The sequence below is a fragment of the Caulobacter sp. Root487D2Y genome (assembly GCF_001427165.1).
Lineage (GTDB): Bacteria > Pseudomonadota > Alphaproteobacteria > Caulobacterales > Caulobacteraceae > Caulobacter.
Window position 1 is genome coordinate 1 of the sequence record NZ_LMFD01000004.1, and the last position, 57,671, is coordinate 57,671.

The 57,671-nt window shown below is 64.4% G+C and carries 48 protein-coding genes and 4 pseudogenes; 23 read left to right on the forward strand and 29 right to left on the reverse strand.

Features of this window, described 5'->3' with window-relative positions; genetic code table 11:
- A pseudogene (locus ASD38_RS06470) lies at positions 1 to 285 on the reverse strand (relaxase/mobilization nuclease domain-containing protein); the annotation flags it as partial.
- On the reverse strand, positions 282 to 794 hold the full coding sequence (locus tag ASD38_RS06475) for a MobC family plasmid mobilization relaxosome protein (protein ID WP_056438737.1): 513 nt from the start codon (positions 792 to 794) through the stop codon (positions 282 to 284). The gene ASD38_RS06475 and the pseudogene ASD38_RS06470, both read right to left, overlap by 4 nt.
- A 416-nt stretch (positions 795 to 1,210) precedes the next feature.
- On the opposite strand from ASD38_RS06475, the gene ASD38_RS06480 reads away from it, so the two are divergent.
- The gene (locus ASD38_RS06480) at positions 1,211 to 1,594 is read left to right on the forward strand and encodes a MerR family transcriptional regulator (RefSeq protein ID WP_056458714.1); all 384 of its coding nucleotides are present in this window, start codon (positions 1,211 to 1,213) and stop codon (positions 1,592 to 1,594) included.
- Here ASD38_RS06480 and ASD38_RS06485 read toward each other — a convergent pair.
- From ASD38_RS06485 to ASD38_RS06510, 6 genes are all read right to left on the reverse strand, one after another.
- On the reverse strand, positions 1,553 to 1,849 hold the full coding sequence (locus ASD38_RS06485; RefSeq protein ID WP_056458717.1) for a hypothetical protein: 297 nt from the start codon (positions 1,847 to 1,849) through the stop codon (positions 1,553 to 1,555). The genes ASD38_RS06480 and ASD38_RS06485 overlap by 42 nt on opposite strands.
- Positions 1,850 to 2,809 (reverse strand): ParB/RepB/Spo0J family partition protein, encoded by a 960-nt coding sequence (locus ASD38_RS06490; protein WP_056438744.1) that lies wholly within the window; start codon positions 2,807 to 2,809, stop codon positions 1,850 to 1,852.
- 12 nt (positions 2,810 to 2,821) lie between these two features.
- Complete coding sequence (locus ASD38_RS06495; RefSeq protein WP_056438745.1) at positions 2,822 to 3,586, reverse strand: ParA family protein; 765 nt, start codon at positions 3,584 to 3,586, stop codon at positions 2,822 to 2,824.
- The gene (locus tag ASD38_RS06500; protein WP_056458720.1) at positions 3,583 to 3,792 is read right to left on the reverse strand and encodes a hypothetical protein; all 210 of its coding nucleotides are present in this window, start codon (positions 3,790 to 3,792) and stop codon (positions 3,583 to 3,585) included. The genes ASD38_RS06495 and ASD38_RS06500 overlap by 4 nt, the downstream gene beginning before the upstream one ends.
- Before the next feature lie 234 nt (positions 3,793 to 4,026).
- Positions 4,027 to 5,013, reverse strand: coding sequence for an ArdC family protein (locus tag ASD38_RS06505; RefSeq protein WP_082554664.1), 987 nt, complete (start codon positions 5,011 to 5,013; stop codon positions 4,027 to 4,029).
- A 436-nt stretch (positions 5,014 to 5,449) separates the two neighbouring features.
- Positions 5,450 to 7,441 carry a ParB/RepB/Spo0J family partition protein gene (locus ASD38_RS06510; protein ID WP_056438751.1) on the reverse strand — a complete coding sequence of 664 codons (1,992 nt, stop codon included), beginning with the start codon at positions 7,439 to 7,441 and terminating at the stop codon, positions 5,450 to 5,452.
- Between the two features lie 386 nt (positions 7,442 to 7,827).
- Here ASD38_RS06510 and ASD38_RS06515 point away from each other — a divergent pair, with 386 nt between their 5' ends.
- A complete protein-coding gene (locus ASD38_RS06515; protein WP_056438754.1) occupies positions 7,828 to 8,049 on the forward strand; it encodes a hypothetical protein in 222 nt (73 codons plus the stop codon).
- A 197-nt stretch (positions 8,050 to 8,246) separates the two neighbouring features.
- On the opposite strand, the gene ASD38_RS06520 is transcribed toward ASD38_RS06515, so the two are convergent.
- The 3 genes from ASD38_RS06520 to ASD38_RS06525 all read right to left on the reverse strand — a co-directional run bounded on the left by ASD38_RS06520 (position 8,247) and on the right by ASD38_RS06525 (position 9,797).
- A complete protein-coding gene (locus tag ASD38_RS06520) occupies positions 8,247 to 9,158 on the reverse strand; it encodes a Fic/DOC family protein (protein ID WP_056458724.1) in 912 nt (303 codons plus the stop codon).
- Entirely contained in the window at positions 9,158 to 9,349 is a 192-nt protein-coding gene (locus ASD38_RS23215) for a hypothetical protein (RefSeq protein WP_012275053.1), read from the reverse strand. Before ASD38_RS23215 ends, ASD38_RS06520 begins: the two co-directional genes overlap by 1 nt.
- Before the next feature lie 76 nt (positions 9,350 to 9,425).
- Positions 9,426 to 9,797, reverse strand: a complete 372-nt coding sequence (locus tag ASD38_RS06525; RefSeq protein WP_056438760.1) for a DUF3768 domain-containing protein — start codon at positions 9,795 to 9,797, stop codon at positions 9,426 to 9,428.
- A gap of 656 nt (positions 9,798 to 10,453) precedes the next feature.
- Between ASD38_RS06525 and ASD38_RS06530 the strand changes: the two genes are divergently transcribed.
- The 6 genes and pseudogenes from ASD38_RS06530 to ASD38_RS23230 all read left to right on the forward strand — a co-directional run.
- Complete coding sequence (locus ASD38_RS06530) at positions 10,454 to 10,969, forward strand: helix-turn-helix domain-containing protein (protein ID WP_327019754.1); 516 nt, start codon at positions 10,454 to 10,456, stop codon at positions 10,967 to 10,969.
- Positions 10,970 to 11,624: 655 nt separating this feature from the next.
- Positions 11,625 to 13,367 (forward strand): Mu transposase C-terminal domain-containing protein, encoded by a 1,743-nt coding sequence (locus ASD38_RS06535; RefSeq protein ID WP_235523779.1) that lies wholly within the window; start codon positions 11,625 to 11,627, stop codon positions 13,365 to 13,367.
- Entirely contained in the window at positions 13,361 to 14,233 is an 873-nt protein-coding gene (locus tag ASD38_RS06540) for a TniB family NTP-binding protein (protein WP_056437564.1), read from the forward strand. The genes ASD38_RS06535 and ASD38_RS06540 overlap by 7 nt, the downstream gene beginning before the upstream one ends.
- Before the next feature lie 11 nt (positions 14,234 to 14,244).
- Positions 14,245 to 15,087: a TniQ family protein gene (locus ASD38_RS23225; RefSeq protein WP_162252125.1), complete on the forward strand. Its 843-nt coding sequence runs from the start codon at positions 14,245 to 14,247 to the stop codon at positions 15,085 to 15,087.
- Positions 15,088 to 15,347: 260 nt separating this feature from the next.
- The gene (locus ASD38_RS06545) at positions 15,348 to 15,932 is read left to right on the forward strand and encodes a recombinase family protein (protein ID WP_056437571.1); all 585 of its coding nucleotides are present in this window, start codon (positions 15,348 to 15,350) and stop codon (positions 15,930 to 15,932) included.
- A gap of 237 nt (positions 15,933 to 16,169) precedes the next feature.
- Positions 16,170 to 16,694: pseudogene (locus tag ASD38_RS23230) on the forward strand (transposase); the annotation flags it as partial.
- Positions 16,695 to 16,886: 192 nt separating this feature from the next.
- On the opposite strand, the gene ASD38_RS23760 reads toward ASD38_RS23230, so the two are convergent.
- The 10 genes from ASD38_RS23760 to ASD38_RS06590 all read right to left on the reverse strand — a co-directional run bounded on the left by ASD38_RS23760 (position 16,887) and on the right by ASD38_RS06590 (position 27,279).
- The gene (locus tag ASD38_RS23760; protein ID WP_156390601.1) at positions 16,887 to 17,042 is read right to left on the reverse strand and encodes a hypothetical protein; all 156 of its coding nucleotides are present in this window, start codon (positions 17,040 to 17,042) and stop codon (positions 16,887 to 16,889) included.
- Positions 17,039 to 18,322 carry a glycerate kinase type-2 family protein gene (locus ASD38_RS06550; RefSeq protein WP_056458727.1) on the reverse strand — a complete coding sequence of 428 codons (1,284 nt, stop codon included), beginning with the start codon at positions 18,320 to 18,322 and terminating at the stop codon, positions 17,039 to 17,041. The genes ASD38_RS23760 and ASD38_RS06550 overlap by 4 nt, the downstream gene beginning before the upstream one ends.
- Positions 18,306 to 19,124 (reverse strand): sugar phosphate isomerase/epimerase family protein, encoded by an 819-nt coding sequence (locus ASD38_RS06555; protein WP_056438644.1) that lies wholly within the window; start codon positions 19,122 to 19,124, stop codon positions 18,306 to 18,308. The genes ASD38_RS06550 and ASD38_RS06555 overlap by 17 nt, the downstream gene beginning before the upstream one ends.
- On the reverse strand, positions 19,124 to 20,299 hold the full coding sequence (locus ASD38_RS06560) for a dihydrodipicolinate synthase family protein (RefSeq protein WP_056438647.1): 1,176 nt from the start codon (positions 20,297 to 20,299) through the stop codon (positions 19,124 to 19,126). The genes ASD38_RS06555 and ASD38_RS06560 overlap by 1 nt, the downstream gene beginning before the upstream one ends.
- Before the next feature lies 1 nt (position 20,300).
- The gene (locus ASD38_RS06565) at positions 20,301 to 21,452 is read right to left on the reverse strand and encodes a Gfo/Idh/MocA family protein (RefSeq protein ID WP_056438650.1); all 1,152 of its coding nucleotides are present in this window, start codon (positions 21,450 to 21,452) and stop codon (positions 20,301 to 20,303) included.
- A 98-nt stretch (positions 21,453 to 21,550) separates the two neighbouring features.
- Positions 21,551 to 21,853: a hypothetical protein gene (locus ASD38_RS06570; RefSeq protein WP_056438653.1), complete on the reverse strand. Its 303-nt coding sequence runs from the start codon at positions 21,851 to 21,853 to the stop codon at positions 21,551 to 21,553.
- A gap of 73 nt (positions 21,854 to 21,926) precedes the next feature.
- Entirely contained in the window at positions 21,927 to 23,288 is a 1,362-nt protein-coding gene (locus tag ASD38_RS06575; RefSeq protein ID WP_056438656.1) for an MFS transporter, read from the reverse strand.
- A gap of 141 nt (positions 23,289 to 23,429) precedes the next feature.
- The gene (locus ASD38_RS06580; RefSeq protein ID WP_200945996.1) at positions 23,430 to 24,152 is read right to left on the reverse strand and encodes a TetR family transcriptional regulator; all 723 of its coding nucleotides are present in this window, start codon (positions 24,150 to 24,152) and stop codon (positions 23,430 to 23,432) included.
- 243 nt (positions 24,153 to 24,395) lie between these two features.
- Positions 24,396 to 24,941, reverse strand: coding sequence for a sugar-binding domain-containing protein (locus ASD38_RS06585; RefSeq protein ID WP_056438659.1), 546 nt, complete (start codon positions 24,939 to 24,941; stop codon positions 24,396 to 24,398).
- 115 nt (positions 24,942 to 25,056) lie between these two features.
- Positions 25,057 to 27,279: a TonB-dependent receptor gene (locus ASD38_RS06590; RefSeq protein WP_056438662.1), complete on the reverse strand. Its 2,223-nt coding sequence runs from the start codon at positions 27,277 to 27,279 to the stop codon at positions 25,057 to 25,059.
- An 844-nt stretch (positions 27,280 to 28,123) separates the two neighbouring features.
- Here ASD38_RS06590 and manD point away from each other — a divergent pair.
- The 3 genes and pseudogenes from manD to ASD38_RS06605 all read left to right on the forward strand — a co-directional run bounded on the left by manD (position 28,124) and on the right by ASD38_RS06605 (position 34,950).
- Entirely contained in the window at positions 28,124 to 29,335 is a 1,212-nt protein-coding gene (manD, locus tag ASD38_RS06595; RefSeq protein WP_056438665.1) for a D-mannonate dehydratase ManD, read from the forward strand.
- A gap of 88 nt (positions 29,336 to 29,423) precedes the next feature.
- Complete coding sequence (locus ASD38_RS06600) at positions 29,424 to 31,751, forward strand: glycoside hydrolase family 3 N-terminal domain-containing protein (protein ID WP_056438668.1); 2,328 nt, start codon at positions 29,424 to 29,426, stop codon at positions 31,749 to 31,751.
- Between the two features lie 218 nt (positions 31,752 to 31,969).
- Positions 31,970 to 34,950: pseudogene (locus tag ASD38_RS06605) on the forward strand (Tn3 family transposase).
- 36 nt (positions 34,951 to 34,986) lie between these two features.
- Here the strand turns inward: ASD38_RS06605 and ASD38_RS06610 are convergent.
- Both ASD38_RS06610 and ASD38_RS06615 read right to left on the reverse strand, forming a co-directional pair.
- Positions 34,987 to 35,733, reverse strand: a complete 747-nt coding sequence (locus ASD38_RS06610; RefSeq protein WP_056458730.1) for a hypothetical protein — start codon at positions 35,731 to 35,733, stop codon at positions 34,987 to 34,989.
- A 204-nt stretch (positions 35,734 to 35,937) separates the two neighbouring features.
- The gene (locus ASD38_RS06615) at positions 35,938 to 38,130 is read right to left on the reverse strand and encodes an ATP-binding protein (RefSeq protein ID WP_082560690.1); all 2,193 of its coding nucleotides are present in this window, start codon (positions 38,128 to 38,130) and stop codon (positions 35,938 to 35,940) included.
- A 176-nt stretch (positions 38,131 to 38,306) separates the two neighbouring features.
- On the opposite strand from ASD38_RS06615, the gene ASD38_RS06620 reads away from it, so the two are divergent.
- Together ASD38_RS06620 and ASD38_RS06625 are read left to right on the forward strand one after the other, a co-directional pair.
- A complete protein-coding gene (locus ASD38_RS06620) occupies positions 38,307 to 38,741 on the forward strand; it encodes a response regulator (protein WP_156390602.1) in 435 nt (144 codons plus the stop codon).
- Between the two features lie 57 nt (positions 38,742 to 38,798).
- Positions 38,799 to 40,631, forward strand: a complete 1,833-nt coding sequence (locus ASD38_RS06625; protein WP_056458740.1) for an ATP-binding protein — start codon at positions 38,799 to 38,801, stop codon at positions 40,629 to 40,631.
- On the opposite strand, the gene ASD38_RS06630 is transcribed toward ASD38_RS06625, so the two are convergent.
- Both ASD38_RS06630 and ASD38_RS06635 read right to left on the reverse strand, forming a co-directional pair.
- Positions 40,603 to 41,295 carry a response regulator gene (locus ASD38_RS06630; RefSeq protein ID WP_056458743.1) on the reverse strand — a complete coding sequence of 231 codons (693 nt, stop codon included), beginning with the start codon at positions 41,293 to 41,295 and terminating at the stop codon, positions 40,603 to 40,605. The two genes, ASD38_RS06625 and ASD38_RS06630, sit on opposite strands and share 29 nt — an antisense overlap.
- A gap of 162 nt (positions 41,296 to 41,457) precedes the next feature.
- The gene (locus ASD38_RS06635) at positions 41,458 to 41,823 is read right to left on the reverse strand and encodes a hypothetical protein (protein ID WP_056458744.1); all 366 of its coding nucleotides are present in this window, start codon (positions 41,821 to 41,823) and stop codon (positions 41,458 to 41,460) included.
- Between the two features lie 335 nt (positions 41,824 to 42,158).
- On the opposite strand from ASD38_RS06635, the gene ASD38_RS23235 reads away from it, so the two are divergent.
- The 8 genes from ASD38_RS23235 to ASD38_RS06675 are packed head-to-tail and all read left to right on the forward strand — an operon-like array spanning position 42,159 to position 49,508.
- Complete coding sequence (locus tag ASD38_RS23235) at positions 42,159 to 42,479, forward strand: STAS domain-containing protein (protein ID WP_162252126.1); 321 nt, start codon at positions 42,159 to 42,161, stop codon at positions 42,477 to 42,479.
- Complete coding sequence (locus ASD38_RS06645; protein ID WP_056438680.1) at positions 42,476 to 42,841, forward strand: response regulator; 366 nt, start codon at positions 42,476 to 42,478, stop codon at positions 42,839 to 42,841. Before ASD38_RS23235 ends, ASD38_RS06645 begins: the two co-directional genes overlap by 4 nt.
- Positions 42,838 to 44,799, forward strand: coding sequence for a chemotaxis protein CheA (locus ASD38_RS06650; RefSeq protein ID WP_056438682.1), 1,962 nt, complete (start codon positions 42,838 to 42,840; stop codon positions 44,797 to 44,799). Before ASD38_RS06645 ends, ASD38_RS06650 begins: the two co-directional genes overlap by 4 nt.
- Before the next feature lie 14 nt (positions 44,800 to 44,813).
- The gene (locus ASD38_RS06655) at positions 44,814 to 45,314 is read left to right on the forward strand and encodes a chemotaxis protein CheW (RefSeq protein WP_235523780.1); all 501 of its coding nucleotides are present in this window, start codon (positions 44,814 to 44,816) and stop codon (positions 45,312 to 45,314) included.
- Between the two features lie 17 nt (positions 45,315 to 45,331).
- Complete coding sequence (locus ASD38_RS06660) at positions 45,332 to 47,014, forward strand: methyl-accepting chemotaxis protein (RefSeq protein ID WP_056458748.1); 1,683 nt, start codon at positions 45,332 to 45,334, stop codon at positions 47,012 to 47,014.
- Positions 47,014 to 47,502 (forward strand): chemotaxis protein CheW, encoded by a 489-nt coding sequence (locus tag ASD38_RS06665; RefSeq protein WP_056458751.1) that lies wholly within the window; start codon positions 47,014 to 47,016, stop codon positions 47,500 to 47,502. Before ASD38_RS06660 ends, ASD38_RS06665 begins: the two co-directional genes overlap by 1 nt.
- A 32-nt stretch (positions 47,503 to 47,534) precedes the next feature.
- The gene (locus ASD38_RS06670; protein ID WP_056438693.1) at positions 47,535 to 48,392 is read left to right on the forward strand and encodes a CheR family methyltransferase; all 858 of its coding nucleotides are present in this window, start codon (positions 47,535 to 47,537) and stop codon (positions 48,390 to 48,392) included.
- A 3-nt stretch (positions 48,393 to 48,395) separates the two neighbouring features.
- A complete protein-coding gene (locus ASD38_RS06675; RefSeq protein ID WP_056438696.1) occupies positions 48,396 to 49,508 on the forward strand; it encodes a protein-glutamate methylesterase/protein-glutamine glutaminase in 1,113 nt (370 codons plus the stop codon).
- A gap of 30 nt (positions 49,509 to 49,538) precedes the next feature.
- Here ASD38_RS06675 and ASD38_RS06680 read toward each other — a convergent pair whose 3' ends face one another.
- From ASD38_RS06680 to ASD38_RS23240, 4 genes are all read right to left on the reverse strand, one after another.
- Entirely contained in the window at positions 49,539 to 51,266 is a 1,728-nt protein-coding gene (locus ASD38_RS06680; RefSeq protein ID WP_235523781.1) for a hypothetical protein, read from the reverse strand.
- 99 nt (positions 51,267 to 51,365) lie between these two features.
- On the reverse strand, positions 51,366 to 53,276 hold the full coding sequence (locus tag ASD38_RS06685) for a hybrid sensor histidine kinase/response regulator (RefSeq protein ID WP_162250214.1): 1,911 nt from the start codon (positions 53,274 to 53,276) through the stop codon (positions 51,366 to 51,368).
- A gap of 159 nt (positions 53,277 to 53,435) precedes the next feature.
- On the reverse strand, positions 53,436 to 54,929 hold the full coding sequence (locus tag ASD38_RS06690; RefSeq protein WP_056438704.1) for a putative bifunctional diguanylate cyclase/phosphodiesterase: 1,494 nt from the start codon (positions 54,927 to 54,929) through the stop codon (positions 53,436 to 53,438).
- Between the two features lie 642 nt (positions 54,930 to 55,571).
- Complete coding sequence (locus ASD38_RS23240) at positions 55,572 to 56,027, reverse strand: MucR family transcriptional regulator (RefSeq protein ID WP_082560693.1); 456 nt, start codon at positions 56,025 to 56,027, stop codon at positions 55,572 to 55,574.
- 499 nt (positions 56,028 to 56,526) lie between these two features.
- Between ASD38_RS23240 and ASD38_RS25070 the strand changes: the two are divergent.
- Positions 56,527 to 56,688 (forward strand): annotated as a pseudogene (locus ASD38_RS25070) (helix-turn-helix domain-containing protein); the annotation flags it as partial.
- A gap of 83 nt (positions 56,689 to 56,771) precedes the next feature.
- Entirely contained in the window at positions 56,772 to 57,230 is a 459-nt protein-coding gene (locus tag ASD38_RS23250; RefSeq protein ID WP_082554662.1) for an SOS response-associated peptidase family protein, read from the forward strand.
- Positions 57,231 to 57,671 lie beyond the last annotated feature (441 nt).

Below are 57,671 nucleotides of genomic sequence, written 5' to 3' on the forward strand. Positions count from 1 at the left end.
GCCATGGACGAACGCGCCGTCCGACTGCTCCAGATCAAGCTCCCCCTTCCGAGAGATGTAATCTAGGTGCGCGCCAAGGTGCTCGCCGTCCTTGGTCTTGCCGGTGATCTTGACCATCACCTCCGGCGCCTTCTGAACGACGCGGGCGAGCTTGGCCTTCGCGTCGGCCTCCCCTCCCCCACTCGTCGGCCCGCCCAATACGCTGCCCTTGGCGATGATCTTTCGACCGCCTGCCGGCGCGCGCCAGACTTGGTCGAACCCTCCCACATCGCGAAAGTCGCTCATGCCTCGTCCTCCCAGTAGGCAAGGTTCCCCTTGAAGGCTTCGGAGAGGCCGCGGACATGCTCGCGGATCTCGCTGCGAAACGCCTCGATCGACGACATCTCAGCATCCAGCACTGAGCCTGGCATCACCGCCGTGTTCATGGCCCGCGCGATCTGGTTCACGTTGACGCCGATCCGCCGCAGCTCCTCCTGCACGGCGTAGAAGGCCAGCTCCTCACGACGGCTAAAGCGCGGCCGCCCGAACAGCCGCCGGCGCAAGAGCGCCAGGACCCACTCGGTACGACGAAGGCCGTCGGAGCCGGACACGTCGTCTAGAGCGACCTGGTCGTCGGGCTTCAGGCGAAGGGTCAGTTTGGTCGACTGGCCGCGTGGCGCGACGCCAGAGCCGGAGGCGCTCTCACCGACCGCTTGGGCGACCATGTCTCGAAGCTTCTTGGACCGGCCCGACGATGCCAGCGCGTCGAACTTGGCGGCGAGGTCGTCCGGGAGCTGGAACGCGAACATGGCCATCAGCGGAGCGTAATTTATAAAAACGCCGGCGCAAAGCCTATCCTGCCCTCAACCCCATCTGACATACGCTCCTCACAACGTTCCCACGATTCTTCGCATCTACGGCCAAGATTCGCGCCGTGTACTGCAGATCTACTTTCGCCTCAAAGTTGCCTTTGAGGCTCCCTATCAAGAAAGAGCTAAGGGGCTTTGCCCCTCGCGCGCGGGGCGTGAAGTCTCCGCTTCGCTGCGACCGGCCGGGGGGCTTCCCCCACCTTCCCTCGCTGCGCTCAGTGCAGGTCGGGTGATCCCCCTCCCCCCGGCCGCACCCCACTTGCTACCCCCGCCTCGCCGGCGGGCAGGGGTTCAGGCGGGCCTACACCCTGCCGACAACGAAACCGTGCCTAACCGGCCAAGTGCGTACCGGAGACCGTCCCTTGCAAATTCGAGATCTTGCCCGCCTCGCTCAACTCACCCCCCGTCAACTGCGCCGCTACGAACGCGAGGGCCTCATCCGCCCCGCCACGATCGCCCAAGGCCAACCCAGATACGCCGCCCAGACCGCCCCGCTCGCCCGGCGCATCAACGTCCTGGTCGACCTCGGCTTCACGACCGGAGAAATCCGTACCTTCCTCGACCGCATCGACGATCAGCCGTCCGAACACTGCGCGCCGATCAGCGATCTGCAGGGCCGCCGCATCGCCAAGATCGACGCGGTGATCGCCAAGCTCAAGGCCACCCGCGCCGAACTGGTCGGACTGCTGGTGACCGACGAGGCGCTAGACGTCCAGGATCAGGCGACGGCCATCCGGCGTCAGTAGGCCAAGCAAGGTGTCGTACTTCCAACTGGCCAGCGCGGCCAGGAACACCGAAGCGCCTTGGTAGGCGTAAGCGTACCAAGGTAGCCCGCCCCGAAAGACCGCAAATCCGATGAAGGCCAGGGCACCCAGCACCACGTAGCCGCGCAGCACAAACTGCACGACGCCCCGGCAATAGAGCATCACGAAGAACGCCGCGTATCGCAGCCCCGTCACCATCGCGCGCAGAGCCGCGCGGCCTATGCCGTGAAGATCCAACTACGCGCTCCGTGCCCTCACCAGCCGAATGTCGGCCACGGCGGTCGGCTCGGTGGTGCCGCCATCGAAAGCCACCAGCGCCGTCTCCGGATTGGGGCCGGGCTCCAAGAGCAGCCGCCCCGTGCGCCTGCCGACCTTCACGTCAAACCCGGCGAGCTTGCCTCTAGCACCGGACTTGGGCGCAATGCCGTCGGCCGGTGTTTCGGTTTGCACGTGCAAACTCCCTTCCCCTGCCCCGGCTTTCCCTGCTGCCTTGCCCTTAACCGACGCGGCGGCGGGGGTATCCTTCCCGCCCTTGGGCGCGGGCTTCAGCTCGGCCGCCAAGGCCACCGCCTCGCGCGTGGTGATCGTATCGCCGCGCTCACTCACGAGCGCCAGGGTGCAGGCAGCGTCGCGCTTCCAGGCGATGGACAGCTCGTAGAGCGTCCGCGCGCCCAGCTTCGACGCCAGGGCCTTCAGCTCGGGCGGCAGGTCCCGAAGCGCCGCATAGATGGAGATGGCCTCCTTCGACCGACCAAGCTTTTCGCCGACCTGCTGCTGATTGAGCCCCAGGCCCATCAGACGGGCGACTGCCGTGGTCATCTCCTCGGTATTGAGCGGCTCACGCTGGTCGTTCTCGATGACCTGGGCGGCCAGGATATCGACCTCGCTGGCGTTGCTGGTGGTGATCACCGCCGGGATCGTCGCAAGCCCGGCCAGCTGCGCGGCTCGGAAGCGGCGCGCGCCAAACCGGATCATGTAACCGGTCTCGTCCTTGGGGCGCACGGTGATGGGCTGAAGCACCGTGTGCTCGCGCATCGAGGCGGCGAGGTCGGCGAGTTGCCCGTCGTCGAAACCGGTGCGCGGATTGTTGGGGTCCTCGTAGATTTCCGACAGCGGCAGTTCTTTCAGGCGCGAGCCGTCCGGCTCTCCGCTGTCCTCGACCAGGCCGCCCACGAGCGCCGCGAAATTGGTGGTCATGGCGATGATCCTCTACGCGGCGACAGCGGCCGACAGGCGGCCCTTGATGGTCCCGAGCACGCCGCGAATTTCCTTTGCGGCGTCTTGGGCGGCCTTCTTCTTGATCGTCCAGACCGGAGCCTTCAGGCTGACGGCCTCGGCGTAGCCCTGGCGCTGGGTGAGCACGCCGTCGAACATCAGCGAGGTGCCGCCCTGGGTCAGGAGGGTCTTGAGGTTCTCGCGTTGGCGCGGCGAGGTGCTGACGAACCGCGAAGGCAGCAGGCCCAGGAAATCGATGCGTCGGCCGCCGCGCGCTTGGTCCTCGACCAGCTTGATTTGCTTGCGAAGCTTGCCGATGCCCAACAGCGAATAGTCTTCCAGATCGATGGGCGAGATCACCAGATCGGTGACCAGGAGGGCCGCGAAATTGCGACCGCCCCAGGTGGGCGGCGTATCGATCACGCAGTAATCAAACTGGTCCTTCAGCGCGGCGAACCGCTTGGCCATCGCCGGGATGGCCTCGTTCAACAGCCCATCGACATTGTGCAGCTTGTCGTCTGCGCGCAGCACCGTCACGCCCGGCAGGCCTTTGAGCGTCAGGTCAGGACCGAAAAAGAGGGCGCTGCTTAAGCCCCCCTGACGCTCGGCGGCCAGGGTGTGGCTGGCGTTGGCCTGGGGGTCTAGGTCAACGAACAGAATGCGGGTCGCCGCTTCCTCGGCCAGGAACCACGCCAGATGGATCGCCAACATGGTCTTACCCACGCCGCCCTTCTGGTTGTTCACGACGATGGTTTTCATGCGCTTTTCTTCCTGCCCGAACGCTCGGGGCGCCGATCAGCCAGCTCGTGGTCGTTGACGGTGAAGCCTGCCGCCTTCAGGGCCCTAAGCACGATCACACGCAGGGTCACGCCCTGTTCGGCGGCCTGCCTCTTCAGCTCGTCGCGAAGCGCCGTTGGGACCTTCATGTTCAACATGGACTCGCCAGCCTCGTCGCTCACTTCCATGCCTTGCTAAACCCCCAAGACCGCGCCGCCGAAGGCGGCCGAGTCGTTGTGATTCAGCATAGTCAAAAGATAAAGAGGTTTCAGCCGTCATCGCGGCGGTCCTCCTGATTTTCTCGCCAGAGCAGCCAAGCGCCCTGGTCATCGGGCGGGCGGGAAACCCGCCCGACCAGGGCCAGGGCAATGAACACCATTAGGGCGACAAGCATTTGTCGATCCTCCAGCAAGGGCGGCCGCCTAAGCGGCCGCCTCCTGAGCGCTGGCGCCATCAGCATCGGCTAGGGCCGCGCCGGGTTGGTAGCTCTCCAACAGATCGACGGCGCGCTGGGCATGGCCTGCGGCTGTGAAGATGAACCGCTTGTCGTCCTTCAGCACCTTGAGCCACGAGCCGATATAGGCCGCATGGTCTTCGATGTGGGAGGGGCGAAGGCCCAGGATCGCGCCGACGAACGCCGCGCCGAGTTCCGCGCAACATTCCTCCTTGGCGTACCCCTCATCGCCGAACGCCTTGCGGCCAAAGTCACGGTCCAGGCGGGACGGATGGCGTGTCCAATGAACAAGCTCATGGGCCAGGGTCGCCGCATGAAGCTCGGCGTCGTTGAAAAGCTCGAGCGGTGGCATGTGGATGTCGTCCGTGCTGATCCGGTAGAAAGCCCCGTCCCCGCCGTTGATGACCTTGGCCGGAATGTTGGCGAAGAACGCATCGGCCGCCGCGAGCCGCTCGGGAAGGGGACCGGGCAGGGCCTCTTTGACGGCGAAGCGCTCGGGCAGGCCATCGATCTGCTCGCTGTTGAATACGGTGTAGGCCTTCAGCCATCGGCGAACGGTTGCGCCGTCTTCCCCGTCGCCTTGGTGCGGCGCATCCTGGTCGCCGAATACGCTCTGTCCGGCTTTCACGACCTTGCTGCCGCGCTCGCCCTTGCGGACCGATCCGCCCAGTTCCAGCGCCTGCTGAAAGGTCATCCAGTAGGGGGATACAAAACCGCGCTCTTGGCTGGCGCCCCACAGCATCACGACATTGATCCCGCGATAGGGCTCGCCGTTAAACCGCAGGGGGCGAATCGGCCCGCCCGCTGAGCGCCAGGGCTGCTCCCACGGCTTGGTCCCGACCTCTAGCGCCTTGATGATCTGGTCGGTGACGTGTTGATGGATGTCGAAGCGCTCGGCCGCCGCGGCCTTGGCGGCGACGGTCTTGCGGCTCTTGGAGGTGGGGGCTTTGGTCATTTCCGGGCTCCGTCTCTAAGGCTCAAGAATACATCTTTATGTTTTCTACAGCTAGAAGATAAAGATGTTTTCTTCCCCTTTGTCGGCTTGGGTTGGCTCGCTTCTTTCGCGATCCAACCGGCTAGGCCGGCGCCAATGAGCCGGGGGTAGCAAAGGGGCGACCGGGGAGGGGGAGGGGGATCGCCCGACCTGCACGACCAACGGGAGGAAGGTTGGGGACACCCTCGCCCCGGGTCGAAGACTTTACCGCCCCGCGCGAGGGGCAAGGCCCCTTAGCCAGACGAATGCAAGGAGTGCGGGCCGCAGGCCCGCGCCGCTTCGCGCGGGTTTGCACGTGCAAACTTGTGCCCGACATCCAGAAAGCAGAGAGCCGGTTTGCACGTACAAACCGGCTCCAGGAGAAGGGCGCCGGGGCACCAAGCCCCGGCGTTAGAGACTATTCGGCCGCCATCGGGACCTCGCCTTCATCCCACGGCGCGCTTTCGTCCAGATCGCCTTCGCCCTCGGCGTCAAAGGCCTCGTCTTCCAAGACGTCCTCGTCCTGGACGATGTCACGCGGACGCAAGAGGGTCGGCAGCCAGCCCTTGCCGTCCAGACGTCGCTCGGCTTCAGCCGCCAGCTCCTGCTTCTTCAGGTTGGCGATGTTCTCAGCCGCCTGGGCGGTCGTCGCCTCCTCCACCGCCGCGACGATCAGCGACTTGGACACCCGGCCAAAATAGCCTTGCGCCGTCGGGGCCCACCATTGGGTCATGTCCAGACCCAGAGCCTTGGCCAGATGATCGGAGGCTACCTGACGAGCGCTGTTCTCGCGATCGAACGGCTGCTTGACCGCATCGACCATCTGAGACGCCGCGTAGGCGACAAGCTCCATGAGCTGATCGGGCTCGCGCGCCATGAGGAACGACCACAGGTCCGCGTGGCTGGTCGGCAGCAGCAGCATCATCCGACCTTGAACGTGCTTGAGCGCCTCACCCGCCTTGCTGGCCTCGAACCCCTGGGCATGTTTGCGCGGATGATTGGCCGACAGATCGGCCCGAAGCTCGATGGTCGAGGCGGGCGCCGAGCGATGCCCCGCGCCATAGTGGGTCAGCAGCAGTAGGGAATGGACGACGGCGACGAAGGCCACGTCATGACGCTCGATCAAGGCCGCGCGCAACGCCGCCGTCCGGTGGGCGGTAAGGTCCAGCACCAGCTTGTCGGGCAGGGCGCCAGCGGGCTTCTTGGCCCGTTCGCGAGTGATGGACGAACCGCCCTGCGTCGCCTTGCCGTCCAGTTTGCGCAGCGCCTTGGTATCGGCGCCCGGCTTGGCGCAACCCCGCTCGATCCGAAGCGAGCCGTCGTCGGCAATGGTCACGATGGCGCCGGTGATCGCCCTGACCTCGGGCGCATACACCTCCTCGCCGGAGCTTTCCAAGGCGTATAGGCGATCTTCAATCGCGCTCACGCGCTCCATGGTCTGGTCGGTCTGGGGGTCCACCGCCTCCAATATCTGCATTTCGCTCGTCAGCAGCCCGATCTCGCCGAGCGCCTCGGGCGTCAAGGGCGCCACCGTAGGGTAGGCCCGGCCGTAGCTCTGCGATTGGCTGTAGTCGAAGCTCAAGGTGGTTTCGACCCATGCCCAGCCTTCCGGCCGCAATGCCTTTGCCTCGGCTTCTAGCGCCTCGCTCGCCAGCTTTTCCAGCAGCGTCAGGTCGGTGATGTACCCAGCGTCATCGGCTTGGGCGAAGAGGTCCTGACTGACCTCGCCCCCGGCCGCGCGATAGGCATCCAGACCCACGAACTTGGCTGTGGCGTTGTTCTGACTGTTGACCCGCCCGCCGACCAGACGCTGCTTGACGCGGTAGGCCTGACGGTCGTGTTCGGGGAAGTCGAAATAGGCCGCTTCCTGGGCCGCCTGATCGTCGGTCAGGGTAAAGGCCGCCATGTGATCCAGATTGATCTCATCGGCGCGAAACAGCGTCATGAGGCGCGGCGAGACCGTGGCCAGCTTCAACCGACGCTCGACGATCCGAGGCGCGATCGAATAGCGCTCTGCGATCTCCGAGACGGTCTTTCCAGTTTGGCTGAGGGCATGGAAGGCGGCGAACTGGTCAGCCGGGTGCGGAGCCAGCCGCACGGCGTTCTCGGCGATGCTTTCCTCCAACGCAGCCGTCTCGTCAGCGCAGACCACGCAAAGAACCGGGAACGAGCGAGGGATGTCCTTGCGCTGGGCCAAGACGTTCAACGCCCGCAGACGCCGCCCGCCGACATGAACCTCGAACTTGCCCGTGGCCTTGCCGTTCTGCTGCTGGGCGGTGACTCGCAGGTTTTGCAGCACGGTCTTGGTAGCGCCGATGTCGGCTACTAGATCGCCGATCTCCACCTCGCCTTGGCGCATGTTGTTGGGCGACAGGACCAGCTTGGAGAGTTGGATTTCACGAACGGTCATCGGTTGAACTCCGTCTTGGGGTTGGGGTCGATGCTTTGCGCATCTACCCCTGCCCGCCGGCGAGGCTGGGGGTAGCAACTGGGGGGCGGACGGGGGGAGGGGGATCACCCGGCCTGCACTGAGCGCAGCGAGGGAAGGTTGGGGACACCCCCCGTCCGGTCGGAGCGCAGCGCAGACTTTACCCCCCGGGCGCGAGGGGCGACCGCCCCTTAGCAACACGCCACGCCGCGTGGTCAGCGTTCGATCAGTCTCGCCAAGCGAGACGCAAAGCCGACTACCGCAAGGAATCCGCCACGCCCCGCGCCCGCCAGGGGCTTGGAACGCAAGCGTCGCCGTGGCATTCTTGGCTTGATCGCACCGAGTGGCTCTGAGGGCTCCGCCGACCAATGCGTGACGACGCCTACACCTTCCTTGAAAACTCCACGGCCGGCGCGACGCTCTTCATGGACGTCGCCGCCTTCGGAAGTGACGACCAGGCGCGAAGGCATGCCCTAGCCCTGTTGGGCCAGCACGACAGCGCCGACATCGTCGAGGTTTGGCGCGCCGCGAACCTAATCGGCCAGATCCCTCGCCCAGACCCGGCGGGGCCTGCCGCCGTAGGCGGCTAGCAAGCTCCAGGCTTGCAGGCGCTCCGCGCCGCCCCGCATCCCAAAGTTTGCACGTGCAAACTCAGCGCGACCTAAACGGCCACAACTCCACCGCGCGCGGCGGCAGCTTAAGTCGCTGCCGCCTTGGCGGTCTTCGCTTGCTCTGTGGGGGAGCCGCTCAGCCCGCCATCCCCGTGGATTTCTGGCCCAGGCGGAGTCTAGCGGTCTTTGTCGGAAGGGGAGGGGGCCTGGTCCTGCGAGGCGTTGCGCCACGCCTGCTCCTTGCTGACCTCGACAATGGCGCGTCCGGCTCGCAAATGCTCGGCCACCTGGTGGCGGGCCTTGTCCAGCAAACGAGCCTGCGCATCAGTGTCATGGGCCATGGCGCTGCCGACGACGGCGGCGATCTTGTCCAGGTTCGCCCACGCCGCCTGAAAACTTCCATCGCCGCTGGCCAAGGCCGCCTCACGGCTCATCGCTAGAAACTGCGCGGCCCGTTCAGGGCCGCGACCGCTTTCGACCAGCTGTAAGGTCTGGATCCGCGCCAGGATCAATTCGGCCATCGGGGCGGTGTTGGCGGCCTCGAACCCGATGCGCGAAGCCTCATACCAAGCCGCCTGGTCCTCGGGCCGGATCTTGAATTCAAAGCCGGCCCGTTCGGCCACCCCGCCCAGCCACACACGCTGGGCGCGGCCATTGCCTTCGATGAAGGGGTGGGCGGCATTGATCTCGGTGATGAACTCGGCTGCCTGCGTCGCGAAGGCCTCCGCGCCTAGTCCCTTCAACTCGCCGGCCGCACGGAAGGCCGCGAACTGCTTTTCCATCCAGGGGCCGATCTGCTCGGGCGGCGCGAACGGGGTGGGGCCGCGACCCGTCGTATAGGTTCGCTCCTGCCCGGCCCACGCATAGAGGTCCTGAAAGAGATGGTGGTGGATCGCCTTGAACCCGGCATAGGTCGGCTCGGCTGCCGCAGCAGGCATGCCTTCTTCGATCCGCGTATCGGTGAAAAGGCGCTCAGCCGCATCGAGCGAGGCCGCGTCGCGCAGGCCAAGCTCGTTTACGAGAACGCGGCTGTCTGGGTAGAAAACCCGCTCGAACGCGGCGCGCTCGGCCGCCTTTCGGTCGCTCACTAAGCCTTCTGGGCGAAGTAGCCGCGCAGGGCGTCACGCTTTTGGGCAGGGGTTTTGCCCTCGGCGTCCAGGCGCGCCATCAGCTGGTCGGCCTGCGGATCGCGGCGCACGCCCTCGATGTCGTTGTTGGCGCTCATCTGCTCGCGGCGCCAAGCCACGTCTGCGGGGTCGGATGAGGACCAACGGCCCATGGCGAAACTCCTTCGAACGCCCTCAATATAGCATCGGGAAGGGGAGGGGGCCAGTCCAGGAGACTGGCCCGCCCGGTCAATACTCGCTGGCCAGCATGATGGTCAGAACGCGGCGCGTCAGCTCGGCGCTCCACTTGACAGGTGAGTGCTCATCACGGTCGGGATGATAGTAGTCGATCTTCCAAAACAGCTGCTCGCCCCAAAGCTCGAACGCCCCGAAATCGCGCTCGCCGTAAGGATCGTCGTCGGCGTCGAACTGGGAAAACCCGGCCAGAGCGCGCGCCAGGGTGATCTGGGCGTTGGGCGCCTCGGCGATCAACGCGGCGACCCCGCTGGTGGCCAACCACACGGCGTTGACGCTCTTGGGGGCGGCGCGGGCCAGATCATTGAGCCGCGCCGTCTCGGCGGTGCGTTCGGCCTGGCTGGCGAAGAGGGGATTGTCGGTCATGGTCGATCCTTCCGTCCGGGTTCGATGCCTTGCGCATCAACCCCTGCCCGCCGGCGAGGCGGGGGTAGCAAGCGGATGACCGGGGGAGGGGAGGGGGATCGCCCGACCTGCACGCCCACGGCGGAAGGTTGGGGAAACCCCAAGGCCGGTCTTCCGCGCGCGAGGGGCGAGGCCCCTTAGCCAACGGGGCGTTGCGGGGTGTCCCCGCAGAGGGGGTAGATTGAGCCCCATGGCTCAAGCTCAGGGGGAGACCTCCCCCCTTTTTGGTTCAGCCCCCAACCGGATCGGGCCCATTGCGATCCAGGCGTCAATTGAAGACAGGGGCACTGTGAGACCACCATCGGCGTAGTCGACTCGTGAATTTTCCGCAGGCAAGGCCTATGCTGCCAAGGTGCAAGACCATCTCGACCTCCCCGGCGCCTCAGGCGCGATCTACCGCTTCAGGCTCATAGAAGATCCTGCGCAGCTGCCTTCAACGGCGGGCAACTTCGTCTACGTGCGCTGGCGTGCGACAACCCCGCAGGTGATGTGCTGCGGAGCCGTGGGCAGTCTCCTGGACGCCCGCCAGCAATGGGACGCTGCGGTGCGATCTCACAGCGCCCAGGGACTCTACATCCGCCTCAATGTTGCTCGCTCGACCCGGGGAGAGGAGCACCTTGATCTGGTCTCACGGTGGCGCCCGCCAATCCCTGCGCTCGACGAATAGGCCGCAGCGACTTACCTACGAACAGTCCCGCTATCCCTATCGAGCCAAGACCAACAAAATGAAGAAGCTTGTGCCCCAAGGCGCCAATAGCGCGCAGCCCCACCATGTCGATCTACATGTGGGCTCCTTGATCAGGACGCGGCGCAAGGCTTTGGGAATTTCACAGTCTGAGCTTGCGGACTCGCTGGGCCTGACCTTTCAGCAGGTCCAGAAGTATGAGCGGGGGTCTAACCGCGTAAGTTCATCCAAGCTCTATGAGATCGCCTTGAAGCTGGAGACGCCGCTGGCGTCCTTCTTCGAAGGCTTGGAAACGCCAGTCGGCGGTGGCCCCATTGCCGGCGGCCTGACCGATTTCCTAAATCAGCGCGGCGCCCACGAATTGGTGGCGGCTTTCGCAGTGATGTCGCCCGCTTTACGTCGGCAGTTGGTCAGCCTGGCCATGGCCATGGCCGAAACCGACGACTAAGCGTCCAAGCCGGGTCCGTCTGGCCCTGAGTGCGCTAGATTTCTGGTCACGCGATCTTGCCTTCGCGCCGCGTGATGACACGATGGGGACGCAGCTTAGGTGACCCAGCTGGCCGGTCGAACATGATGAGTTGCTGGGGGTCTCGGCGCGCTACATCGTCGCTTCGCCCTTGGCGTTGCTCAGCGTACAAATGTCGCGCTGCCCTCAAAGATCGGCGCCGCGCAGCAACGAAAAGTGCGACGCGCACTGCAGTTCGACATAGGGCGCGGTCACGCGAAGATCCCTCTGATGAATCAGCGCTGGGTGCCCGTCGCTGGATCCTCGCCATCCCCATCGCGATAGAGCCAGAAGCGCTCTCCAGCGTCTGCAGTCGCCAGCGCGTACTTTGTGGCCCCGGCTTTAGGTGTCGGGTAGGTAACGCGTCGTCACCGGCACGGTAGCTCTGTCGTCTCTCCTGCGGGGCCTTGGCGTGACAAGCTTCCGAGTCAGCGCATTCGGAACGCGGCACGGGATGGCCTTCGAGATTGCGGAATCTCACAGCTGTCGTAGAGCGAAATAAGCGCGACTGATTTTCGGCGCAAACCCTTGTTTTCTAACAGGCGGCCCGTTCGAACTAGACGCGAATTATCGAATAGTCGCGGGTGAAGATGCGGACGTGTCCCTCTGGCGTACGTTCGCGTTAATTTCGATCCTGCGCATCCGCATCGACTCAGGCATTCTTTTGGTGAACCTGCGCTTGCGAGGACGATCGCCAATGGCCGCTGGCCCGGATCTACCTCTAACAGGAGCGGCCGAGCAGCGCTGGCGCAAGGCGCTTGGACGCCAGCCCGAACTACGAAAACTAATCGAGGCGCCAAGGCGCAGCCGAGCCGACATGGAGCAGGCTGCTAGCCGGCTCGGACTGCATATCTCGACACTCTATACGCTGCTGCGCCGCTTCGCGGCGGATCAAACTGCGGAATCGATCACGGGTGAAGCGCGCGGTTGGCGCCCAGGACGCAGCCGCGTCCCGGCCTCGATCGAGACCGTGATCGACGCGGCGATCCAAGACTTTTTCCTTACCAAGCAGGCTCCGTCTGCAGCGGCCTTGCATCGGGAGATTGCACAGCGCTGCCGGGCGACTGGACTGGCGACGCCGGCAATTTCGACCGTCCACCGGCGACTGCGCAAGCTCAGCCGCAAGACGGTCGCGGGCCGTCGTGAGGGGAGGGGAGCGGCGGAAGCCCAGACCATGCGCCCTGGGGCCTTGATCGTCGATCGGCCGAACGCCCTCTGGCAAATCGACCATTCTCCGGTGGACGTGGTGATCGTGGACGTTGAGACGCGCCGCCCGATCGGGCGGCCGTGGGTCACACTGGTGATCGACGTCGCGTCACGCGTCATCACCGGCCTGCATGTGTCGCTGGAAGATCCATCGGTCGTATCCGTCGGCCTAGCGCTACGTCACGCCATTCTGGATAAGGCCGGCGTCCTGAGGGAACGGGATGTGGCTGCGGACTGGCCAGCCTTCGGTTTGCCGGATGGTGTCCACAGCGACAACGGCTCCGATTTTCGAAGCGCGACGTTCCAGCGGGCTTGCGCCAACCTCGGTATCGAGATCGACTATCGGCCCCTGGGCGCGCCGCGCTATGGCGGTCATATTGAGCGCTTGATCGGGACCGCGCAGCAGGAGATGCACCTGCTGCCGGGTACAACCTTTTCCAATGTCGCGCAGCGCCGTGACTATGACAGTGACGGGTCGGCCGCGCTCACGCTGGACGAGCTTGAGACCTGGCTCTGGCGGTTCATCGCCAGCGACTACAATATGCGGATCCATTCCGTCACGGGGCGGCCGCCGCTGGTGGCCTGGCGCCGCGGCGCCGATGGCCAGGGCTTTGTTCCGCGGACGCCGAGCGATCCGGAGCGCCTGGCCTTCGAATTTCTGCCGTCGGTTTCGCGCGCCATCACCCGCCAAGGCGTTGTCTTCAACCGCATCCATTATTACGAGCCGTTCCTGGAGCCGCTGTTCGACACTGGGGATCGCAAGTTGATCGTCCGCTACGATCCGCGCGACCTATCCCGTCTTTACGTGCCCACGGCGCAGGGCGTTCAATCCATTCGCTACCGCAACCTCGCCCGGCCACCCATGAGTTTGTGGGAACTCCAGGCGGCCAGGCGATGCCTCGCCGCCGAGGGCGCGGCCCACGTCAATGAAGACGCACTGTTCGAAGCGAGGCGACGCAATGTCGAGCTGGTCGGGCGGGCCAAGAGCGAGACCCGCCGTCAGCGCCGTGACGCCGAACGCCGCGACCGCGGCTATGCGGCGGCGTTGGCTCCTGACCCGCCACAGCCCGATCCGGAGCCGGTCGCGGCGCTGGGGCCCATCAGCGGTCGGATCGGGGAGATTGAGCAATGGTGAGCGGAGCCGACGCCGACGACGAGACGCGAGTCGCCAAGATCCTGGCCGACCGCTGGGTTCACTATCCACAGGGCGAAGCGGCGCTGACCCGGATGGCCGAATTGCTGCGCGGCGCACGCCGCACCCGCATGCCTTCGCTGCTGGTCGTCGGTGAACCCGACGTCGGCAAGACCACGATCCTAAAGAAATTCATGCGCGCCCACGCGCCGATCTTTGACTCAGAGACCGGCCGGACCTCAAGCGAGGTCGTGGCGATGGAGGCCCCGCCGGAAGCCGACGAAGCGCGGCTCTATTCCGCGATCCTGCAGGCCATTGGCGCGCCCGAGGGTGGACGCCTCATTGATATGGAGCGGATCGTACACCTGCAGCTCAAGCGCCTTGGCGCCCGCCTGCTGATTATCGACGAGACCAACAACCTGGTGATCGGCACGGGGTCAGCGCAGCGCAAGACCTTGGCGGCGCTCCGCCGGCTCTCAAACCGGCTGGAGCTGTCGCTCGCCTGTTTCGGCACCATGGAAGCTCTCCACGCCCTGACCTCCGATCCCCAGGTGGAAGGCCGGGTGCAGCCTTTTCAGCTGACGCGGCTTCGCAACGATGCCGACTACGCGACGATCGTGCGGTCGGTGATCGCCTTCTTCCCGCTGCGCCGGACTTCGCAGGTCGATCAACCACTTGTCGACGGCGTTCACGACCTGACTGCCGGCAGTCCTGGCAAGACCTTCCGCCTGCTCAACGCGGCCGCCGTGCACGCCATAGACACGGGCGAGGAACAGATCACATTGAAGACTCTGCGACTTGACGATGTCACCCGCCATGTCCGCACCGCCGCCGCCATGCGGCGCCGGGTGAGGGCTGCGGCAGGCTAAGGATGCCGTCGTTGCCGTTCGCGCCCCGGCCAATGGCCGGCGAGGGTCTATCGTCGTGGGTGGCGCGTCTGGCGGCCCACAATTTCGTCACCGCGGCTGACTTCTGGTCCGGGCTGGGTTGCGACGATCCTCAAGACCTTGCGCCACCCGACGGCCTGTTCGACCAGCTGTCGGAGAGCACGCGCCTGAATGCGAACGAGCTGCGCCGTTTCTTCGCGCCGGACCCGGCGACGATCGCGGCTCCGCTCGCGCTCAGCCGGCCTGCCTTCATTCGTGGCGCGGCTTGCCCGGCCTGTTGCCGTGACGCTGCGGACAGGGTTGGCGATCACTTCGTTTCGGCGTCGAGCGCCAGCTCGTGGCGTTTCAGTTGTCCAAAGCACCGAGTCCGCTTGGCCGGCCTCGACGGCTACGGGCTTGTCCTACAGGACGGCGCCGCGCGCTTCGTTCATGAAGGCTCGCGTACCAGCATCGGCGCAACACACTTCGCCGGCCGACCCGCTGAATTCACTCTGGCGTTCGAAGACGCCCTCATGCGAGCCCTGAGCGGGCAACCGCCTGGCCCCCAGTGGCTACCGCGCACACCCGCGACCTTCCTCGTCAGCGCGACTGCGCTGATCGAGGTCGTACTCTGGCGTCCGGGAAGTACGACCACGTTCGCTCACCAGTTCGACGAGATCCGCAACGGCAGCGCGACGTTTTCCATCGGCGCCAGCGACCGGCGGCACGGCGTTGCTTGCCGATCAAGGTCCGCGCGATCGCATGAATGTCTACGCCGCCGTGGCGACTTTGCTGGCCTGGCCCCAAGCACGGAGCCATCCGTTCTCAACCGTCATGCGATGGAACGACCCGCATAGCCCCGGCCCGTTTGTCTACGCCTTCGACGAATTGGACGATCGGCTGCGTGCGATCCTCACGGACCGCCTGCAGGCCTGGCCCGGCTGCATCGCGACACCGGCCCGCCGAGCGCTGCAGAGACCTCGCTGAGTCGTTGGAGTCTCGGCCCGTCCGAAATCGTTCGGTTTCGGACGGGTGGGCCCGCTATGTCCGAAAATTAGCTTGGAGCAATTCCGGACGCGCGTTATATTCCGGACATCCTTTTCGGACAAAACCGGCCATGCCACGCACCTTTGCCTATGTTCGCGTCTCCACGGTCGGGCAGACAACCGAAAATCAGGTGCTGGAGATTCAGGCTGCCGGCTTCAAGGTCGAACCGCGGCGGGTCATCTCCGAAACCATTTCCGGAAGCGTCGCCACCAGCCAGCGCAGCGGCTTCAATCGTCTCATGGACCGGCTCGAACCCGACGACGTGCTGGTTGTCACCAAGCTCGATCGGCTCGGCCGCAATTCCATGGACGTGGCCGGCACCGTGTCGAAGCTCGCCGAGATCGGCGTGCGGGTGCATTGCCTCGCGCTTGGCGGCGTTGATCTGGCCAGCTCGACGGGCAAGCTGACGATGAACGTCATCAACGCCGTTGCTGAGTTCGAGCGTGACCAGCTGATCGAGCGCACCCAGGCCGGGCTTAGCCGCGCCAAGGCCGAAGGCAAGATCCTCGGCAGGCCGCCGAGTCTGACGCCCGATGGCCGCGCAGATATCCAGCGGCGCCTCACCAACGGCGACAGCGTTTCGGCGCTCGCGCGCGAGTACAGAACCAGTCGTCAGTCGATTTTAAGGGTCAAGGCTGCTATGGTTCCCGCATGATCCGGTCAGTCGCGTCTATTTCGCGCGAAATATCGAATAGTCGCGTGAATTTGGGTCGAAAATCCCAAACCACAGCGCCAGTCGCGTCTATTTCGATATGTGACAGTTGTCCCGGAGCGACAATCCGCTATTGCTGATAATGCTTATTATGCGTTTTTCATATGTAGCCGGGCGGATTCTATTTTGAAGTGCGATTTGTGAGGGTTTTTATGGACTTAGGTCCACGGAGATTTTCACATGGGATCGCGTTACGATCATATCACGCTTGAAGAACGCCACCTGATCTGTCGCTGGCGTGACGCCAAGGTGCCTGTCCGGGTCATCTCCGAGCGACTTGGCCGCCACCCGTCGACCATCCATCGCGAGATCCGGCGCAATTGGTTCGATGATGGCCCATGGCTGCGCGGCTACTTCGCCATCGCCGCCGACGAGCGTGCCTCGTCGCGACGCAGGCGTGTCGGAAAGCTGCATCGTGATCCAGAACTAGCCCGCTTTGTCACGGAGCGTCTGCGAGAGACCTGGTCGCCAGAACAGATCGCCGGCCATCTCAAAGCGACCCGCCAGCTCCAAGCCTACGCCTGCCACGAGACCATCTATCGCTACGTCTATGGGCCAGATGGCCGGGCCGCAGAGCTCTACAAGTTGTTGCCCAGGATGCGCCGGCGCCGTCGTGTGCGCTATGCCCGACAGCCACGCGGCCCAGCAGACCTTCCGAACGGAAGCCATGAATCAGGCCCGATCCTGAGCCGGCAGCGTCATGGCTCCGCCCAAAGCGGCTGCTTTGGTCCAGGCCAAGAGACAGCTGACTCTATAGGCCATGAGAATCTCCGTCGCAGATTTAGGAGTCAGGACCCGCATCGATTGGAGTCAATCGCAACATTTGGAGTCTGATCGCCCCCGCGCCCCCGCGCCCCCTAAGGGATTTAGATTCTCAAGGTTTAGAGTCTTTGACAATCATATCACGCTTGAAGAAATGAACAGCAGGCCCCGATCCACGAAGTTCAGGATGTAGATGACCAGTAACGTCGTCAGCACATAGCTGCGGTAGGGCTTTGTGCGAAGCCCCCAGATGTGGCCGTCAGAGTTCGCGTTGTCATGCGCTTCATTCATGACGGGTCGATCTCCACGAGGATGGCGCGGAAGTCATTGACGTTGGTGCGGGTGGGTCCGGTTGTGACGAGATCGCCCAGTGCTTGAAAGAGACTGTAGCTGTCGTTTTCGAAGAGGAACTCTTGCGGATCTAGCCCGAGTTCGGCTGCGCGGCGCAGCGAGCTCGGGTCCATTACTGCCCCGGCATTGTCCTCCGAGCCATCGATCCCATCCGTGTCGCAGGCGATAGCCGAAATGCCTGGCGTCGATCCTAGCGCGATTGTCAGGGCAAGAAGGAATTCGCTATTGCGACCGCCGCGACCCGGCGCGCGAACAGTCACTGTGGTCTCGCCGCCGGACAGGAAGACCCGGCGCGAGGACCGACCGCCGGGACTCCGAACATGGTCCAGGGTCATTCGCGCCATCGACGCGGCGACCTCCCGAGCCTCCCCCTGAATGTCGTCACCAAGGATTATCGGTTCAGCGCCTAAGGCCCGCGCAGCCGCCGCCGCCGCATCGAGCGACATCTGAGGATGGGCGACGATGGCGCAGCGGCTAGCAAGGGCGTCCAGCGTGCATGGCGAGACGAGCGCGCCCGTAAGATGCCTACGCACCGATTCCGGAACGTTCAGGCGGTATCGATCAACGATGGCCAGGGCCTGGGTCGAGGTGGTCGTGTCGCCCAGGGTCGGTCCTGACGCCACCATGGACGGATCGTCGCCCGGAACGTCCGAGATCACGAAGGTGAGAACCTTCGCGGGCGCGGCGGCGAGCGCAAGACGTCCGCCCTTGATGCCCGAAAGGTGCTTGCGGACGCAGTTCAGCTCCTGGATGGTCGCGCCGCAGGCCAGCAGCTGCCGTGTGACCTCGCGCTTGTCGTCCAGACTTAACCCGGGCGCCGGCTTGACCAGGAGCGACGACCCCCCCCCGGAGATCAGCGCCAGAACCAGATCGTCGGGACCAGCCGCTCTGGCTAGTTCCAGCATCCGCTCCGCGGCTCGCTGGCCTTGCGCATCCGGCACGGGATGGCCCGCCTCGACGACCTCGATGCGCTCACAGGCAGCGCCGTGTCCGTAGCGGGTAACGACTAGGCCGGACATCTCAACACTGGGCCAAGCGCGCTCGACCGCCGCCGCCATGGCCGCGCTCGCCTTGCCTGCACCCAACACAAGGACCCGGCCGGTTGGCGCGGAAGGCAGGTGCGCGACGATGTTTTCCGGGGCCGCAGCGCGCACCGCCGCGTGGAACATCGCCAACAGAACATCTTTCGGCGCGGGCGGATTTTCAGCAGAAAGCTTCATGGCGGGCCTTGCAGATCGCTAGAACCTCGTTCGGATCCCGGGCCCACCAGTCGGTGGAGAGGATCTCCATTTCTAGGCGTCCGGCATAACCGGCGGCTTGTACCTGGTGACGCAGCGCGGCGATGTCGATCACCCCGTCCCCGGGCATGGCGCGGTCAAACACCAGGTCGCGGGTCGGAACGCGCCAGTCGCAGGTGTGGAACGCAAAAATGCGGTCGCCGGCGCGGGCAATCTGCGCGCTGACCTGGGGGTCCCACCATACGTGGTAAACATCGATCGCGACACCAAGGCCGGGTCCGAGCTCATCGCAGAGGTCAAGGGCTTGACCCAACGTCGATAGCACCGAGCGATCGGCGCAGGTCATGGGATGTAAGGGTTCGAGCGCGATGCGCACGCCCGCCGCCCGCGCATGATCCAGGATCGACGCCAGACCGTCCCGAACCATGTCCCTGGCCTGGGGCAGATCTCGCGACCCCGCAGGCAGGCCGCCGCAGACCATCACCAGGCAGGCCGCGCCGATGCTGGCCGCCTCATCGATGGCGCGGAGATTGTCATCGACCGCCGCGCGGCGGCCCTGAGCCTCCTGCGCCGGAAACATGCCCCCCCGACAGAGACCGCTGACGTCCAACCCCGCACCGCGGATCGCGCGAGCCGCGCGCTCGACGCCCATTTCCTGCAGCCTATCGCGCCAAGGCGCGATGGCGGTGACGCCGTGGCGCTGGCAACCCTCGATGCATTGCTCGAGGGTCCAGGCGTCGCGCACCGTAGCGGTGTTGAGCGACAGAAGGTCTAGCGCCGCCACTACAGCACGCCAGCGAGCGCGAGGACGCGCCGCATTCGGTCGGCGGCGACATCTTTGTCCGTCAGAAGGTTCGCAGCGTCCGCAAGGCGGAAGAGTTCGCTCAAATGCTGGATCGAGCGCGCCGACTGCTGCCCGCCGACCATGGTGAAATGGTCCTGGTGTCCGTTCAGATAGGCCATAAACACCACCCCGGTCTTGTACCACCGGGTTGGCGCTCGGAAGATGTGCCGCGAAAGGGGAACAGTCGGTTCGAGGATCGCCCTGAAGCCCGCCTCATCGCCTGCGGCCAGGCAGGACAGGCCCGCGCTGGCGGCGGGCGCGATTGCGTCGAAGATACCCAGAAGGGCGTCGGACTGGGCCTGGTGCGGCGCGCCGAACCCGTCACCGACAATCAGATCGACATAGTTGAAATCATCGCCGGTATACATCCGAACACCCGCTGGCAGCCGGCGGCGCATGACGACTTCTTTTTCCTTGTCGAGCAGAGAGATCTTAATGCCGTCCACCTTGGCGACATTGGCTTCGATGACCTCAAGCGCCACTTCCATGGCTTGCGAGTGATCAGTTGCGCCCCAGTAACCCTCGAGTGCCGGGTCGAACATCGCGCCAAGCCAATGAAGGATCACGGGCGCCTTCACGGCCGATAGAACCCGTCCATAGACATAAGCGTAGTCGGCCGGGCGGCGCGCGGCGCGTACAAGGGCGCGAGATGCCATAAGGATAATGCGGCCGCCGCGCGCCTCAACGAATTCGGCCTGCTCTTCGTAGGCGCGCACGACGTCGTCGATGGTAGTGTCGTCGTCGGCGTCGAGATGGTCGGTGCCGACCCCGCAGGCGATCAGAGCGCCGGGGGTCTGGGTCGCGTCGCTCAATGACCGCGCGATCAATTCCTGCGACAGGGTCCAGTTGAGGCCCATGCCGCGCTGGGCGGTATCCATCGCCTCGGCGACCCCCAGGCCCAGCGACCAGAGGTGATGGCGAAAGCCCAGGGTGCGATCCCAGTCTATCGCAGGGGTCGACCAGGGGTCGCCCGTCGCGAACGGATCGGCGACAACATGGGCGGCCGAGAAGGCCACGCGGTTGAATGTCGTCGGGGGCGGCGCGTCGAAGGCGCGCGGCGCGCACAGATCGTAGCGCTCAAGGCCATTGGCCGTCGGCAGAGTGAGGTGGGCCATGTCAGACCTCAAGCGCCGGCACGTCGATCACCCGACGATCATCCCAGCTCTTCTGCGCCAGCTCGGCCAGCTGGACGCCCTTGGCGCTTTCGACCAGATCGTACTTCCAAGGCGCGTCCTCGACGACGTGGCGGATATAGTCCTCCCACTGCGACTTGAATCCGTTGTCGTAAACGGCGTTGTCCGGCACCTCTTCCCACTGAGCTTCGAAGGCCATGCTCTGGGGCTGGTCGGGGTTCCAGACCGGGCGCGGCGTGTTAACTCGGTGCTGGGTGTGGCAGCGGGTCAGGCCCGCGACGGCCGATCCCAAGGTTCCATCGACATGGAAGGTCACCAGGTCTTCGCGTCGGACGCGGGTCGCCCAAGAGGAGTTAATCTGGGCGATCGCGCCGTCCTCGAGTTCGAGGGTCACATAGGCGGCATCCTCGGCGTCGGCTTCATAAGCTTGGCCATGCTCATCGACGCGGCGCGGGATATGGACCCGGCCCACGCAGCTGACCGACTGGATTTGTCCGAACAGGTTGTCGACCACGTAGCGCCAGTGGGGCAGCATATCGAGGATCATGCCGCCGCCGTCGGCCTTGCGGTAGTTCCAGCTGGGGCGCTGGGCGGCCTGCCAGTCGCCCTCGAAGACCCAGTAGCCAAACTCGATGCGCACCGAGAGGATCCGGCCGAAGAACCCGGAGTCCCGCAGCATGCGCATCTTGCGTAGGCCCGGCAGGTAGAGCTTGTCCTGAACGGCACCGTTCTTCAAGCCCTTAGCTCGCGCGAGGCGCGCGATGCTCAAGGCCTCGTCCAGCGACTCGGCCACCGGCTTTTCACTGTAGATGTGCTTGCCCGCCTCGAGTGCGCGTCGCAACAGGTCCATCCGCATTTGGGTCGAACCGGCATCGAAAAAGACCGTGTCCTCCGTATTGGCCAGAGCAGCGTCCAGGTCGGTCGCTACCCGCTCGATGCCGTACTGGGCGGCGATGGCGCGCACCTTTTCCAGGTTGCGGCCAATCAGGATCGGGTCGGGCATGACCCGGTCGCCGTTCGACAAGGTCACCCCGCCCTGCGCACGGATGGCGCAAATGGACCGGATGAGATGCTGATTGAGACCCATGCGGCCGGTGATGCCGTGCATGATGATGCCGAGCCGCTGCTGAGCCATTTTCTTATTCCTTCCACCTTGCTGTAACCAGTTGGTTACTCGGCATCGACGAGCTTTGTCAATCGCGCCGAGCACCAGTTGTGATGATTTTAGCGCTGTTAGAGCAGCGGCCGGCCATCGCCCAGAGTCGGCGAGAACCCGGACGCAAAGCCCGGCTTGTCGAGGCTGGCGAAGCTGAGACGGCCGTCTTCGATCCGCAGTTGGACGCGATCGCCCTTGCGTTCGTAAGGATCGGGATGGGCGCGCAGCAGGCCTTCCTCCTCCTCGGTGGAGGCGGCGGGTATGCCTGCGATATAGTGGTGGCCGTTGCGTTCGACATGGCCGGCCCCGACCAAAGCGGCCAGCCCCAGGTCCTGCTGGACGGGCAGGTCCGACGGATAGGTGAGATCTTCGGCGGACATGAAATAGGCCGCCCGCCCCTCATGGCTCCAGTCCGCGCACCGCGCCGCGTTCAACAAACGAAGCCTCGGCGCATCAATCACGGTATTCGGCGCCCCGGGTTTCAGGCGCACGCCACGCGGCCAGGATGCCGATCAGGAAGATCGAACACATCAGCATGGCGGAATAGCGCAGGGCGTCAGGACCTTCGATGTGACCGAAGACCCGCGTCGTCAGGAAGGCCGAGCCGAAGCCGCCCGCCGCCGCGGCGAAGCGGCCCAGATTATAGGCCACCGAGACCCCCGTGCCCCGCACCCGCCCGCCGAACAGTTCGGGCAAGTAGATCGAGAACCCGGCGAAGACGCCAAGCTGGAAGGCGCCCATCAACGGCATCATCCAGTAGGCGTCGAGGGGCGTCTGAAGCTTCCAATAGACCATCACCGTGACGACGAAGGCCCCGGCGAAGGCGATGATGAAGGCGGGGCGCCGGCCGATGCGGTTGGCCGCGTAGCCAAAGACCATCATGCCCAGCGCGCCGCCGACCATCTGCAGGAAATAGGCCCAATTCTTGGCGTCGGCCACCAGAGCGCGCACCGCCTGGGCCGGGTGATTTTTCTGGAAATGAAGCGTGAAGACGGCGTCCTGCAGATCGACGGCGAACTCGCCGATGGCCCACAAACCCACAACGCCCGCGATCGACAGCAGCGAGCCGATCACCAAGTTGCGGCGGTCCTCCCGAGACCGGAACAGCTCGATAAAGGCGCCCAACGCCCCCTTCGGCAGTTGGCCCGCGACCTGCAGCCGTCGCCACGGCTCAGGCTCGCGCAGGCGCCAAGCCCCGACGACGCAGATCAGGATCGGCAAGGCGCCGATGAAGAATAGCACCCGCCACACATCGTCCTGCGCCAGATGACCGTTCGCCACTAAGTGGTCGGCAGCCATTTTAAGCACGGCGGCCAGGATGTTTCCCACCGTCGAAAGCACCTGGAGCAGGGCAAGCATGGCCACGCGCGCCTGTCCCGATACCACCTCAGATAGGATTGTCACGGCCAGGCCGAAAACCCCGCCGATGCCGATGCCCGTCAGCAACCGAAGCGCAGCGAACGCGTCGGCCGTAGTGACCATCGCCGTGGCTCCGCTGCAGACCGAATAGAGGGCCACCGAGGCCAGGAGCAGACGCGAACGGCCAAAGCGGTCGCCGAGCGCTCCGATCACCAGGCCGCCGACCCCCCAGCCGATAAGAAAGATGGCCGTCGCGCTCTTGGCCATGGCCTGGACCGCCAGGTCCGTGCCCGGCGCGCCCATCAAATTCGACAGGGCCGCAATGCGCGACAAAGAGAAGATGCGCTGATCCAGGGTGTCGAACAGCCAGGCCCCCGAGACGATCGCGAAGACGAACCACTGGTAACGGGTCACCTCGCACCACCAGGCCCGGGCGTCGGAACCGAGCGCCCTCACCCCTCAGCTCCGTTTCGGAACCCGATGTCAGCACGCGAAATACAATGCTGGCCCATGCGCCCTCCCCCGCCAGCCCTGCGGCCGGTCAACTCCGCAGATCAGGCTACGGTAACCAACTAGTTACGCAGAGGGAGAGGTGTGTCAACGACTAAGGCGCAGGTGATCCATGACAACCTCGATCACATGCTCTTCGCGCTGCAGCATCTCGCGAGGCGATCCGAAATCGCGATCGAAGATCGTCGAGAGGGTGTAGCGGTTCGAGCAGTAGAAATAGCTCAACGCGGCGATCGAGATGTAGACTTGGACGGGGTCCAGGCCGGTCTTGAACAATCCTGCGGCGGCACCCCGGCCGAGAAGGTCCTGGATCGTGTGGATCAAGGGCGAATACATCCCCGGCACCCGTGCCGACCGCGCCAGGTTCTTGGCGTGTTGTCGGTTTTCCTCATTGAGCATCGCCAGAAATTCCGGGTGCTCAGCATGGAATCGGAAGTTGAACCGGACCAAGAGCCGCATGCCCTGTTCAGGGTCGACCGCCTCGAGCTTGAGGGCCTGTTCGCCCTTGCGCATGTCCAAATAGACCCGCTCAAGGACCGCGAGCCACAAGGCTTCCTTGTTCCCGACATACTCATAAAGGAAGCGCTTGTTGATACCCGATCGCTCGGCGATCGTGTTGACCCTCGCCCCTCCAAGTCCGTTGGTGGCGAACTCCGCGAGCGCCGCTTCGAGAATGCGTTCGCGAACATCGAAGGCGCGTTTAGCCCCTGCGTCGAGCACCTCGGAATTCACGCCGCCCAGTCCAGTTTTCATGAGGTCGTGTATAGCGTGCTTGAGCATCGCGGACAGCTGGATTTCAGCCCCGACCAAGGCGGATCGAGACAGTTCAACCCACCTTGCCGAAGGACCCGGCGATGAAGCGGGCGGCCTGGGTCACCGAGGGGCGACTGGATGCGCAGCCATGACGAATACGAGGACGCCGCGCCGGGCAAGGCCTGCCACGGCGAAGCGGTCCCTGCCTAGACGTCCGCCATGCTGTGCGAGCGGCGGCCGGATCGCGGGCTTTGAGGGCGTCCAGGATCTCCTGGCGGTCGTTGACCAGAGCCCGCGCCCTCACCCGCCCCGCGCGCTGCCAGCAGCTCGCGGCAGGCGGGCTGTCGCAGGTCCCAGAGGTTCTCGACCATGGCCACCCAACAGCTTTCCGTTCAGCCAGACCTTGGCGGTGTAGTTGACCGAGCCGAAGCGCAGGTGGATGCGCTGGCCGGCCCAGCCCTTGTCGACGCGAAAGTCGGTCTCGTACCAGGCCGAGCCGACATAGTTGCGCACGTCGTCGAAGATGTCGTTCCAGCTGGCCGGCACCGGGATCAGGCGGAAGTCCTTGAGGCCCTTCTGCCAGCCCTCGGCCTCGCCGACGTCCTTGGGATCGGGGCGGAAGCGCCAGGTGGCGGCCAGGCTCTTGGTGGACCGCGTCGGGCTCTCATGCGGATAGAGGATGCTGGGGACGCCGGAGGCGGGGCCGGGTTTAGCAGCCTGGGCCTGGGCCCGGCTCGCGCCGACCGCCACGCCGGCCAGGACCATGCCGCCGGTGGCGCCGACCGCGCCTCTGCGGGTGACCAGACCACGCCGGGTTTCACCATCGTTCCGCGAATTATCCGACATCGTACGCCTCTGTTTGAAGACGCGTTTGGTGCAGCCTAGCGGGGAACTTCGCCGCCGTGACCACAAAGAAAGGCGGCGGGCCGAAGCCCGCCGCCCAAGGGCTTGGGAGGACGCCCTAGTAGGAAACCGAGAGGCGCACGCCCGCATAGCGGTGGAAGTCGCGCGCCGGCTGGAGCTCGGTGACCAACTGGTTGCCGAAATTGCCGTACTGGCTGGCGCCGTTCACCGCGTAGCTCTTGTCGAAAACGTTGTTGACGAAGATCACCGCCTGGTAGCCGCCGCCGGGCTTGCGCAAGCCGCCCGACACGTTGAGCACGCCATAGGCCTTCTGCACCGTTCCAGGGTCCGTGTTCAGCGAGAAGTTGACCTTGGTCTGATAGGCGTAGACGCCTGAGAAGATCATCTCGTAGTCGCCTACCGGCTGGGAGAAATCCAGGCCGAGGTTCATCTTCCATTTGGGCGCGTTGGGCAGGGTCTCGCCCTTCAGGTCCTGGAACGACGGCGAGCCGGCGACGCAGCCTTGGGCCGCGGTCTGCCCCGGCCAACAGGCCGCCTTGGGGAACGAGGTGATCTTGGCGTCGACATAGGCGATCGAACCGTTGAGGCGCAGGTCCTTGGTCAGGATCGCGTTGGCCTCGACCTCCACGCCCTTGGTCAGCACCTTGCCGACATTGGTCAGGCGGAAGTTCTGGGTGCCGCCGACCAGGTCGATCCCCTGGGCCTGATAATCGTCGTACTTCACATGGAAGATCGTGCCGTTCAGTTGGATGCGGTGATCCAGGAATTGGCTCTTGATCCCCGCCTCCAACGAGTCCGAGGTCTCCGGCTTGATCGGGCCGACATCGGCCCGCGCCTGGTTGAAGCCCGTGGTCAGGTCGTAGGTCTGGCCCTTGTGACCGGTGGCGAACGAGCCGAACACCATGACGTCGTCGTTGACCTGCTGCCGCAGGCCCAGCCGATAGGTCGCCGAGCTGTCCGAAGCGCCGCCCGAGAACTTGGCGTTGCCGTTCCGGATGTCGTTGAAATAGTAGCCGATGTCTTCCTTCTGGTAGCGTAGGCCGACGATCGCCGTGGTCTTCGGCAGGAAGGTCCATTCCCCCTGGCCGAAGGCCGCCTTGTTCTCTGAGGTGGCCATGGCGTACCACTGGGCCTGCGAGAAGACCGGGCCGCGCCTGAAGCTGCGCTGAAGGTCGTTGTCGCCATAGAACAGACCCAAGGTGTAGCGGAACACTCCGTCGCCGGGCGACAGCAGGCGCAGTTCCTGGGTATTGGCCTTGGCCTTGAAGTAGCCGCCGTACGAGTTCTTGATGCCGGCATAGGACGTCCGGTCGGAGTCCGATTGGTCGTCCAGTCGGAACTGGTCGTGCGAACTGATCGAGACCAGGGTGAAGTCCTTGGGCAGCTCGTACTCGATCTTCAGCGACTGACCGAAACCGTCGCTCTTGGCATAAGGCGGCGTGTCGTTGCTGACGGTCAGGTTCTCCTCGCCCGGCACGACGCCGGGCATGGTCACGTTCGCCGTCAGGCCGGGCGTGCCGCGCAGGGTCGCGCCCGGGGTATAGACGCGCATCGTGGCGTCGGGCGTCGCCGTGCCCTCGATGTAGCTGGCGCCCAGCGTGACCTTCAGCTCGTCCATCGGCCGCCACTGCAGCTTGCCGCGGATGGACGTCTCGTCGCGACCGTTGATCTTGGTGTGGTCGTAAAGGTTGGTGACGTTGCCGTCGTATTCGCTGCGGCTGGCGCTCAGGCGGTAGCCCAGGGTCTCGCCGATCGGGCCCGACAGGCTGACCGCTCCCCGGTACTCGTGATCGTCAGTGGCCAGAGCGTTGGCCAGCACGCTGAACTTGGCGCTGGGGTCGCGGGTGGTGATGTTGACCAGGCCGGCCGAGGCGCTCTTGCCGTAGAGGGTGCTCTGCGGCCCGCGCAGGACTTCGATGCGCTCGACGTCGGTCAGGTCGGAGAAGGCCCGAGCCTGGAACGAGATCGGCACGTCGTCGATCTGCACCGCGACGCTGGGCTCGACGCCGATCCCGTAGGCGAAGGTGCCGATGCCGCGCAGCGCCACCGAGGCGTTGATGGGCTGGTCGGCCTGGCGGATGGTCAGGGACGGCGCGACGCGCGAGACGTCAGTGAATTCCTTGATGCCGGCGCTTTCCAGCTGCCGCGCGGTGACCACTGAAACCGCCAGGGGCACGTTCTGGACGTTCTCGGCGCGCTTTTGCGCGGTGACGACCACCTCGTCGAGCGCGATGGCGTCGGGCGCGGCTTGGGCGAAAGCGGACGTGGCCATCGCCAACAGGAGCGCGGGCGTGGACGCGCAGTAGAGCAACCGGTTCATGGATTTTTCCCTTCTTGTTTGTTCGACTTGTTTGCGACTTTGGGAGGCCGCGCCGATGGCCCGGGCGTCGGAACCGAGCGCCCTCACCCCTCGGCTCCGTTTCGGAACCCGATGTCAGCACGCGAAATATAACGCTGGCCCATGCGCCCTCCCCCGCCAGCCCTGCGGCCGGTCAACTCCGCAGATCAGGCCACGGTAACCAACTAGTTACGCAAAGGGAGAGGTGTGTCAATGATCTCCCCCCGAGTGTCCGCCGTCAGCGCCCATGAGACAGATTGAGGGTTCCGTTTAGAGGAGGGTTTTGGTCTCGTCGTAGTGACGAAGGAACGAAGATGAGACCAAAACCCTTGGCCGCGAAGGCGATGACCTGCCTCTGATTTTTCATCCAGCGCGGACCAGAGTCTCGGCAGGGTATTGTCAGCCATCACTGCCTCGTTCTAGGTCTCGAAAAGAAAAATGGCGGGCTCCATGGAGCCCGCCAAAGCGCACGGGGGGAGACGCAGCAAAGCAGGCGGTTCATGGTTCTTCCCCTCTTCGACTTGTTTTGGGCCATGAGGGCCCTTCGTCGTTAGGACGGAACCTAACAAGTGGCCTGGCCAATTTCAAGTTATTCCCCTGACCTCTCGCCAAAAATCGGTGACGCCGGTTACCGTTGTTTTGTGAAAATCCTCAATGTCTTATGGACATTTTGGTCCGACAGCTCCGCGACAGAGGCTCGGATTGGCCAGGGCACGCTTGACAGAGCCTGGTGAACTAACGCAATTGGCCAGGCCACTTTGACGAGCGACGCCAGAAAGGCCAGACACGGCCTCGACGTCGCCAGAGACACTCGCGGAAGACTCAAATGCCCAAGATCACCGACGCCAAGGTCATCGTGACCTGCCCTGGCCGGAACTTCGTCACCCTGAAGATCACCACCGAAGACGGGACCTACGGCATTGGCGACGCCACGCTGAACGGCCGCGAACTGGCGGTCGTCGCCTATCTGCAGGAGCACGTCGCTCCCTGCCTGATCGGCCGCGACGCTCACGGCATCGAGGACATCTGGCAGTTTCTCTACAAGGGCGCCTACTGGCGCCGGGGCCCGGTGACCATGTCGGCGATCGCCGCGGTCGACATGGCGCTGTGGGACATCAAGGCCAAGCTGGCGGGCATGCCGCTATACCAACTACTGGGCGGCGCCAGCCGCACGGGGGTGATGGTGTATGGCCACGCCAACGGGGCCGATATCGACGAGACCATCGCCGAGGCCATCAAGTACAAGGCCATGGGCTACAAGGCCATCCGCCTGCAGACCGGCGTGCCCGGCCTGGCCAGCACCTACGGCGTCTCCGGCGACAAGTTGTTCTATGAGCCGGCCGACGCGGCCCTGCCGACCGAGAACGTCTGGTCGACCTCCCGCTATCTGCCCACCGTGCCCAAGCTGTTCGAGGCTGCCCGCGAGGCCCTGGGCTGGGACGTCCACCTGCTGCACGACAGCCACCACCGCCTGACCCCCATCGAAGCCGGGCGTCTGGGCAAGGACCTCGAGCCCTATCGCCCCTTCTGGCTGGAGGACGTCACCCCCGCCGAGAACCAGGCCAGCTTCCGCTTGATCCGCCAGCACACCACGACCCCGCTGGCCGTCGGCGAGGTGTTCAACACCATCTGGGACTGCAAGCAGCTGATCGAAGAACAGCTGATCGACTACATCCGCACCACCATCGTCCATGGCGGCGGCATCTCGCACCTGAAGAAGATCGCCGGCCTGGCCGAGATCAACAACGTCAAGACCGGCTTCCACGGCGCCACCGACCTGTCGCCGGTGTGCATGGGCGCGGCCCTGCACTTCGACCTGTGGGTGCCCAATTTCGGCATCCAGGAATATATGCGCCACACGCCCGAAACCGACGCGGTGTTCCCCCACGCCTACACCTTCAAGAACGGCGATCTGCATCCGGGCGAAGCGCCGGGCCACGGCGTCGATATCGACGAAGCCCTGGCGGCCAAGTACCCCTATCGCCCCGCCCAACTGCCGGTGAACCGCCTGGAGGATGGCACGCTGTTCAACTGGTGAGGACCGCCCAAATGCCCGCACGCCGGACCATCAAACACCTGCGCTGCGACCATCACGCCAACAGCGCCCCTGCCTGAAACCCTCACAGATGACAAAGGCCGACCGCATGCGCCTCGCCAGCCTTACCCTCTTCCTCGTTGCGACCTGCGCCGCCGGCGCCCAGGCGGCTGAACAGCCGGCCGTCGCGGCCAGGGCCAAGCCGGTGCTCTCCATCGGCGGTCTTAAGTTCAAGGATCTGAACGGCGACGGCAGGCTACAGCCCTATGAGGATTGGCGACTGACCCCGCAGACCCGCGCCCGCGACCTGGTCGGCCGCATGACCCTGGCGGAGAAGGCCGGGACGATGCTGATCGCCACCAACAACCCAGAGTGCGATGGCGGCATCTCGGCGCGCGGCGCCGACCTGATCGACACCCAGAAGATGACCCGCTTCATCCTGCGGGCCAAGGTGACGGCGACGGGGGCGGACTGCAGCCACAAGCCGACGGGTCCCGCCCCGCGCGGCGGCTACGCCCAGAGCCCGTTCCAGATGGCCCGGTTCACCAATGCGGTGCAAGAAAGGCTGGAGGCCGCCCGCCTCGGCATCCCGGGGCTGTTCAAGGACAATGCCCGCAACCACGTCGAGACCAACGCCCTGTTCGGCATCGCCGCTGGAGCGGGCGTCTTCACCGAGTTCCCCAAGGAGGCGGGCCTGGCGGCCGCCGCCCTCGGCGCAGGCGCGCCGACGACAAAGGATGGCGCCGCACCCGCCGGGCTGAAGGGGGACATGTCGGTCATCCGGCAGTTCACCGGGGTGATGGGCGAAGAGTGGCGGGCTATCGGCCTACGCGGCATGTACGGCTACATGGCGGACCTGACGACAGAGCCGCGATGGACCCGCGCCCACGAAACCTTCACCGAAGACGCGGATCTCATGAGCGACATCATGAGGGAACTGTTGCGCGGGCTGCAGGGCCCCGTGCGCGCGGATGGCACGTCGCTGTCGCCGACATCCGCAGTGGCCATGACGGTGAAGCACTTCCCCGGCGGAGGGCCGCAGGAGATGGGCCTCGACCCGCACTACACCTTCGGCAAGAACCAGCTCTACCTGGACAAGACCGGCCGCTACGGCTTCGCCTATCACCTCAGGCCCTTCCAGGCGGCCATCGCGGCGGGCGCTTCCTCCATCATGCCCTACTACGGGGTTCCCGTCGGCTTGACCTACGAGGGCGTGCGCTATGAGGAGCAGGGCATGGCGTTCTCTAAGCAGATCGTCACCGACCTGCTGCGCGCCCGTCTGGGCTTCAAGGGCTATGTCAATTCCGACAGTGGCGTCATCGAGACGCGCGGCTGGGGCCTTGAGAGCTACCGTGTCAATCCGGCGACCGACAGGCCCTACACCCCCGCCGACCGCACAGCGATCGCTATCAAGAGCGGCTCGGACGTCCTGTCCGAATTCAGCTCCGCCAGCACCATCACCGGCCTGGTGAGCCAAGGTCTGCTCAACGAGCACGCCGACATCGACCCGGCGGTGATCCGTCTCCTGACCGAGCAGTTCCAGCTAGGCCTGTTTGAGAACCCCTATGTCGATGCCGAGGCCGCCTCCGGCCATATCGGCAGGCTAGAGAACCGCGCCGCTGGCCTGAACATCCAGCACCGGTCGGTCGTGCTGTTACAGAACCGCGACGCCCTGCTGCCCCTCAAAGTGGGCGCGCGGGTCTATGTCATGGGGTTCCAGGCGGAAGAAGCCGCGCGGTACGGCTTTTCCGTCACCGACGGCAACGCCAAGAACCGTCCACCGGTCCCCGCTGGGACCGACGCTGTCCTGGTCAAGGTGCTGATCGATAACAGCCGCGCCGCAAGATACGCCTCGGACGATCCGGCGACCGGCGGCCGCCGTCTCCCCGCCGACTTCTCCCTGGTTGATCCGCGTACCGGAAAGCGGCAGGCGACCTGGGGCGCGCAGGACCCCTGCGTCTATGAGCCGGAGGTCAAGCCGCCGCCAGGGCAAGAGACCTGCCTCGACAGCCGCCTCATTTTCGGCGGCCCCTTCCCCTGGGAAATCAACATGCTGGCGCTCAGCGACATCGCCGAGGCGCAGAGCTGGACCATGACGCCGTCCCTGGCCGAGATTCAGGCTGCCGCGCGAGAGGCGGGCGGCTCCGGCAAGTTGGTCATCTCGATCTATTTCCGCAGCCCCTTCGTGATCGACGACGCCAGCCGCGTGAAGGATGCCGGGGCCTTGATCGCCACCTTCGGCGTCAGCGACCAGGCGCAACTGGACGTCATCAGTGGCCGCGCCGCTCCTAGAGGCCGCCTACCCTTCGCCCTGCCTCGTACGACTAGGGCCGTGCTGGAACAGAACCCCGACGCCCCCGGATACGCCGAGACGGCCGACGGAGCGCTCTACCCTTACGGCTTTGGCCTTAGCTACTGACCAAGCGCCTAGGCCTGCGTCAGTTGAACGACAGCGCGCCCAGTTGAGGGCAGCGCGACATTTGTTAGCTGAACAACGCCAAGGGCGAACGTAATGCGAACTCCCAGCCAGTAGTGGGCCGCTTGTAGTGGAGCCCCCTGCCCTGCCGCGGTTGCTCGCCCATTTACGTCGTTCTCCCCGCGTTGCTCTATAGCCATGAAACGGTGCCGGAGGCGATCATGGGGCGGCGAGACCTGCTCAGTGCCGAGGAGCGGCGCCAGCTTTTCGGGGTTCCTGTCGATCGCGACGCATTGGCGCGCCTCTACACCTTTGAGCCAGCGGATCTTGGTTTGATCGAAGCTCGGCGCGAAGATCGCAACCGCTTGGGGTTTGCGGTTCAGCTCGCCCTGATCCGCCATCCAGGATTGACCCTGGCTCAAGTCACCGAGCAGCCCGGCGTGGACCTGGAGCCGCTTGTCAGCTTCATCGCCAGCCAACTGCAGCTGCCGACGGCGGCTCTGGCCGACTATGCGACTCGCGAGCAGACCATGACCGATCATGCTCGCGAACTCGGCGACGCGCTCGGAATGCGCTCGCCCACACGGGCGGACCTGAGCCTGATGATCGACGCCGCGGCTTCGGCCGCCTGGTCGACGGACAAGGGCGCGTTGATTGCCGGCGCGGTCGTCGCCGCGCTTCGCGGCAAGGCGATCATGCTGCCGGCGATAGCTACGATCGAGCGCGCCGGCATCACCGGCCGGGCCACAGCGCGCAAGCGCGTCCACGACGCCCTGCTTGCCGGCCTGGACCCGGAGCAGTTGGCGGCCTTGGATGAAATGTTGAGCCTCGATCCGGAGACGGGCTTCACACGCCTGACGTCGCTGAGGACAATTCCGACCAGCCCCAAGCCTGACCATGTCCGCGAGATCCTCGACAAACTCAGCGCCGTTCGATCCCTCGATATCGCCCGCAACGCCGGGGACCGCATCCATCCAGATCGGCTGCGCCGCCTGGTGCGCGAGGGCCGCCTGTCACCGACGTATCTCATTGACCGCTACACTCTCGCCCGCCGGCGCGCGACCGTGGTCGCGCTGTTGGTCGATCTCGAAGCACGCCTCACCGACGCGGCGATTGAAATGGCCGATCGACTGATCGGCGCGGCTTTCACCCGCGGGAAGAACGCCCAGGAGCGCCAGTACAACTCTACCGCCAAGGACGTCGCCCGGCTGATGCGTCTGTTCCTTGGCACGATTGATGCGCTGGCCACGGCGGCCGAAACCGACGCTGATCCGATGACGGCCCTCGATGAGGCCGTAGGTTGGAGCAAGCTGCTGCGGGTCCGGGATCAGGTGGCCCAGATCGCCGATACTGCGGACGTCGATCCACTCGTCCGTGCCGCCGATCGATATGCCAGCCTACGAAAATTCGCGCCTGCCTTGCTCAATGCGCTGGAGTTCAAGGCCGCGCGCGGGAGCGAGAAGACGCTCGCTGCGATCGAGGTGCTTCGGCAGTTGCACAGGTCCGGGCGGCGCGCGGCGCCGTCCGACGCGCCGATGCCCTTCAAGAAGGAATGGCGTGCCCTCGTTGTCGATGGCCATGGACGTGTAGACCGGCGCTTGTACGAGACCGCCACCCTGGCCCACCTGCGCAACAAGCTCCGATCAGGGGACGTCTGGGTCGAGCGGTCGACGGCCTATCGCCAGTTCGACAGCTACATGCTGCCCCCGACCCAAGCCCAACCGATCACGTCCGGGCTTGGCCTGCCAGCGACCGCTGAGGCCTGGCTCGATGGCCGCAGCCGGGAGTTGGACTGGCGGCTCAAGCGCTTCGCACATCGTCTCCAACGCGGCCGGCTGGAAGGCGTGGAGATGCGGGACGGTCGGCTGCACATCAGTCCGGTACGGCTCGCGACGCCGCCTGAAGCCGACGTTCTCGCGGACCGGATCGACGCCATGCTGCCGAAAATCCGCGTGACTGAACTCATGCACGAGGTCGCGCGGACACCGGCTTCCTCGGTGCCTTCACCAACCTGCGCACCGGCGAGCCCTGTTCAAACGAGAATGCGCTCCTGGCGGCCATTCTCGCCGACGCCACCAATCTGGGCCTGGCGCGCATGGCCCAGGCCAGCCAGGGCGTGACCCGCGACCAACTGGTCTGGACGGCGGACGCCTTCATTCGAGACGACACTTATAAAGCGGCGCTAGCGCGCATCATCGACGCCCATCATGCCCTGCCGCTCTCAGCAGTCTGGGGCGAGGGCGTGACGTCCAGTTCCGATGGGCAGTTCTTCCGGTCGGGCAAGCGCGGGGGCAGTGCCGGCGAGGTAAACGCCCGCTATGGCGTCGATCCAGGCTTCAGTTTCTACACCCACGTCTCCGACCAGCACGCGCCTTACCATGCGCGCGTCATCTCGGCGGCCGCGCACGAAGCGCCCTATGTTCTGGATGGGCTACTCCACCACGGTACAAGCCTACAGATCGCGGAACACTACACAGACACCGGCGGTGCGACCGACCACGTCTTCGCGCTCTGCACGCTGCTAGGCTTTCGGTTTTGCCCGCGGCTGCGCGATTTTCAAGATCGGCGGCTAGTCTCGATCGGCCCGCCATCGGCCTATCCCGGCTTGGCCCCAATCATGGGGAGGAAGGTGCGGGCCGATGTCATCAAGGAGCACTGGGGCGAGATCCTGCGCCTGGTCGCCTCGCTCAAGGCTGGCCACGCCGCCCCCTCGGCCATGTTGCGCAAACTCGCAGCCTATGAGCGACAAAATCAGCTTGCCGTCGCCCTCCAGGAGGTCGGGAAGATCGAGCGGACCTTGTTCATGCTCGACTGGCTCGAGAACCCGGCGCTTCGGCGACGTTGCCAGGCGGGTCTCAACAAAGGCGAGCAGCGCCATGCGCTGACGCAGGCCATCTGCACATTCCGCCAGGGCCGTATCTCCGAGCGGAGCCGTGACGCTCAACAGTATCGCGCTTCTGGTCTGAACCTGGTGATCGCCGCCATCGTCTGGTGGAACTCGACCTACATGGCAGATGCAATCGATCACTTGCGGGCTGCTGGCGAGCCCGCCCCTGACGATCTGCTCGCCCACACCTCGCCGGTTGGATGGGAGCACATCGCGTTCTCGGGCGACTTCCTCTGGGACCAAGCTGCAGCGCTGACAACGGGGCGCAGGCAGCTGACCCTGGGTCGCCGAAAGCGCGGAGCGGCCTCAGCTTGACGCGTTCGGCTTCCGTTCGCCCTTAGCGTTGCTGAGCTAACAAATGCCGCGCTGCCCTCTGAAGGGCAGGAACATGTAGCCCGTAGGCGCGCCGGTCAGGGCGTCACGCGCCGCCGCCAGGCATACAAGGTCTCGGGTCGTGACGTCGGCGTCCTCGACCGCGCCGAAACGGCCGCCATCCCACGCCGCGCGCCAGTCGATGCCGCTGCCAACGAACCGTTCCTTGAGGAGATAGTAGATCCCCCACCATCCGGCCGTCGGCATCGGGCCATCCAAAAACCCAGCGCCACCGCCGGCAGACGGCTCGGGTTCAATCGCCGCTAGTTCCTCGGCGGGCGGCATGCCCTCCACGGGACCACCATGGGGCTGAAGGCTCGTCACGCCCTCCGGCGTGATCTTGCAAACCCGCCCAGCAAAACCTCCATCGTCCTCGCCCGCGATCAAGACTCTAAGGGCTTCGGCGTGGGTGCTAGCAAATCGCATGACGTCACTTTGGTCCCCCTCGAACATCAGCAAGGTGATATCGCCCGCACCCTTGTCGCCAAACAACTTGAACTGCAAATCCGCGGCGAGCTTCTGCAACTCCCGGGCGTCGAGGCGGGTGGCGCGGGGGTCGGCCAGGACAAAGGAGAACGGCGCCACCAATCCATGGCGACGCGGCCAGGTCCAAGTGGTTTCCAGATAGGCGCCCGCCACCTTGGCCACCAGCCCGGCTATGGCCTCTGAATCGGCGAACCGTAATTCCTCGCCGACAAAGATCTTAAGGCAGGCGATGGCGGTCATGATTTTTCTCTATCGTTGTGATAGATAGACTAGCTTGCAGGTATGCCGGATGAGCTGCGGTACAGTGCCGCGCTCAACTCAGCATCCAGAGCCTAAAAGTGCGCCCAGACCTCAGAGGGACTTGCACGCTCGCCCCAAACCGCCCAACTACGGCACCGCTATTGAACGATAGCAACCAACTATCAGTTCACACCAAACAACGCCTTATACAACTCCACCCAAACAACCCTTACTTCGGATCGCTTTCACCAACATTGCATAAAGATCTTCAACCACGATCGGCTTTGCAATGTGGCCATCAAAGCCAATGGACGCATACTCGGCAACCTGATGGTTCATCGCATTGGCGGTCAGCGCCACGACCATCCCGCAGGACGTTCCATTGTGTCGCTCCAGAGCGCGAATCTCCCGCAACGCCGCAACCCCGTCCAACTCCGGCATCTGAATGTCCATCAGCACCAGGTCGAATGCGTTGGCCTTCCAGGCATCCACAGCTTGCCGGCCATCCTCGACCAGGACCGGCGACACACCGAGGGCGTTCAGAATGGCGGTCAGGACACGGCGATTGGTCTCGTTGTCATCTGCGGCCAAAACGCGGAGCGCGGACAAATCGATCTTCTCTCCCTGATCGCCACCATCGTCGCCTTCCCGCCTCGCGCTCGGCCCCGTCCAATCCAGGGGCAAGGTAACTTCGAACGACGTGCCACTACCGAGTTGGCTGCGCACGTCGATCACTCCGCCCATGAGTTCAACGATCTGTCGACAGATCGTCAGGCCCAGTCCCGTTCCGCCAAACCGACGCATGATGCTGCTGTCGGCCTGGACGAACCGCTCGAAGAGTTGTGGAAGAGCTTCGGCCGCTATGCCGATCCCTGTGTCATCGACTCGGATAGCGAGAACCCGTCCATCCTGGGCGTCTGGGGCGTCAACGCGAATTCTCACTTCGCCCCTGGACGTGAACTTGAGGGCGTTGGACACGAGATTATAGATCAACTGGCGAACCCGCAGAGCGTCGCCGATCCAAACACCCTCGGCGCGATCATCGATGTCGAGCACGAAGTTCACGCCTTTGCTCCTTGCGACCTCCTCGAAGACCGCGCAGGCGCCGACAACCACTTCATGTAACTCGAACGGGGCGTGCTCAAGCTCGAAATGGCCCGCTTCGATCTTCGAGAGGTCCAGGATATTGTTGAGGATCGCCAGAAGATTTACGCCTGACTTTTGAATCAATCCGAGGCGGTCGCGCTGAACGCCGGTCAGGCGCTCCATATTCATGACCTGGACCATGCCCAGAATCCCATTGAGCGGCGTTCTGATTTCGTGACTCATGTTCGCGAGGAACTGTGACTTTAGGACGTTGGCCTCTTGGGCCACGTTACGCGCCTCGATCAGTTCCCTCAGACTGTGCTGCAGTCGGTCATCGTAACCTTGCAAATCAGCGAGCAAGGCATTGAAGCTCTCGGTCAAGCCACCCAGCTCGTCGTCGGCGCCAATCAGGACGCGTTGGGCGAAATCACGCGAGCACCGAACTGCCGCGATGGCCCCTTCAAGCTTATGCAAGGGGCGTAGAGTCTGACGCGCGAGGGCATAGGCCATCGCCGCCGAAGCCGCTGTAGCCAGCCCTGCCAAAGCCAGCACAGTGAGACAGCGCCGCAGAAAGTCACCGCTTATTTCTTCCGTGTCGGCGCGCAGCAGGAGTTTGCCGTCGACCTTGCCGTGCGAAAGGTGTGGTGTCACCACGGTGAGGCCGTGCGCGGTGAATTCCGAAAAGCGCGCGAGGCGCGACGACGGAGGCTGCAAATCCCACTCGCCCCCCTCGGACTTCAAGATGACTTTTTCACCTGTGGCGGGGTACCAGATCGCATCCTTGATATGCCGGTTTCCACGCACCATCGCCTCGGCAGCCAGGAATGGAGCCGAGTCTCCGGCGCTTTTGGCGCTCAGAATTTCCGGAACGAGATTCAAGCTGAACTCGGAATATTCGTCCACGAGCGCAGCGCGTTGATGCTGCCAGTCCCGCAAGAGGAAGATCGACAATGTCAGGGATAGAGCCGTGATGGTCGCGCCGACGCAAATACTTATGATCTTCAACTCGATTGATCGACGTCCCCAACTGGCCGCAAGCGTAGCCCAGAGCCGCGGCTTTCTTGGCGACGACGGTGGCGAGCCGGACCTGGAGGTGTGGTGGCTCAACACCGGAAGGTCACAGGACGGGCAACTTTCGCCATTTTCTAAATAGGCCTTCTCGCGAGGCGATTGATATCGGTCTTCTGGCTCGCCTCGCTCGCGCTTGAGGCCATCAACCCATGACCTTGAGAACCGTGACCATGTGCGAGCGGATGCGAATGCGTACTCGCCCGCGACCCGCATATATTTGACATTGTAGGGCGCGTTCATTGGCTTCCCCCCCCCCTTTCGCTGAAACGCGAACGAGGGGGAGAGGCTAACGCTTCCCACGTCCCTGTATATTGACGAGATGGCCAGCACGACGACCTAAGACTGCCGATCGAGTGAGCTATGCCGTTTGGCTAGTGCGTTTGGCCGATTCGCTGTGTCGAGGAGCCGGCGCTATAGTGAGACCGTTCGTTTCGCTGCCCCCGGCGGCGATGGAGTCCTTTGTGAACGCAGGCCCCGGTCACTTGATCATTGTATTGGAAAATGACCCCCGCACCGCCACCGCCTTAACCATGTTCCTTACTGACCGAGGCTATCGCGCGGTTCATGGCCGCGACGTCGTCAGCGTCGTCACGGCCTTGGACGGGCGCGCCGGAGAGGTGAAGGCGGTCTTGGCGGACTACAATCTGGATCACGGCCTGACCGGCGTGGATGCCCTAGCGCAATTGCGCGCGCTAGGGGTCAAGGCCCCCGCCCTACTCCTGACAGGGTCGCTGCGGCGGGGCGCAAAGCACCGACAGTTGACCGAGCTTTACCCCGTCCTCGAAAAGCCAGTCCGACCGGAGCGCCTGGACGCCTGGCTGCGAGATTTTGCAGGCACAGAAAACGATTGACGTAATTTGAGTTTGGGTCTTCACCGTTCCTTTGACGGTTCGTTTTGAGATCCGAATGTGGCCAAGTTTAAGATTGTGTCGCCGACTCTGGCGCAAGCAATAGGCTTTATGCTGACCGTCACGATTTTGGTGACACTGGTCATCCTAGGCGCCCAACAATATCTTGCGGGATCTCAATCTGAAACCGAGGCATTGGCGGACGGCCTAAACGCACAGCGCATCTTGGCCGACAGCCTCAAGGTTCAGCAGGGCCTGATGGACCTTGAACAGTGGCAGCGCGCCCTACTGTTGAGCGGATCGTCTGCGCCGTCTCTTGGAACTCGCTCCCTGGAAGAGGCGCGGACCCGTATCGCAACATCCCTGAAAGTGGTGCGCGCGGCTTCGCGGGACGACCCGCAGGCCATACCCCATATAGACCGCCTCGAAGCGCTGGCGCGGGAAAGGCTTAGACTGATTGATACGGCAAGCCGCGCGCGCGAGGCCGGCCGCCGCGACAAGGCCATTGAGATCTTAACCTCTGCGGAGAACAGAGATCTCCTGCGACGAACCCGCCTTGAAACCAGTTCGATCATCAACGCCACACGAGACGCTCAGACCCGGTCCTACGCTCTGCAGATCACGCAAGGCCGCAAGCTCGGGGCCTATGGTGTGGGTATCGCTGTTGTCGCGATTGTCGCGCTATTGGTGACAGCCCTGTCCGTGGCCCTGGAGAGATTGGCCACATATCGCAGCACCGTTATCCAGAGACTGATGAATGAGGAGCTCGCCGTCGCGCGTAGCGCGGCCGAGAGCGCGGCCCAGGGGAAATCCCGCTTTCTGGCGGCCGCCAGTCATGACATGCGCCAGCCGCTTCACGCACTGGCCCTCTACTTGGCCGCACTAGAGCGCCGTGTGGAAACCACTGAAGCGAAAGAAATCCTCACAAACATGGATAGCGCTGTTCGCGTGATGACCAGGTTGTTTTCCGCCTTGCTTGATTTGGCAAGGCTAGAGGCCGGCGTTTTGCGCCCCGAGGTCAGCGCGTTTGAGATCGGGGGGCTTTTGCAGGATGTCGCCGCAGTTTCGAGTGAGCTGAACACGAGCTACGAATCCAGGATCACGGTTGTACCGACCAACCTCAAGGTTGTTAGCGACGCGGACCTTTTGGAGATCGTTGTCCGGAACCTGGCCTCCAACGCGATCAAATATTCAAACGGCGGTCGGGTTTTGATCGGCTGCCGTCGCGCCGGCGACTGGGTCAGGGTCGAGGTTCACGACGATGGCCCGGGCATACCCAGCGAACGCCTCAAGGACATGTTTACCGAGTTTGTCCGGGGAGAAGACGTCGGCGCCACCGAAGGCGTGGGTTTGGGTTTGTCGATTGTCCAGCGTCTGACGGACATGCTTGGGCACGAATTGACTGTTCGCTCACGGGAGGGAAGCGGCTCGGTCTTCGCGATCACGCTGCCTATGGCGACGTCGAGCCCGCAGCCGGCTTCCACGCCTAAGGGCCACCTGCCCGGCGTGCAAATTTTGCTCGGCGATGATGAACCTCTGGCGCTGAGCGCCATGCGAATGTCACTCGAAGATGCCGGCGCCATTGTTCAGACGGCGAGTTCGAGAGCGCGGCTGATCGAGCTGAGCCGGCAGCCATTTGATCTGCTGGTTCTTGATCTTCGCTTCGGCGAAGCCGACGGCCTGACACTTCTCGAAGATCTTGAAGTCCTTTTGGGCCGGCCCTTGCCCTGCTTGATCGTGACGGGTTCAACATCGTCCGATGTACTGGATCGACTTCGACGCTCAAACCGCCGGTGGGTGATTAAGCCTGTATCCGCCGAGCAATTGGCGAGCGCGGCCGCTACGGAGTTACAGAGGCGGCCGTTCAAGACCGTGAAGCCAGTTTCGCGATAGCTTCCGAGCGGCTCCTCACCCCAAGCGCGCGGTAGATCGCGGCAAGGTGAATCTTGACCGTGCCCTCGACGACATTGAGCGCTCGGGCGATCTCCTTGGAGGTCTTGGCCAACAGGAGTTCGCCAAGGACCTCGCGCTGCCGCGGCGTCAGGTGCTCCATTCCGACGATTTCACGCCTCGCCCGGCTTGGTGGATCCACCGCCACCCCTCGTCGAAGGATGTTTCTCGGAACAAACATCTGTCCGCTCAGGACCGACTCGATAGCGGCGACAATCTCGACCACCGACAGGGATTTTGGAATATAGCCGTCAACGCCTGCGGCGAGGCATCCGACGATGTCGTCGCGAGACTCCGAACCTGAAATCACGACAATTCTAGCGTCAGGGAACGCTTCGACGAGCGCTGGCAAAGCCTCCGGCCCCGAAGCGCCTGGCATATGCAGATCGATCGCGATGAGGTCGACAATGGGTAGTTGCGCCAACAGATCCAGCGCGCCTTCCAGGTCCGCTGCTTCAAGGACGTTTTCGAAGTGGCAACGATCGAGCAGCACGCGCCGCAAGCCGTCCCGGACGAGGTCGTGATCGTCAACGACGACGGCGAAACGTCGCTGCACCGGCATGTTGAGGGACTGTGACAGGATATGCTCGCTTCCGGCGATAGTCATCGCCTGTTCCGTAATCGAATGCCGTGTGGGTTCACTCGGAGCCGCGTCAGCCATCGGGCAACCGGTTTATGTCGATAGAACGACGCTGGCCTCGTTCAGGCCCGTCGCACGATCTGGTGGTTTAGCAAACTCGATGACGATGCCTCGCCGGTTCAGGTCGGCTCACTTGGGACCTCGACGCGGGCTCTGCAGAGGGGCGCAAAGATCCAAATCGTCCCTCGGAAAAAAGAGGCGCACCAAGGCTTCGCGGTCCAGAACCTCTCGGAGCGGCTCGCTTGCCGGCGGCATGGCAACCAGTCGGATTGGCGTTGGCGCACCGCCCTGGACCGCGTCGATGACAATCCGCGCGACCGCCGGGTCGAACTTCGCCGCCATCGCACCATCCACGGTGATGGCTGTATTCAAGCCGCCCGCGTCAATCAGCCGCAACCTGCCCTGATCGGCGATCCCGGCGGCAGGCCGGCCACCAATCAGGATAGGTTCGCAAAGGCCCTCGACCTGAACGCCTGCCGCAGTTTCCCCTCCCATCGCTATCCATCTCTTTGCCTGCCCCAACGGAAATTACAGCGTTCTGCGAGCAACCGAAACCCACCTAACGGATAGTACGTCGGAGATACCAGCCACCGAACAGTCCGCAGCCATCGCTGCGTATACCGACGGATCTATACCGAAAGGCATAGATGAATCCTTGTTCTCAGCAGGACTTTCGGATCGAATTCCGGATTCCTTCGAGGTCAAAGCTCATTTCCGACCAGTGATGTTAGGCATTAATGTACTTTTAACTATGTACAAACAATTCTCCGTTCAAATCGCGACTAACAGTAGAAAGTCGTGTTCATCTATTTGCTGCGGAGATCCAGACGGTGTCAGGCCTGGCGGGCATACCGATCTCTTTCGTCGGTGATGTGAACATTTCAAATATAGATGCAGCTCACACAGACCTGGGCGCGGCCCTGCGGCAGGGTTCTGCGGTCCTTGTCGATATCAGCGGCGTCACCGAAGTGGACCTGACCTTCGTGCAACTCATCGAGGCCGCACGCCAGGCGAGTGATGAGGCCGGCCATTGCTTTGAGTTGCGTTATCCTGCCGCAGGGGCGGTGCTTGAGGTTCTGCAGCGCGGCGGCTTCCTCGACGACGAAGGTTCCGACCGCGCCAAATTCTGGCTGCAAGGGCCCAAGCAATGACCTCGATCCTGACCGTGGACGATTCCGCCAGCATTCGGCAGGCCATCAAGATCGCGCTGAGCGGCGAAGGCTATGCCGTCACCGAGGCCGTCAATGGCCAGGACGGGCTGGACAAGGGCAGCGCGGGCGGCTTTGACCTGATCGTCACCGACCTCAACATGCCGGTCATGGACGGGCTGGCGATGATCCGCGAGCTGCGCAAGCGCCCAGCGGGCGCGGGCGTGCCGATCCTGTTCCTGACCACCGAGTCCGACGCCGAGATCAAGGCCCAGGCCAAGGCCGCCGGCGCTACCGGTTGGCTGACCAAGCCGTTCGATCCCGAGCAACTGGTGCGGGTCGTCAAGAAGGTCCTGGCCAAGTGAGCGGCCTCGATCCCGTCGAGACCTTCCGCCAGGAAGCCCAGGAGCTGCTCGAGGAGATCGAACAAGGTCTTCTCGACCTGGCGCATCGTCCCGGGGATCGCGAGCTGGTCGATGCGGTGTTCCGCGGCCTGCACACCCTGAAGGGTTCGGGCGCCATGTTCGGCTTCGACGCCCTGGCGGCCTTCACCCACCACTGCGAAACCGCCTTCGACCGCGTCCGCAAGGGCGAGGTCGCCGCCACCTCCGAGCTGGTCGGCGCCGTCCTGGCCTGCCAGGACCATATGCGCGCCCTGGCCGAGGGCCGCCCGGCTTCGGAAGCCACTGGCGAGACCCTGCTGGCCGAGCTGCACCGCGTCGTCGAGAGCGCCGACGCATCCTCCGTGCCCGCCGAAGCGCCCGCCGCTCCGGCCCTCAACACCTGGCGCGTGAAGTTCAGCCTGCCAGCCGACGCCCTGGTCAACGGCACCCGCCCCCTGCCCCTGCTCGACGAGCTGCGCGAGCTGGGCGACTGCAAGGTCGTCGCGATCACCGACGCCGTTCCGGCTTTCGACGAGCTGGTTCCGACCGAATGCCACCTGGCCTGGGATGTCACCCTGACCACCAAGCATGGTCGCGACGCGATCGAGGATGTCTTCATTTTCGTGATCGACGACATGACCCTCGACATCCAGGATCTCACCGCCCCGGCGGCTGAAGTTGCAGACGTTGCGGAGACGGTCGCTGCCAAGGCCGTCGGCGCCAATGACGAGGCGCCCGCCATCGGCGACGGGCGAACCGCCAAGTCCAGCGACACCGTCCGCGTCCCGGCCGAGCGGCTGGACGAGCTGATGGACCGGGTCGGCGAGCTGGTCATCGCCCAATCGCGCCTCAAGCAGCTGGCCAACTCCAGCACCGACATGGCCCTGCGGTCCGTCGCCGAAGAGATCGAGCGGCTGGCGTCCGAGATGCGCGACACCATGATGGTCGTGCGCATGGTGCCGATCGCTCAGCTGTTCGGCCGCTTCCGCCGCCTGATCCACGACCTGGCTCGCGACACCGGCAAGACCATCGAGCTGTCGACCGAAGGCGAGACCACCGAGCTGGACAAGACGGTGATCGAGCGCCTGGCTGATCCCTTGATCCACCTGATCCGCAACGCCGCCGACCACGGCCTGGAAACGCCCGAACAGCGCCTCGCCGCCGGTAAGCCGGAGACCGGCCACGTCGTGCTGGCCGCCCGTCAGTCGGGCGCCGAGGTGGTGATCACCATCACCGACGACGGTCGCGGCGTCGATCGGGCCCGCGTCCGCGCCAAGGCCGAGGAAAACGGCCTGATCCAACCTGGCCAGGTGCTGAGCGACAACGAACTGCTTCAGCTGATCTTCGCGCCCGGCTTCTCGACCGCGGCGGCGATCACCAACCTGTCGGGCCGCGGCGTCGGCATGGACGTGGTCAAGCGCACCATCGAAGGCCTGCGCGGCTCTATCGAGCTGACCAGCACGCCGGGCGAGGGCTCGGTGGTCTCGCTGCGCATCCCGCTGACCCTGGCGATCATCGACGGCCTGCTGGTGCGGGTCGGAACCGGTCTCTACGTCATTCCGCTGCCCGCGGTCGAGGAATGCGTCGAGCTGTCGGTCGAGCAGGACATCCGCTCAACGGGCCGCAGCCTGATCACCCTGCGCGATCAGCTGGTGCCCTTCATCCGCCTACGGCAGATGTTCTCCACCGGCCAAGCGCCCGATCCTCATCAGAAGATCGTGGTCGTCCAGGCCGGTCAGGACCGCGTGGGCCTGGTCGTCGACCAGATCCTCGGCGACCACCAGACCGTCATCAAGGCGCTGTCGGGTTTCCACGCCGAGGTCGGCGCGTTCTCGGGCGCGACGATCCTGGGCGATGGCGGCGTCGCCCTGATCCTCGACATCGGCCACTTGGTCGCGGCCGGCCAACGGGCCGACACGCAGATGCGGACGGCTAGTTGATGGGAGCGCCAGCCATGACCCCTGAACCGTCCGACGACCTGATCGAGGCGCTGACCTTCGACCTGCAAGGCGAGACCTTCGCCCTGGAGGCCGGTCTGGTGCGCGAAGTCCTGGACATGCTGCCGGAGACCGACGTCCCCGGAGCGCCGCCCTTCGTCGGGGCCGTGATCAATTTCCGCGGCCGGGTGATCCCGCTTGTCGATCTGCGCCTGGCCTTCGACATGACGGCCGGAGCGCCCACCATCGACAGCCGCATCGTGGTCATCGAGTACAATCTCGACGGGGAGCCCACCCTGATCGGCTTGCGCGCCGACAAGGTGCACGAGGTCACCTCGATCACGCGCGACGTCACCGAACAGGCCCCACGCGTGGGCATGAGCTGGCGCGCCGATTTCATTCGCCTGCTGGCTCGGCGCGATGGCGACCTGATCGTCATTCCCGATCTTGGCCAGATCTTCGCCGCGCGGGGTCGATCGACCACAACCGTCACACCCATCAACGCGCTTCAATCCTAACACTGCGGGGCTTTTCCATGCGCTTCACCATAAAATTGCAGCTTGGCCTGGCGTTTGGCCTGCTTGTTGTCCTGCTGTTGACCGCGACCCTGTTCGGGATCAACAGCCTGGCGGAAACCAACCGCGACATGAACGCGATGATCTCTGGACCGGCTACCCGGCTTGAGGCCGCCCAGCAGCTCAATATCCACATGCTGAACGTGGTCAGGGCCGAAAAGAACATGGTCCTGGTCGATACCGCCGACGAGGTGAAGGCCTACGAGGTCTCCATCGACAAGGAAAAGCGCGCCTTCGAAACCTTGCTCGCCAAGGCCGAGAGCCTGGCGACGGCCGAGGGAAAGCCGAAGTGGCAGGCCCTGGGCGCGGCCTGGGAACGATTGAACGAGGTGCACGCCCGTGTTCGCGACCACGCCATGGCCGGTCGAGACGCCGAGGCCGCGGCCCTGTCGATGGGAGAAGGCCGTAAGGTCGTGACCGAGGCCGGCGCTCAGGTTCAAGAACTGGTCGAGCTGTCGCAAGCGCAAATGCAAAGCGCCAAGGAACAGGCCGACAAGGACTACTCGTCGATCCGGGCGCTGCTGATCGGGATGGCGGCGGTCTCGCTGTTGATCGCCGCAGCTGCGGCCTTCTACATCTCGATGGTGGTCAGCAAGGGGCTCACCCGCGCCGCGGACGCCGTGCGCGCTGTGGCCGATGGCGACCTGACCAAGACGGTCGAGATCACCACCAAGGACGAGATCGGCGACCTGCTGGGCCACGTGAACGTCATGATCGAGCGCCTGCGCGGCGTGGTGTCCGACGCTATCTCGGCCTCGGAGAACGTCTCGGCGGGCTCACAGGAGCTTTCGGCGGCGTCGGAGCAGGTTTCGCAAGGCGCCACTGAGCAAGCCTCTTCGGCCGAAGAGGCCTCGGCCTCGATGGAGCAGATGGCCGCCAACATCAAGCAGAACGCCGACAATGCCACCCAGACCGAGAAGATCGCTCGCCAGTCGGCCAAGGACGCCGAGGTTTCGGGCGAAGCGGTCAATCGCGCCGTCGAGGCCATGCGCACGATCGCCGAGAAGATCACCATCGTTCAGGAGATCGCTCGCCAGACCGACCTGCTGGCCCTGAACGCGGCCGTCGAGGCCGCCCGGGCCGGCGAACATGGCCGCGGCTTCGCGGTCGTCGCCTCGGAAGTGCGCAAGTTGGCCGAACGTTCGCAGACCGCCGCCACCGAGATCGGCGCCGTCTCTTCGGACACGGTGAAGGCCGCCCAATCGGCCGGCGAGATGCTGACCAGCCTGGTGCCCAATATCCGCCGAACCGCCGAACTGGTCGCCGAGATCAGCGCCGCCTGCCGCGAGCAGGACATCGGGTCCTCGCAAATCAACGAGGCCATCCAGCAACTGGATAAGGTCACGCAGCAGAACGCCAGCGCCTCCGAAGAGATGTCGGCGACCTCCGAGGAGCTGGCCGCCCAGGCCGAGGAGTTGCAAACCTCGATCGCCTACTTCCGGACCGAAGCCGGGGGGGGGCCGGTCCGCCGCGCCACGCCGCGGCCGGTCGCCAAGCGCCCTGCCGCGCCAGCCGCGCGCAAGGCCGCCACGCCCGCGCGGCAGACGGTCGCCAGCCAGCAGGCTCGCGCGACCGGTTTCGCCCTGGACCTGGCCAAGGGCGGCGCCGACGCCGACGACGCCGACTTCCGGGACTACGCTTGATGGCGGGGTCCCCCCAAGGCCAGTTCGTCACCCTGGGCTTGGGCGAGGAGGTGTTCGCGGTCTCCGTGACGTTCGTGCGTGAGATCCTCGACTACAAGCCGCCGTTCGCCATTCCGGATGGCCCCGACTACCTCCTAGGTCTGACCGATGTGCGTGGCCGCGGCACACCCACCATCGACCTGCGCATGAAGTTGGGCCTGCCCCGCGCGACACCAACGAGCACCACGCGCATCCTGGTGCTTGACGTGCCGCTGGCCGACCGCGTCCTGGCGTTGGGTCTGGTCGCCGACCGGGTGATCGAGGTGGTGTCCATCGCGCCAGAGCAGATCGAGATCGCGCCGGACATCGGCGTGCCATGGCGATCAGACTATATCCAGGGTGTCGTGCGCCGCGAGACCTCCGCTGGAAAGGCGGGCTTTGTCGTCCTGTTCGACCTGGCCCGCCTTCTGACCGCTCATGACGCCGCAGCCCTCAGCCAAGCCGCATAGTCTTGTCCTTCAAACGGGATGGAGCAGCCATCATGTCGTCTCAGGCCGCCCTGCAGGCCCCGTCCCAGATGGAACAGCTCAGCGCGCGCAATTTCCAGCGCCTAGCCTCGTTCATCCAGGACTATAGCGGCATCAAGATGCCGGCTAACAAGCGCACCATGCTCGAGGGGCGCTTGCGCCGCCGGATGCGCGCCACGCGGATCCATGACGTCAACGACTACTGCCACTACCTCTTTGAGGAAGACGGCATGGCGGCCGAGGTCATCCATCTGATCGACGCGGTGACCACCAACAAGACCGAGTTCTTCCGCGAGCCGGTCCATTTCGATTTCCTGATCCACACGGGCCTGCCGGCCATAGCGGCCAAGGGCCGACGGGAGATCAAGATCTGGAGCTCGGCCTGTTCGACCGGCGCCGAGCCCTACACCATCGCCATGGTCCTGGACGAGTTCTGCGCCAGCCAACGCGGTATCGACTATTCGATCCTCTGCACCGATATCTGCACCGAGGTGCTGGATCAGGCGATCGCCGGGCGCTTCTCCGAGCAGATGATCGAGCCGGTGTCGATGGCCCGTCGCCAGCGCTACGTGATGCGCGCCAAGGACCAGAGCCGCGGCGAGGTGCGGATCCGGCCCCAACTTCGCTGCAAGCTTGCCTTCGCGCGCCTGAACCTGATGGATGAGGCCTATCCTGTCGATAGCGACATGGACGTCATCTTCTGCCGCAACATCTTGATCTATTTCGACAAGCCCACCCAGGCGAAGGTGCTGGGTCGGCTGTGCTCGCATCTGCGACCGGGTGGCTACCTTTTCCTTGGCCATTCGGAATCCATCGTCGGCATCGATCTGCCCGTCCGGCAGATCGCCAACACCGTTTTCCAGAAACAGTAGTTCATGACCGCACCTAAGAAGATCCGGGTTTTGATCATCGACGACTCCGCCACGGTTCGTCAGACCCTGGCGGCGGTGCTGGAATCCGATCCGCAGATCGAGGTGATCGGCGTCGCCGCCGATCCGTTCGTGGCCGCCAAGCGCATCAGCGAGGAAATCCCGGACGTCATCACGCTCGACGTCGAGATGCCGCGCATGGATGGCATCACCTTCCTGCGCAAGCTGATGGCTCAGCGTCCCATTCCGGTGGTGATGTGCTCGTCCCTGACCGAGGTGGGGTCGGAGACCCTGCTGCAGGCGCTCGAGGCCGGGGCCGTCGATATCATCCTCAAGCCTAAGATCGGCGTCGCCGATCACCTGATGGAATCCAAGATCCGCATCTGCGACGCGGTGAAGGCCGCGGCCGGGGCCCGGCTGCCGGGGCAGCGCCGAGTCCCCTCTGCGACGATCTCGTCACCGACGCGTTCGGGACAAGAGCCGGATAAGAAACTGACCGCCGACGCCATGCTGCCGCCGCCGATCGGCGGGCGCGCCATGGCCCGCACCACCGAGACCATCGTCTGCGTCGGCGCCTCGACCGGCGGCACCGAGGCGCTGCGGGTCCTGCTGGAAGGTCTGCCGGCGGACTCGCCAGGCATGGTCATTGTCCAGCACATGCCCGAGAAGTTCACCGCCTCGTTCGCCAAGCGGCTGGACGGGCTATGCGCGGTCTCCGTCAAGGAGGCCGAGGATGGCGACACCGTGCTGCGCGGCCGCGTGCTGATCGCGCCCGGCAACAAGCATACCCTGCTGGAGCGCAGCGGGGCCCGTTACTATGTCTCGGTCAAGGACGGGCCGCTGGTCTCGCGCCATCGGCCTTCGGTGGACGTGCTGTTCCGCTCAGCCGCTCGCTCGGCTGGCTCGAACGCGGTCGGGGTGATCATGACTGGCATGGGCGATGACGGCGCGCGCGGCCTTGAGGAAATGAAACAGGCCGGCGCCTATACCCTGGCCCAGGACGAGGCGACCTCGGTCGTGTTCGGCATGCCCAAGGAAGCCATCGCCCGCGGCTGCGTCGACCGGATCGTGCCCTTGCACAACATCACCCAGGAAGTCCTGCGGGCTGCGGCGCGGTAAGGCGGGGGCTTCGACGCCTCTCCGCGTTTTTCAGAACAGCCCGTCGTCCGGATCTTCAACGGGCGCGACGGCGACGGGCGTGTCCTCGCCCAGATCCTCGACCCAGGCGCGATGGACCTCGCGCTCCTGAGCCATGGTGTATTGCTTGGCCAGTCGGCTCATCAGCGGCCGCAGCACGCCGACGATGTCTTCGTCTGGGACCTGCGGCTCGCCGGCCTCGTCCATGAGATCGCCAGCCGCCTGGTCGAGGACCGAGCCAATCTGGCGGTGAAAGTCGAACCGCTCGGCGGCCCGTCGCAGCATGTCGACCACGTCGGCGCCTTGGCGAGCGACGGCGGCGAGATCGTTTTCGACACCGTCCCCGGCCTTGGCGATGCGGGCGACCGCGCCGCCGAGGACGGTCGCCGCCGCCGCGGCGCCGCCCTTGGGGTCATCGATCACGTCGGGCTGGCTTGGCGCCTCGGCCGCGGAGGATAGGTCCTCGAGTAGGTTCAGGGTCTGGGCCGCGGACTTCTCCAGATGGATGGCGTGCTGGCGAAGTTCGACGGCGATCACGGCGAGGGGTTTGCCGGTCTCGCCGATGCGGCTGCATTTGAGGGTGGTGTTCAGCGCCATCATCTGGACATCGGCGCGAATGGTCTGGATGCCGGTGATGCGCGCGGTCAGGTCGCGGGCCGCCTCGGCCGCCGAACGGCTGACGTCCTCGGCCGCCTGTTCGCCGGCCGTCATGTCGCCCACCAGGCCAAGCGCTTGGCCGACATGGCTTTCCAGATTGCGCAGGAAGCCGCTCTCGGCGCCTTCGCTTTGCCCGTAGGCCAGGTCGCGCAGGCGCAGGATCTCGGACGCGTCGCTGGCCATGCCCGCGATGTTCACGCCGATCCGCGAGACATCGCGGTGGAAATCGTCCGCGGTCGCGGCCAGTTGAGCCGCCAGCAGGCGGTGCACGAAGGCTTCCGTCCGCTGACGTTGACCGGGCGACAAAGGGACGGCGACCTCCGCCAGAAATTGCAGCCCGGCCTGGACGTGCTCGATGCGCTGACGGGTGATATCGCCGATTTGCAGGGCTGCGAGGCCGCCGCCGACCTTCTTCTGGACGTCGCGCGCGAGGGCCGCGACGCTGACCGCGACGCCCGCGATCTTGGCGTGATGGGCGCCGATCGCCGTGGCGCTGGCCATCAGGGCGTCGGGCACGGCAGGCAACAGAGTCAGGCAACTGCGGCCCAGGTCGTGTTCCTGGGCCAGAGCCTTTCGCAGAGTCCGGTCAAGGCTCATCAGGTCGTCGTTGAAGGCGTCGAGCTGTGCGCGGCCCAGTTCGATGCAGTCGTAGATTTCCTGGGCGAAGATCGCGAACTCGGGGCCGGCTGCGGCAATGCCGCCGGAGGTGATCTTGATGTTGATGGCGAAGACCCGGAGATAGGCAAGATGCAGGCGCATCTCTTCGATGCGGCCAGCCAATCCGTCGCCGGCCTTGACCAGATTGCCCACGCGATCCCGGCGTGCATCGAGGCTGTCGGGCAGCGACCGCAGCGTTTCGGCGGCCTGCGCCAAATCCGCCGTCGTCGTCGTGACGGTCTCGGCGTCAAGGTTTGCACGCATCCGGTCGAGCGAAGCGATCAGCGTCCCGACGCCCTCGACCGCTCGCGACAGAACCTCGCCGGCCTCGAGAAACCGTCCTTCGATAGCCTGTCGAGCCGCTTCGAGGCGCGCGCCGATCTCCGCCCCCGAGAGCGGCGACATGGGCGGGGCCGAAGCGGCCAAGGATGATACCAAACCCATGAAATCGCCGGATTATTTCTCTTGAGCTACTATCAGTGGGATGTGCGAAGGTCAGGTAAAGATCGAACGCATTTCTCAACCTCAGGCGCTGATCGCTATGCCTTCCTCTTCGAAACTGGCGGCCTTGAAGACTTGGTCGATGGCGGCGAACAACACGGCGCTGGTGATCGGCTTTTCAAGGTGCAGATCTGCTCCGGCGTCGCGGCTGGCGCGAATGTGTTCGGGACGCGCGTTGGCGGTCAACATGATGATCGGCACGCGGCCGCCGCCGTCCGATGCTTCCCGCTCCCGGATCTCCCGGACAGCTGTCAAGCCGTCCATCACCGGCATCTGCATGTCCATCAAGATCAGGTCGGGCCCCGAAACCTTAAAGACATCGACCGCCTCGCGGCCGTTTTCGGCGATAAAGATCTCGGCCAGATCGGCCAGCATCAACTCGACGATCTTGCGGTTGGTCGGATGGTCATCGGCGACCAGAATTCGGGGAATCCCGGCCATCGAGGCAACGTCGTCGTGTGGCGCTGACGGGGTGGCCGTGTCGTGATCCGCGGGCAAGGGCAGCTCGAACCAGAATGTGGAACCAACGCCAGGCGTGCTGTCGCAGGACAGGGCCCCGCCCATCCGTTCGACCAACTCGCGGGCGATGGCCAGGCCTAGGCCCGAGCCACCGAACCGCCGGGTGAACGAGGTGTCGGCCTGCTGGAAGCGGTCGAAGATCCGGCTCTTCTCGGCGGCGTCGAAGCCGATGCCGGTGTCGGTGACGGAAAAGCGCGTGGCGCCGTTGGTTCCGGGGGCGATGTCGAGGGTGACCTGGCCTTGATCGGTGAACTTGACGGCGTTGCTGAGCAGATTGGTCAGCACCTGACGCAGGCGCGCCGAGTCGCCTGTCACAGTGAGATCGGCGCCGGCCGCCAGCCGGGTCTCGACCAGGACGCCTTTTTCCTCCGCGCGCAGGGCGCACAAGGCGGCGATCGAACGGGCCGCATCGCCCAGATGGAACGGGCCGTTCTCGATCACCACCTGACCGGCCTCGATCCGCACGACGTCGAGTATGTCCGATAGCAGACGCTCCAGGCTCTGGGTGGAGGTCTGAATGATATCGACCAGCTCCCGTGCCCGGGGCGATAGATCGTCCTTGGCCAACAGATCGGCCCCGGCGACGATGCCGTTGAGCGGTGTGCGGATCTCGTGGCTCATATTGGCCAGGAAGGCGCTCTTGGCCAGGCTGGCCTGCTCGGCCTGCTCCAGCGCCACCCGCAGCGAGGCTGCGGCCGCCTTCTGCGCGGTGACGTCCTGGCTCAGGGTGATCAGGTGTCGGGGGCCGACATCGTCGTAGGTGGCCATGGTCTTGGTCAGGAAATGGCGCGGCGCGACGGCGGGGTCGGGGCTCGCTGCCTCTTCGGAGACGTGCATCTCGCCCGTGCGCAGAACCCTGGACTCGCTGGCGGCCAGTCGCTTGGCGGCGGCGACGTCCAGAACGTCGAGCGTCGTCTTGCCGATCGCCTCGTCGGCGACGATGTCGAACGCGTCTTCCGCCGCGCGATTGATCAACACATAGCAGCCGTCCTCGACATTCTTCACGGTCAGCGGCGAGGGCAGGATTTGGATGACCGTTCGCAGGAAGGCCTCGGTCTCGACCTCCCGAGTGACGTCGCGCGCGGTGGCCAGCAGACGGATCACAGCGCCACTGCGATCACGAATGGGCGAGATGGTGGTGTCACAATAGGCGCGGGAATGTTGGGCCATGCCCAAAAAGGCGCGGAATCGGGCCATCTGACCTGCGAGGGCGCTATTGAAGGACCGGTCGAGAGAGAAGCGGCTTTCCTCCGGAAAAATCCACCGCCAATCGGGTAGGTTATCCGGTCCCGCGGGCAGCATCTCCTGGGCATGTCGGTTCAGGTGCTCGATCGAGCCGTCAAGGCGAAGAATCCAGGCGCAATCTTGGATGGCGTCCAGAATATCAGCGGCGCGGCACGCAGCTTCGCTGTTCAACGTTCGCCCTCCCGATCTTGCCGAAACATGTCGCAGCATTGCGCAGTCTTCGAGATCAGTAGGATCGACCGGAGTTGAAATAACCTTAAGTTGTTGCGCTTTGAATATGCGACGTCAGGCTAGTGCATCAAGAAACAGGTCAAATGGCTCGTGCGGGCATCAAAGCAATTGACTCCGGACATCGTCCGCCATCAAAGCGCCACGCATCGAAAGCGCCTTTCGCTTGGACTTCGGCTCAGCACGCGGAACTTCCGCCACAAGCATTTTTTCCACAAGTTCTTGCGCTTCCAACGCCGACACCGCATGACCAAACAGGAAGCCTTGGGCCTGCTCACACCCCTCCTGCTGCAGCCAGACATGCTGCTCAAGATCTTCCACGCCTTCGGCGATCACGGTGAGCCCGAGCCCCGCGCCGAGCCCGATCAGAGCCCTCACGATCGCCGCGCTATCCTGATCGCTGGCCATCGCGCCGATAAAGCTGCGGTCGATCTTGATCGTGTCGAGCTTGAAATTGCGCAGGTGATAGAGGCTCGAATAGCCGGTTCCGAAGTCATCGAGGGCGATTCTGACGCCACTCTGGCGGAGCCCTCCAAGGATGCGCTGCGCCGCCTCCAGATCTCCCACAAGCGCGCTCTCGGTAATTTCGAGCTCCAATCGGTGAGGCGGCAGGCCTGTTGATTGGAGAATATCGAGAATTCTGGCGCCGAGTGTCGCATCGGCCAATTCCCGTGGCGACAAGTTGAAGGCCAGCTTTCCACTGGGCCAAGTCACCGCGTCACAGCAAGCGCTTTGCAGCAGACTATCCGTCAAGTCTCCGATCAAACCGGCATGTTCCGCGATAGGAATAAAGCGGCTTGGCTCGATTTCACCAAGTTCAGGGTGCCGCCAGCGGGCAAGCGCCTCAAAGCCGAGGAGCCGACCCGTTTTGAGGTCAATCAGCGGCTGATAGTGCGGGCGAATATCCGGCGTCCCAATGGCGAGGCGCAGATCGCGCTCAAGCCGGTCGTGCTCTCGGACCCTGCGGTCCATTTCCGGTTCGAAGAAGCATAGCGCGCTCACGCCTTGCTTTTTCGCGAGATAGAGGGCCACATCCGCCTGTCGCGTCAGCGCCACCGGATCGTCGCTGTCTTGCGGCGAGAGCGCGATTCCAATCCCGGTGCCAAGACGATGCTCGCGCCCACCGGCCATGACGGGCTGCGCGAAACTCTCGATGATTCTCAGCGCTATGTTGGTGGCGGCTTCCGGACCGTTCAGGTGCTGAGCGATGATCGCAAATTCGTCACCGCCGATCCGGGCGACCAAATCGCCTTCTCGCACGGAGCGTCGCAGGCGGTTCGCCGCCTGGATCAGAGCCTCGTCTCCGACCGGATGTCCGTGGACGTCGTTGATCTTCTTGAATCCGTTCAAGTCGAGCATCATGACGGCGTGGGCCGCGTTGGCGCTCGGCGGAGCGCCGAGCGCCGCCTTGAGCGCGGCGTCGAACTGCCTGCGGTTGGGCAGGCCCGTGAGGGGATCCTCCAGGGCCAGCGCCCGCGCCTCCGCCTCAGCGGCGCGGCGCAACAATGTCTCGCGCCGCTGTGCTCGCAAACGGGAGAAGGAAAAAAGTCCCAGCGCGACCGAGGTCAGCGCCAAAGTCTCATCGAGCTCCAGCATCCTTGCTTGTTGCGCGACATCTTGCCGAGGAAATATCTTGAACTGCCAAAACAGAACAGACCCAAAAATTAACACCACAGCGATTGCAACACAATCTATAATTGTAAATCTATGGCGTCGCATGAAATCTTTTATTTCCGGACTAGAATGTATGTGAAGTATCGAATTGAACATCTGGGCCATCCCTCGTTTACAGGGCTGAGGCCATACCTCAACTGAACTTCCATATGCGTCGCCCAGACACGTTAATGGAGGAATAATATTTGACTCAAGCGGCAGTGTGGGAGACCGAATGATCGGCCCGTCAAGGGTTTGGATCGGCGCGGCAAATCGCCACTGCGATCAAAAGGGAGTGGTGGAGACAAGGGGCTGCGTCGAAATCTCGTGCCCGCTAAGATTCGCCGTCCAGACGATGGCGGCCACGGCCACCATGAACCGCTTCGAAATGCCCACAGGGCTATTTTGAACGCGTCCGAACGCATTCCTCGGGACTCAACCTCGCTCCGGCTTGGACCAGGCCGCAGCGGGCCTTAGGATGACGCAGCGGCCGCGCGGGGCCTTTATCAAACCGCATGATGTTGCCCGAGCGTTCGCCTCGGAGCCTGATAGCGGGCAGCGCGCCTCAACGCGCCGCCCAATGTGTCAAGCCTTCGCCACCCGCCCCTTCGCCGACGCTTTGGGCGGGCTCTTTGCTTTGCGCCCGCCTTGCCCAAGACCCAAGGCCTTAGCCATGGCGCTGCGGGCCTCGCTATAGCTCGGAGCCGTGGTCGGATAGTCGTTGGGCAAGCCGTATGTATCCTTGTACTCCGCGATCGTCATGCCATGTCCGGTAAGATGACGCTTGAGAGTTTTGTAGCGCCTTCCATCAACAAAGCTGACCAGAGCATCGTGCGTTATGCTCTTTCGAATTTGCGCCGGTGTCGGCTTGGAAATCGGCTCTGCGGCCGGCTCGTCCTGTATTGTATTTACGCCCGCGAGAGACGCATGAATGCTCTTGATCAGAGCGGGCATTTCGGTGACTGCGACGCTGTTGTTACTGACATACGCAGCAACGATCTCTGCCGTCAGCGCGATCGTCGCTGCATTCGCTTCGTTCATGGTCCAGCCTCTCAAATGGAATCGAACGGCGAAGCTCGCACTGAACGCTCAGAGCAACAACACTGTACGCCTTTGATGATATGGATAGCTGTCGCTCCCTCGCCACGCGACTTGACGAACTCACGGCGAGGCCGGTTGGCGCCATGTCTCGTCGCGCCAAACATGCGTAACGGCGACACCCTACGCAGGATCGGACGTGCGCGCCCTTTGGCGGAACCGGCCGTCGCCATGAGCCAAACGACCAGCGCTGCGAAGCCGAAAATCGGGGTGTTGGAAGGGTCGTGCGAGGACCCCTGGGGCTTTTGGCGCGAGCGCTTGAGCATGCCGCCAAGCTCCCCGACCGGGCCGGAACCAACGCCGAGCCCCACGTCGGCGAGGATTACGCCATCACCTGTCTTTGCCCGCCAGACCACGCGGCGGCGGGTCGCCCGGCCTGCCCTTTACGAAAAATGAAGACTGTAAGGAGCCACGCGCATCGCGCGTGGCGGGACGCGCCGTCGTGCAGTCGGCTGCGTCCATCCGGCCTCCAGACCGGCGGCGAGCGGTTCGAGCGCTTAGTCTGGGCGAGCGGGAGGAAATCTCCCGAGGGCTCAGCAGCCGCTGCTCGCTGCGGGGGATCGCTCGGTCGCTGGGTCGATCGCCATCGACGATCAGTCGCGAAATCCTGCGCAACGGCGGGCCAGAACAGTATCGAGCGACCAGCTCCGATCAGGCGGCGTGGGACCGGGCCTTGCGTCCGAAGCGATGCAAGCTGGCTTGCCGGCCCGCCCTGGCCCGGACAGTATCTGGCAAGCTGCGACGGAAATGGTCGCCCGAGCAGATCGCCGGCTGGCTCAACGTCCTTCGCCGAAGCCTGACCAAGATCACGAGAAGACCAGGCAAAACATCTGGTTTGCCCTAGACGACAGCCGTCCCCTCGCCTTCTTCGCTGGAATCTGGACGCCTCACGCCTGCGTCCGAATGAAGAGCAAGGGGTGGGAAGAAATCGAGGCCTACGGCTTCCTGACGACGGAGTCGGCCGAGCCGGTAAAAACCTACCACTCCAAGGCCATGCCCGTGATCCTGACCGAGCCGGCGGAATGGGATCTCTGGATGAGTGATGCGCCCTGGACGGAAGTCGCCCAACTCCAACGCCCGCAGCCGGAGGGCAGGCTCAAGATCCTCGCCCGCGGCGGCAAGGGCGACGACGTCATTCCAGCCTAACTAGGTGCCCTTCGCCGGCGCCCAAGACCACGGCCCATCGTAAAGGTGCGGGAACACAGCATATCGTGGGAACCGCATCCTCCCTCCCCTGTGCAAGTGAACCTTGCGCCCAGATCGGCGATCCTGAGTTTGGTCCGGTTGCCAAACTTCTCCACCAGGTCAGGCGGCGTCCACTCGATGAGTCGGGGACAGTCCCGGCAGCAAATGGCCAGAGAATACCCCTTCGCCAGGAAGGTCTCGATCGTGTCGTTGCCCACCTGGTCCAGGTGAAACCGCTTCAGCAGGTGCGGCGTAGGACGTGTGAGAGTCGATGGCGGACGATCGGCGGGCACGGGTCACCAGATGACGGCGGGCGCGGAGCGACCGCGTTCTTGAGTTTTTCTACATCTGCGGCGACGCCGGTTATAGAGCCGATCAATAGGCTTGCGCCGGCCGGGAAGA

Excerpts from the sequence above, each read along its gene's own strand:
- ASD38_RS06565 (WP_056438650.1), bottom strand. The coding sequence starts at position 21,452 with ATGGCTCAGCAGCGGCTCGGCATCATCATGCACGGCATCACCGGCCGC.
- ASD38_RS06505 (WP_082554664.1), bottom strand. The coding sequence starts at position 5,013 with ATGACCAAAGCCCCCACCTCCAAGAGCCGCAAGACCGTCGCCGCCAAG.
- ASD38_RS06600 (WP_056438668.1), top strand. The coding sequence starts at position 29,424 with ATGACAAAGGCCGACCGCATGCGCCTCGCCAGCCTTACCCTCTTCCTC.
- ASD38_RS06635 (WP_056458744.1), bottom strand. The coding sequence starts at position 41,823 with ATGGGAGGGGAAACTGCGGCAGGCGTTCAGGTCGAGGGCCTTTGCGAA.
- ASD38_RS06585 (WP_056438659.1), bottom strand. The coding sequence starts at position 24,941 with ATGTCGGATAATTCGCGGAACGATGGTGAAACCCGGCGTGGTCTGGTC.
- ASD38_RS06675 (WP_056438696.1), top strand. The coding sequence starts at position 48,396 with ATGACCGCACCTAAGAAGATCCGGGTTTTGATCATCGACGACTCCGCC.
- ASD38_RS06630 (WP_056458743.1), bottom strand. The coding sequence starts at position 41,295 with ATGACTATCGCCGGAAGCGAGCATATCCTGTCACAGTCCCTCAACATG.
- ASD38_RS06550 (WP_056458727.1), bottom strand. The coding sequence starts at position 18,322 with ATGAAGCTTTCTGCTGAAAATCCGCCCGCGCCGAAAGATGTTCTGTTG.
- ASD38_RS06475 (WP_056438737.1), bottom strand. The coding sequence starts at position 794 with ATGGCCATGTTCGCGTTCCAGCTCCCGGACGACCTCGCCGCCAAGTTC.
- ASD38_RS06560 (WP_056438647.1), bottom strand. The coding sequence starts at position 20,299 with ATGGCCCACCTCACTCTGCCGACGGCCAATGGCCTTGAGCGCTACGAT.
- ASD38_RS06590 (WP_056438662.1), bottom strand. The coding sequence starts at position 27,279 with ATGAACCGGTTGCTCTACTGCGCGTCCACGCCCGCGCTCCTGTTGGCG.
- manD (WP_056438665.1), top strand. The coding sequence starts at position 28,124 with ATGCCCAAGATCACCGACGCCAAGGTCATCGTGACCTGCCCTGGCCGG.
- ASD38_RS06655 (WP_235523780.1), top strand. The coding sequence starts at position 44,814 with ATGACCCCTGAACCGTCCGACGACCTGATCGAGGCGCTGACCTTCGAC.
- ASD38_RS06510 (WP_056438751.1), bottom strand. The coding sequence starts at position 7,441 with ATGACCGTTCGTGAAATCCAACTCTCCAAGCTGGTCCTGTCGCCCAAC.
- ASD38_RS23215 (WP_012275053.1), bottom strand. The coding sequence starts at position 9,349 with ATGGGCCGTTGGTCCTCATCCGACCCCGCAGACGTGGCTTGGCGCCGC.
- ASD38_RS06665 (WP_056458751.1), top strand. The coding sequence starts at position 47,014 with ATGGCGGGGTCCCCCCAAGGCCAGTTCGTCACCCTGGGCTTGGGCGAG.
- ASD38_RS06545 (WP_056437571.1), top strand. The coding sequence starts at position 15,348 with ATGCCACGCACCTTTGCCTATGTTCGCGTCTCCACGGTCGGGCAGACA.
- ASD38_RS23250 (WP_082554662.1), top strand. The coding sequence starts at position 56,772 with ATGCAAGCTGGCTTGCCGGCCCGCCCTGGCCCGGACAGTATCTGGCAA.
- ASD38_RS06690 (WP_056438704.1), bottom strand. The coding sequence starts at position 54,929 with ATGCTGGAGCTCGATGAGACTTTGGCGCTGACCTCGGTCGCGCTGGGA.
- ASD38_RS06670 (WP_056438693.1), top strand. The coding sequence starts at position 47,535 with ATGTCGTCTCAGGCCGCCCTGCAGGCCCCGTCCCAGATGGAACAGCTC.
- ASD38_RS06645 (WP_056438680.1), top strand. The coding sequence starts at position 42,476 with ATGACCTCGATCCTGACCGTGGACGATTCCGCCAGCATTCGGCAGGCC.
- ASD38_RS06515 (WP_056438754.1), top strand. The coding sequence starts at position 7,828 with ATGCGTGACGACGCCTACACCTTCCTTGAAAACTCCACGGCCGGCGCG.
- ASD38_RS06570 (WP_056438653.1), bottom strand. The coding sequence starts at position 21,853 with ATGTCCGCCGAAGATCTCACCTATCCGTCGGACCTGCCCGTCCAGCAG.
- ASD38_RS06610 (WP_056458730.1), bottom strand. The coding sequence starts at position 35,733 with ATGACCGCCATCGCCTGCCTTAAGATCTTTGTCGGCGAGGAATTACGG.
- ASD38_RS06660 (WP_056458748.1), top strand. The coding sequence starts at position 45,332 with ATGCGCTTCACCATAAAATTGCAGCTTGGCCTGGCGTTTGGCCTGCTT.
- ASD38_RS06615 (WP_082560690.1), bottom strand. The coding sequence starts at position 38,130 with ATGAACGCGCCCTACAATGTCAAATATATGCGGGTCGCGGGCGAGTAC.
- ASD38_RS23760 (WP_156390601.1), bottom strand. The coding sequence starts at position 17,042 with ATGAATGAAGCGCATGACAACGCGAACTCTGACGGCCACATCTGGGGG.
- ASD38_RS23240 (WP_082560693.1), bottom strand. The coding sequence starts at position 56,027 with ATGAACGAAGCGAATGCAGCGACGATCGCGCTGACGGCAGAGATCGTT.
- ASD38_RS06495 (WP_056438745.1), bottom strand. The coding sequence starts at position 3,586 with ATGAAAACCATCGTCGTGAACAACCAGAAGGGCGGCGTGGGTAAGACC.
- ASD38_RS06500 (WP_056458720.1), bottom strand. The coding sequence starts at position 3,792 with ATGGAAGTGAGCGACGAGGCTGGCGAGTCCATGTTGAACATGAAGGTC.
- ASD38_RS06540 (WP_056437564.1), top strand. The coding sequence starts at position 13,361 with ATGGTGAGCGGAGCCGACGCCGACGACGAGACGCGAGTCGCCAAGATC.
- ASD38_RS06525 (WP_056438760.1), bottom strand. The coding sequence starts at position 9,797 with ATGACCGACAATCCCCTCTTCGCCAGCCAGGCCGAACGCACCGCCGAG.
- ASD38_RS06490 (WP_056438744.1), bottom strand. The coding sequence starts at position 2,809 with ATGACCACCAATTTCGCGGCGCTCGTGGGCGGCCTGGTCGAGGACAGC.